This window comes from Nocardia sp. NPDC102475, from assembly GCF_055584605.1.
This window is the reverse complement of sequence record NZ_JBVJLS010000036.1, coordinates 1-57,671: the sequence shown is the minus strand read 5'-3', so window position 1 is coordinate 57,671 and position 57,671 is coordinate 1. Positions and strand designations below refer to the sequence as shown.

The window sequence follows — 57,671 nt, the reverse complement described above, 5'->3', positions numbered from 1 at the left end:
GAGGGATCGACATGGCTGACGACCAAACGACTTCAGCGAGCCCGTTGGCGAATCTGATCACCGAGGCCCGTGAGGGCCGGTTGACGATTCGAATGGATCTCGAGAAATTCGTCTACATCGATCGCGACTGCGAATACTTCAAGGATGTCATCCTGAAGATCCAGCGAAATATGACCGAGACCTCGCAGCAAGACAAGTGGGGCCTCGGTGATACGTTCACCCCGCAGGGCGACCGAGACCTGATGTCCGCCAAGACAATGGTCAAAAGATGGCGAGAAAAATCCCGCGGCTCGGAGAACAGCGTCTACGCGGTAATGGAATCGCACTACAAGGTCATCGAAGACTTCCAAACCCTCTTCCGCACCGTCCGCGAACGCATCACCGGCATCGACACCGAGCAGGCGTCGAAATACCAAGACCTGGAAGCGAATCTGCCGCAGCAGGCACCCGCCCAAGCCAAGATCTTCTCCTGGCCAGGATTATAGGATTCAGACCTCGCACACCCTCGGTGCTGTCGCACAGCGACTCTCCGTGCAACACGCCGGTCCGAAAACCAGAAGCTTTGCGCGAGCTGGGATTTGACCGAGGTTAGACAAGAGACGGCCCCATTGCGACGTCGGACTTGTCAGGATGGGTCCGCTGCGGTACTCGGTATTGCGCCAGGCTCAGGGGCGGCCGAACTCGCCGTCCGTTACGCCCGCAGTGAAGGCATCCCATTCGCCGGACGTGAAGACCAACGCCGGGCCGTTCGGGTTCTTGCTGTCGCGCATTCCGACCATTCCCCCATCGAGGAACGCTACCTCGACACATTCCTTGGTCGCCGTGCTCCGGCTGCTCTTGAACCACCTGGAACCGGATAGATCCGTGCTCAACCTAAATGCTCCTTCGCCACCTGCCGGAGCAGGCTCCTGCTTCTGGCCTCATCCAGCGCAGCTTGCTGAATAGCCTCGTAAGCACCAGCGTACCGCCGCAGGCTAGCGGATTTCTCGAGGTAAAGATCACCGGTGAACGTCTCGGCATACACAACAGTGCGTGCGCCCCGACCGAACCGCAGGATGACAAATGGCCCGACTGGATCGCCCAGCGGGATACCAGCCGTGAAAGGGAGCACCTGAACCGTGATATTGGGGCGGGTGCTCATGTCAGCGAGATGGCGCAGTTGAGCAGCCATCACCTTGCCACTCCCGACTACGCGGCGAATCGCACCCTCGTGGATGACAAGCTCGAACGTAATCGGATTAACCTTGCGCGTGATGAGCAGCTGTCGCCGCATCTTCAGCTCAACCCGGCGTTCGATCTCCTCTGTCGCATCGAGCGGAAGCGCGCTCCGCATAAGTACGCGGGCGTAGTCGGATGTCTGCATCAGGCCGGGGATCAGGTCGGACTGATAGGTGACGATCTCCTGAGACGCAGTCTCCAATCCGACGTAGATATCGAAATTGGCCGGAATCAGATCATCGAACTCGTTCCACCAGTTCTTCGTATTGGCTTGCTGTGCAAGTCCTTTCATTGCCTCCGTCTTCTCGTCGTCAAACCCGTAGAGCTGGCAGAGCGCATCAATCTCCAATGGCTGGAGCTTCTTGGTGAGTCCCTTCTCGATCCGCATCAGGGTCGGGGCCGATCGGTTGAAGTGCTTGGCGGCCTCGGCGAGGCTCATGCCCAAATCCTCACGAGCCTGCCGGAGGTAGTGACCGAGCTGGCGCTTCGGGAGCGACAGCGGTTCGTCCGTTTCTGGCATACCAAGCTCCTGTCTTGTGATGTTTCAGTCTGAAACGATAGATGCGAGACTTGTAATCTGTCTTGGTGTTTCGCGGAACTTCCTGCGAAATTTCAGACGAAGCCTTCTGAGTGGCATGCCCGATGGTGTGCTGATAGCGCGCCCGGGGCAGCAGCCGACACGAGATGGCAAAAGAACAGCGGCACATGGCACTGCTCGGGATGCCCACACTCCACCACACAACCAGGTTCTGGGGGAACCATGACATCCACGCAAAACACCGAGTCGCCACGGACGAACACTGCTGGCGATAAGCCGAAAGCCATTGGCTTCGTTCGCAATGACGTATCCGGCACGCATGCGCCACGCCACGCCTTGGACGTGCAACGGCACGCGAACACGCTCGGCTATCAATATGTGTACACGGTTCGGCCACCTGCCGATGTCGACGACCCGATCGCTTATGCGCTCGGTATAGCGGCCGGGCTCGACGTGCGCGTGATCGTTGTCTTCGACCTCGGTCACGTCAACTGCCGACCGGCGCTGATTTGTGACGAAGGGTTCGACCTGGAAACCGTTTGCCCCCAGAGCACTTGGGCGCGCTCGGCTCAGCGCGTGCATGGCGTCGATAAGGGGGCAGCGTGATCAACGCAGATGCTCTGCTCAGCCCGCCGACCATCTGCGGCTTCGCCGACGTCGAGTTGGCGCACGCGCAGATGCGCCGACACCGTGCGTGCCGGATCTCGCGGTGCGCGTGGAAGCGGGTTGCGTACTACACGCTCGTGCGGCACGGCCGGATCGTGCCGCCGAAGCTGAGCCCGCGCGAACGCGCCCGGCTGCGCGGTATCGAGTTCCCCATCGACAACGCCCGCACCCTCCCCGAGGGCATACCCGAACTGCGGACACTGCACCAAGTGCTCGACGCGCTCGCGCAACTGGCACTACCGCCGACCTCCCCCGGCTGCGGCGGCGAGAGGTGAACGACTGTGGGCGCGTGGCAAATCGTGCACAGCATCCTCGTAGTCGTCGTTGGCTGTGTATTCGCGATGGTCGGGGTGGCGTGTGTATGGCCGATGAACCAGCCGCGCCGCGAGCGGCCCGCCGGACGTCGTTGCCGATTACACCCGGTCGAATGGCCGAAAGCGTGGACGTGCGGACCACCCGAGCAGCCGCTCACCCTCGCCGATGCCCATGTCGCGATGCAATTGCACCGCGAACACGACTGCGACCGCAAGCACGCGGCATTCGAAGCGCTGGTCGCGGCCGGGCGCATTAACCCCGATTCGGCACGGCGACATCGGCTCTGGGGAAAACCCTGGTGAACCAGCGCGAAAGGCGTCATAACACGCGAACGGAAATGGATTCGATCGCCGCAGCACAACGACATCCGACCCGGCACCCTGCACCCGGCACCCCGGCACCCCGGCACCCCAGCACCCAGCACCCAGCACCCAGCACCCAGCACCGATTGGATCTGCTAAATGGCCGAATGGACTTGGGAACCAGACGATTTCGCGGCACTGTGGTTCACCCCCGCGAACGAACGCTTCCCCAATCCGCTTCGCTTCACCAGCCGCTTCGCTCACCGGGACGACTTCGACGCTCACCGGGCCACCATGCGCGAGCGCTACGCCTCAGACGAACTCGAGGAGATCCAGCTGACCCTGCACACCCTCACCGCCTCGACCATACGCATCCAAATCTTCGGCGGCACAACTCAACACAGGAATCCCAACGGTGACGTCCGCGTCTACCGCGCCGTCGGCGCACGCACCGACCAGCACGCTATGTCGCTGGCCCAAGCCACCTTCGGTGATGCCAACGGCCCGATCCGCTGCCGCCTGTTCCCCACCGATCACCTACCCGCACAACTCGCCGGTTGCCTTCCACCCTGCAAGCCCGGCACTCAACCGCAGACCGGTTGCCACCCCGACAGCGACACCCCGCACGAACACATTGAGCGCCTTTTGCACCGGCCCGCCGACGGCGGCGGGTCTGCTCTGCTCTACACGGGGCCCGTCGACAAACCGAACACACCCCTCGCCGCCGTCCAATGGCACGACATCACCGATGACGGCCGCTACACCGAACTCCACGACCAGCACAACACGATCCATCCGACCACCCCCACCGACCTCGCCGACCACTTCAGCACCTGGATCGCCCACGCCATCCAACCCCAACTCGAATCCGAACAGGACCGCATGTAGTCGCCAGATGCTCCGGCGCACCGATTCGCGCGCCACCCAATCACTGCGCCATAACGTGCGCGGCGTGGCAAACCGTGCGCGGCGTGGCAAACCGTGCGCGGGGCGACAGAGCGTGCGCGGGGGCGACAAACCATGCGCGGGGCGACGGAACGGGCGCGGGGCGCACTGCTTGGAACAAAAGGAAATCCCGTCGTCCCTGCGAACACCGGGATCCACTGCGGAGGTGCGGATCCCGATGTTCGGCGGGACGACGGGGTAGCCGTTCAGCGGAGCCCCGCGAATCTCGGCTGTTCACCGAGACCGCGGGGTCGAGCCGAGCGCCTAGCTCGAAACAGGCGCTGCCGCAGCGGATTCCCCGCTGCTGACCATGCTGCGCACCTGGCGTGCGGCCACCGAGAGCGTTGCCAGGTCGTGGGTGCCTGCGGCGAAGATCTCGCCGAGGGACGCGCCGGCGCGGGCGAGGCGGGGGCGGTTGACCGATTCCCATTCGGCGATCTTGTCGGCGGTGCTCTCGTTCGGTTCGGATGCGGTGATCACGTCCAGGGTGAGCGAGCGCAGTGAATCGTAGAGGTCATCGCGGACCGCGAGCCGGGCCAGGGTGCGCCACCGGTCGTCGCGAGCGAGGTTGCTCACCGCGGTCAGCAGGCGCTCGATCTGGAAGTGATCGTCGAGTGCGTAGTAGAGCTCGGCGACCTCCTCCGCATCCCGTTCGGCGATATCGGCCACGTCGAGGATGTCCAACAGCGGGAACAGGTGGATGAGCCGGTACACCTCCTCGGCCAATTCCGCCGGCGCACCCCGCTCGGCTGCGGCGCGGGCATGCGTCGCCAGATCCTCGGCATGGGCCGCGGGGAGCCGGGCAGGCAGCATTTGGGCTGCGAGCTTGCGGACACCGTCGCGGTAGCGGGCGATATCGGCACCGATGGCGATCGGCTGCGGGCGGCTGGTCAGCAGCCAGCGGGATACGCGATCGAGGGTGCGCCTGGTCTCCCGCTCGAGTTCGTCGCGAGCGGCCGTCGGCATCGGCGTGGTCCGAATGCGCTGCCAGAGCGTGTGCAGGTCGAAGATCTCCACGGCAACGGTGAAGGCGCGCACCGCATCGTCGGTGCTCGCCCCCGCCTCCTCCGCCAGACGGAACGCATAGGTGATGCCGCCGTGGTCCACCATGTCGTTCACCACCATGGTGGCCACGATCTGACGGCGCAGCGGATGCCTGCCGATCGCGTCGGCGAACCGTGCGCGAAGCGGCGCGGGGAAGTACGCCAGCAGCGCTGGGGTGAATGCCGGGTTATCCGGCAGATCCCCGGCCAGCAGATCATCCTTGAGCGAAAGCTTCACGTGGGCGAGCAGATTCGCCAGCTCCGGCGAAGTGAGCCCGCGCTCGGCCGCGGCACGCTTTTTCAGCTCGGCATCCGAGGGCAGTGCTTCGAGCCGCCGATCGACACCGCGCCGGAACTCGAGGTCGGCGATCAGACGCCGGTGCACGCCCGACATCGGCACCGCCTGAGCGCGCGAGAGACCCATCCGGAAGTTCTGCGAAATATTGTCGCGCAGCACGAGTTCGGAGACCTCGTCGGTCATCGCGGCAAGCAGCTCGGTGCGGTCGGCGGCATCGAGTTCGCCGCCGGAGATGACCGCATCCAGCAGCACCTTGATATTGACCTCGTGGTCCGAGCAGTCGACACCCGCCGAATTGTCGAGGGCGTCGGTGTTCATCCGGCCGCCGTTGGCGCAGTATTCGACTCGACCGAGCGCGGTCGCACCGAGGTTGCCGCCTTCACCGATCACCTTGGCGCGCAACTGGTTCGCGTCGACACGCACCGCATCGTTGGATTTGTCACCGGCATCGGCATTCGTCTCGGTGGATGCCTTGATGTAGGTGCCGATACCGCCGTTCCAGAACAGATCGACCGGCGCGAGCAGAATCGCCCGGATCATCTCCGGCGGGGACAGGGTGGTCACACTCGGATCCAGGTCCAGTGCCGCGCGCACCTCGGGACTGACGGGCACTGCCTTGGCGGACCGGTCGTAGACACCGCCGCCCGTGCTGATCAGCGACTTGTCGTAGTCGGCCCAGGACGAGCGCGGCAATGCGAACATCCGCTCCCGCTCCCGGAACGACGTCGCCGCAACGGGATTCGGATCCAGGAAGATATGCCGGTGGTCGAACGCGGCCACCAGGCGGATGTGCTCGGACAGCAGCATGCCGTTGCCGAAGACATCGCCGCTCATATCGCCGACCCCGGCGACAGTGAAATCGGTTGTCTGCGTGTCGATATCCATCTCGGCGAAATGCCGTTTGACGCTCTCCCACGCACCCTTGGCGGTAATACCCATCGCCTTGTGGTCGTAACCGACCGAACCACCCGAGGCGAAGGCGTCACCCAGCCAGAAACCATATTGGCGCGCAACATCATTGGCGATATCGGAGAAGGTCGCGGTGCCCTTGTCCGCGGCGACGACCAAGTAGGTGTCGTCACTGTCGCGGCGCACTACCCGCTCCGGTGGCAGCACCTCGCCGGAAGCGTGGTCGACGTTATCGGTCACATCCAGCAGACCGGAGATGAAGGTGCGGTAGCAGGCGATGCCTTCGTTCAGCTGCGCTTGCCGATCCGCGGTCGGATCACCGGTCGCCGTCGGCGGCTGCTTGACCACGAAACCGCCCTTGGCACCGACCGGCACGATCACCGCGTTCTTCACCGCCTGCGCCTTCACCAGCCCGAGGATCTCGGTGCGGAAGTCCTCCAGACGATCCGACCAGCGCAACCCACCACGCGCCACCGCACCGAAGCGCAGATGCACGCCCTCCACCCGCGGCGAGTACACGAAGATCTCGAATTGCGGCCTCGGCCTCGGCAATTCGGAGATGGCATGCGGATCGAATTTGAACGACAGGTACTCGGGCGCGTTGCCGTCGCTGTCGCGGCGATAGTAGTTGGTGCGCAGCGTCGCGGTGATCAGCCCGAGTACCGCGCGCAGGATACGGTCGGCGTCGAGGCTCACGACCGCATCGATCTCGGCCTGCAGCCGTTCGGCGATGCCCGCGGCCCGCGCCGATGCCACCGCTCCGACACCCTCTGGATCGAAGTAGGCGTCGAACAATTCGGTGAACAGCCGGGCCATGGTCGGCTGCGCCAGCAGCACACGGGAGATATTGCCCAGCGTGTAGGCGAATCCGGCCTGCTGCAGATACTTCCCGTAGGCACGCAGTATCGAGATCTGCCGCCACTGGAGTCCGGCGCGCAAAACCAGTTCGTTCAGCGCGTCGACCTCGGCGCTGCCGTTCCACATGGCCGCGAAGGCCTCCGGGAAGTATTGCCGCACACCGCCTTCGACCGATGATTCGTCGGCCGAGCGAGTGAGATCGGCTTCGAGGTCGGCATCGATCGCGGTGCGCAGCAGTGTCGCCGGGACGCGCAGCCCGAAATCGTAGATCCACTTCTGCGTATCGTCCGGGAGGGTGATGCGGTGCGGCCGTTCATCGACCACCTCCACTCCGAGACTTTGCAGTACGGGAAGCACGCGGCTCAGCGAGACGCCCTCGCCCGCGACATAGAGCGTGAATCGCCATTCTCCCGACGGTGATTCGGCGTTGCGATACAGATTCGTATCGATGGCGCCATCGGCGAGGCGGTCCAGCCGCTGCAGATCGACGAGCGCCTGCTCCGGCTCGTACTCCTGCTGGTAACCGACCGGGAAGGCGCTCGCGTAGGCGTTGGCGGCCTTCGGCGAGATCGCGGGTACGCCGGTCGCGGCCGCGACCAACCGGTCGGCCCAACTCCGGGTGCTCGCGAACAGCAACTCCTGGATGCGCTCGCGATTGGACTCGGAGATATCGGCAGGCTCCGCATCGGGACCACGATGCACCGTGAAATACACCACGGCCAACTCGGATTCGCTCGCCCTTGCCGAGTACGCGACCTGCTCACCATCGAATTCCGCGCGCAGGATCTCCTCCATGCGCAGCCGGACCTCGGTCGAGTACCGATCGCGGGGCAGGTAGACCAGGCAGTAGACCGCACCGCTGCGCCCGTCACGCCGGATGAACAGTCGCACCTGCCTGCGCAGCCCCAAATTCATGACCGCGGAGACGGTTTCGAACAGCCGCCGGGCATCGGTGGAGAACAGCTCCACCCGCGGGAAGGACTGCATCATCTCCAGCATCGCCTGCCCGGAGAACGAATTCAGTTCGAAACCGGCCCATTCGATGACCTGGTGCACGCGGCGGGTGATGACCGGGATGTCGAGGATGTTCTCGTGCAGGCCGGTCACCGTGAAGGAGCCGACGAAGACGTGCTCACCCTGCACCTGGCCGGCGCCGGTACCACCACTGCCGTAATCGGCGACGCTGACGAAGTACAGCTCACCCGATCCCGGGATCAGCGAATCCACCGATCCGTTGGACAGCCGCAGGACCGGTCGGGTGTTGCCCATTACGGGGACATCGAGATCGACATTCGAACCGTTCCAGAGCACGCCGAGGCCGGTGCCCGGCACCTGCTGCGGTTCGTTTCCGGCATCGGCCCGGCTGCTGCGGTAGTACCCGTAGCCGAGCACCGTGAAGTGCCCATCGGCCAACCAGCGCAACAACTTCGCGCATTCGGGAACCTCCGGATCGTCGGAGCGGTGCGCGATATGGTCGAGCCGACCCGCCAGCGCGACCATCGCGTTCGCCATACCCGGCGTATCGTCGACGACCTTGCGCAGCACGCGCAGCAGCGCGGGCAACTCACGATCGATCCGGTCCAGCAGTGCGGCTCCGACGCCCGGGCTCAGCTGCACATGGATCCACGATTCGGTGACGGTATGGCTGCCGTTCGCTGGTACGGTGTCGGGCTCCTTGGGCGCGATCGCCCGCAGCCGCCCGCGCCGGTCCCGCACGATATCGAAGACCGGGTGGACGACCTCGGTCACCGCGGCGCCGAGGCGGCGCAGCGCGGTGGTCACCGAGTCGACCAGCAGCGGCATATCGTCATTGACGATCTGGATGGCCGCGCCGAGTCCGCTGCCGTCATCCGGGCGGTACACCCGAGTGATCGCCGCGCCCGGCAGCCGGATCGCCGCCAGTTCCAAGTGGTTTCGGAAGATCTGTTCGGCGCGATCGGTGATCGTCGGCGCGGTGGCGCCGGGCTGGATCCAACGGAAGTAGGCCGCCTCCAGATCGGTCGGATCGTCGCGGAACCGTTTGAATGAAATCGTCTGCTGGGTGGTTGCCACCATCGACTCGTGCCTTCCCGAGATCTGAGCCCGTAACCGTACGGTTCCCATACATTACATGGTTTGATGTGCCGTTGTATAGCGGCACGTTAAATGCGTAACACAATCTTGAAAGAGAGTCAGCACTGCTCAAGCACGCTGACCGACCGAATTTCGGTCGGTCACGGGGTTAGACCGGCACGCGCCATGAACGTCTGCGCCGCCGCACGCCCGATGAAGGCGCCCGTCTCGACCCGAAGTCCGACAAGGGTATTCGCGTAGCGCAGGGTTGCCGTCGGTCCGATCGCCACGAAGACGACACCATCGGCCAGCACGGTTCCGCCCGCAGTCCGCCAGTTGCGCACGGTATCGGCCCGGCGCTCGGGCGGATCCAATGCCACCGTGAGGGTCAAATCCTTGCCGCCGGTGATCCCGCCCGTGAGCATCGGGTCGTTCGCCCGGATGACACAGTTCTCGGACGTGGAATCGACCTGCTGACAGGAGGCGGCCGCACGCAGTTGACTGGGCAACGCCTGATCGACACCTGCATCGGGCAGCGCGGTCAGTGGCGTCGAACACGAACTGAAGACCGCGAAGCCGAGACCGAGGACCGTGGTCACGACGCCGGCGATCGCGGCACCCCACTGCCAGCGCGGATACTGTTTGGCGGCAAGCTTTTCCGCCCCCGTCACCGCATGCTCGGCACCCGTCACCGCATGCTCGGCACCCGTCACCGCGCTCCCGGTGGCCGCAACGGCCCGCTCTGCGCCCGCGACGACCCGCTCCGTCTGCCCGGCCAGACTCGATAGTCGTTGGACCGCAGGCAGCGGCGCTCCGCAATGCCCGCATTGCGCCGGATTACCGCTATTGCGGTGTGAGCAGTACTGGCAGACCAACTCGGCTACTGACATGGCAGCGGCCTCAATGCCCAGTGATCACGATGGAGGAAATCGCGGTGGTATTGATCGTCGGATCGCCCTTCGATTCCTGAATTGTCAGTACAACCTTGGACGCCTGCACGGGGACCTCGAATTTGGTGACGACCAGGGTGCGCTGATCCAGGGTCGTTTGGGTGTAGCTCGTCTTGTTCGGATCGTCGAACGTATACCGAACCCGGCTGGCGGTCCGGAATTTCGTCCACTGGTCCACGCCGTCGCTGCCGGTGTTGTCCCAGCCGGGGACGATGCCGATCGAATCGATCTGATAGGTCTTGCCGAGATCGATGGTCAGTACCTGCCCGTCGACTTTGTATGCGCGCACGCATGACCAAGCCTTGCCCTGGCCACCGAAGGCATCCATCCCCGGGGTACTGCCCGGCGGGCAATTGGCGGTGGCGGATTTCGGGGTGATCGCTCCGGAAGGGGCAGTCGAGGATTCCGGTTTCGATGTCGGGGCCGCCGCGGTCGGCGACGGGGTGATGACCGCGATGCGATCCGGGGCCTGCGAATCATCCTTCCCACCGGTGGAAACCAACGCGATGATGAGCAAAAGAGCCAAGACGCCGCAGACGGCCAACGCGACCTTGGGATTCTTGAGCTTCTTCGCCAGCACGACGATCCGCTCCGCGGGCTCCGGCCCGCGTGCCTTGGATGCCCCGGATGCCCCGGATGCGGTGCTTGCCGGTTCCTCGGGCGGCGGTTGCTTTGCCGAGACATCGGAGTAGTCCGATGAAAAGTCCAGTGCCGGTGCGGCATTCGGCGGCTGGCCGTTCAGCAGCGCGATGATCCGCTCACTGGCCTTGGGCCCGTCGGAGGCTCGCCGCGGCGGCAGATCCGTTTCGGGCAGAGCGCCCTGGGCCGAACCGGCTGCCACCGCGGGACCGGAGTACGGATCATCGCCGAAACCCGGTTCGCCGAATTCCGGCTCGCCGACCAGGGGTCCACTCAGCACCGATCCGGTGGCCGGATCGTTTTCTCCGAACGACGGATCCGAGAGCAGCGCATCCAGGACCGCGCCTCGATGGCGGAGAAATACATCTCCCGGATCCTCGGCAGCCATGGTCGGGATCGTATCCAGACCGGCCTGCGCTGCGGTCCCGCGTTATTCCCGCTGACGGGAATAACGCAATCAGCGACTCTTCTGCTCGGTGACGAAATGTTCCGGCGGTACGTCGAATACCCGCGCCAAGGCGATGATCAAATCGAGCCTCGGTACCGCGTCACCATGAATCAGCCGGTACAGCCCCGACTGGGAAACCGGAACATCCGGGTACGCCTGTTCCAGATGCTGGGCAAGCGAATAGAGGGTCAACGACCGCGTCGACCCGTCCTCGGTCGATACCACCGATTCCGAGATCAATTCCGAGAGCCGACTCGAGAAGATCGCCACCGCGGCCTGTCTCGGGGTCAGTGCCTCCCCGTTATCCTCCTGCACAAATTCGCCGTCATTCGGCTGGGAGTCCACAACCACGCTGATAGACACTACCTGTCTCCCATCAGCTCATGCGCCGGACGTCTGGCTCAGGCGTGGCACCATTGCCACCCGCGGTGATCGCGGGTTGTTCGGCGGCGGAATCGAAATAGCGGGTTTCACCGCGCGGCTCGATCAAATCGACGCGCACGGTCCGCATCGGAATACTGACATCGACCGCGGTCGCGCTGACTTGATTGATCGCCAGATCGACCGACCGCCGCCGCGGCCCACCGGGCTCGCTGATGGTGACCGTGGTGTGCGCGGTCGATACCTGCGGTGGCAGATTGTCGAAGACCGTTATTGTAGCCGACGACGGCGGTGAACCCGAACCGGCTTGTCCCGCAGCGGCATTCGCGGCACCGGCCGCCGGAGCCAGCCGCAGCGATTCCGGGTCACCGACCGCGGCGACCAACTGCCACCAGCGGTGCGGACGCCCCGAATGGACTTCAACATCCGCACCGACCACCATGGCACGCAAAACGATCTGCTGTGCCACCGGCAGGTCGGCGTGCACATCGATGGTGCGCCGGCGCGGGTTGTAGCGGGCCGGATCGAACAGCGGCAGCGCCAAGGTATGTCGCGGCTGACCGCTGATGGAACCGAGAATCTGACCATTGGGACCGATCGCGATGGTGAGATCCGCAAGGAGCTCGTCGGGCGCGACATCGCGGCCCGACTCATCGGAGGGCACCGCGCGGATCGACGTTCCGGTCGGCATAGTGGCCAGCAAGGCGATGGCCTGCCGACCGGTCAACCGGCGCAGATACTCCGGTGGCTCGGTCGTGACCGGTGGGCCGACATACCGTGCGAGCGCACGCGGCCCGGTCGTGGCATCGGTGAGGCTGACCACCAATGTGGTCCGGCCGCGGTTCCACGACCAGCAATCGTCCATACCGGCGCCGTCCATCCGCGTCCAGTCGATCAGGAAACTGGTCACACAGCGACCTGGCACCGAGGACTCCATACAGGTCCAGGTCTCACGCAGATCGCCCAGTTCGACGCCTGCATGCAGGACCCTGGTGGCCTCCTGCATCGCCGCCGCAGGCAGTGCATGCGCGGCGATACCCCGTTCCCGCAATCGGCCCGCTATGCGGTGCGCCGCGGTGGCCAACGCTCGCGGCGCGACCATCGCGACCAGTCCGCGTCGCTGCAGCAGATCCAGATTCCGTTCCATGTCCAGCCGGACGACCAACCACGTGAGACGATGGCCGACGACCGGATGGGAGCCGATCAGCTGGTCGTAGAGCATGCTGTAGTTACCGGTCGGACGAACCCGCTGACCGGTGGTCACGATATCGATATCGACCGCCAGACCGTATTGATCGAGCAGACCTATCAGGGCATCGACGGGGACAGTGTCCTCGGTGTAGATGGATTTCTCCGCGATGACAGTTGGCAGGTCGAGATTGGGTGCGAGTTGGATCATCGCGGTGAGCACAGTGCCTTCGGAGCGAATGCCGCAGACCCCGGCAGCGACCTCGATGTCATCCACCTTCGCCGGGCCGGCGAGCGCTTCGGCTCTGGTGGCCCGGCTGAACCGGTAATCGATCCAGTCGAGCAACCATCTGCTGGTCGTACGGCCGTTCACCTGGACCGCCACGGTTACCAGCAGCACGGTGATCACCGCCGCGCTTGCCCAGAGCGGGGTGCGCGCCCACAGCCCGGTGACCACCAGGCTGCCACCGATCACGGCGACAGCGAACGGACCACGTTCGGCACCGCCCACCCGAACACTCGGAAGGCTCACCGCCGCCTCCGGACCGCGGAATTCGCATAGGTGGCGCCGAGACCTAGCAGCACCGCGGCGATGATGACAACGGCGGCCGCGAACGGCGGACGACGATCCTTGGCGCGCGGCGGATCCGGCATCACCAACACCGACGACCGGTACAGTCCGATCGGTGGCTTGGGCGCGGTGCGATAGCTGAGAGCGGTGAGCGGGTCGATAACACCGGCGCCGACGAAGTTATCGATGCCACGAGCGGGCGCGTGCGCGCTGGCGGTCAGGCGGGCCATGATCTCGGCCGGGGTTTCGTTGGGGAATCGGGAGCGCAGCAAGGCGGCCACCCCGCTGACATAAGCGGCGGCGAACGACGCGCCGGCGACCGGCACCAGTTTGCCGGGTTCACCGACACCATTGATCAGACCGGTGCCACCGGGACCGAGCGATTCGATCGCGGTACCCGGTGCGCCGACTGAAACCCACGGCCCCGACAGCGAATCGAGCATCGTGGCGCCAGTGGCGGTCGTGAAGCCGACCGTCAGCACGTCCGTACCGAACCAGCCCGGCGCGGCCACGTTCTTGACATCGCGCCAGTTCCTCGGGTCACTCGGGCGGGTCGGATCGATATCCGGATTCTGATCACAGCCGGCGCCGACATTGCCGGCACCCGCGACGATCAGCGCGCCCCGCACGTGCACGGCATAGCCGATCGCCACCGACAGAATCGACTGATCCACCGCCAGTCCCACCGGAACACAGACCGGCAGTGACACCGTGATCACTCCCGCACCCAGATTCGCCGCATGCACGATCGCCCGGGACAGCGTCCGGATATCCATCGAGAGCCGTTCCGCCGCGTCGCCACTCGAGCGCTCTGCGCTGAAGGCGCCGGAGCGGTACCGGATGGATATGATCCGCGCGTCGGGAGCGACCCCGGTGAATCCGTCCGTGGGATCGGATGCGGCGCCGATGATTCCGGCGATCAGGGTGCCATGTGCATCGCAGTCGGACAGACCATCGCCACCTGCTGCGACATAGTCACCGCCGCCGACCAGACCGGGCAGGCGGCCATTGGGCGTGACACCGGTATCGAGCACCGCGACGGTCACCCCGGCACCCCGGCTCAGTGCACGGGCATTCGGCAGCTCCAGTGCGATCTCCGACGGCGGCGTGCGCGCCAGATCGCTGTCCTTCAGCACGCCGGTCGCCAAGCAGCCCTTGTCCTGTTTCGTCGGCAACTCCGGGCCGGGCGCGTCATCCGCAGGCGAGCCGATGACGACCTGCGGCGGTTCCACCGCCAATGCCGGCGCGGCGGAGGCGATCAGCGCGAATCCGGCCAGCACCGCGATTGCGGTTGTGCCGATTCGCATCAGATCGCCCGCATCGCGGTATAGATGCCCATGATCCAGCAGGCGATGATCGGAATCACCAGAATGAGCGCGTATTCGATCAGGTCGATGATCCGCCGGGTGACCGGCGAGAGCCGCCGCCCCGGCAATTGCACTGATGCGACACATGCCGCAGCGGCCGCCACGCCGACCATGAGGACGACGACCAGCCGCGCCGGCGCCGTTTCGTACGCGGTGACCAGCACGAAGCCGACACCCACAACGGTCACCGCCGATGCGACGACGAGCGCGATGGCCTGCACCCGGTCCGGGAACCAGCGTGCGCGCAGCGCTAACAGACCCGCAACGGCCGCGCCCAGCACGATTTCCCGAATACCCCCCGGGCTCACCGCGGCCGACAGCACGGCCGCGCCCGCCAAGAGTGCCGAGGTCGCGGCGATGAGCCCGCGCAGACTCGTTACCGCCAGACGGGCACGGCCTTCGATGCCGGCTCCGGCCTGTTCCCGCTGCCGTTCGATGTCCTCAGTGGAATCGAGTTCGGCGTCATCGCGCGCGGATTCGGCGTCGAAGATGTCGGTCAGCGTGGCCGGATTGACCTCGTTGCCGGGGTCCGGCAGATCAGGGGGCCGAATCCGGGCCACAACGACGGCAATGCGCGGTGCGGCAGTGAGCAGCACGAGTCCGAGAAGTGCCGCGGCACCGGATATCTGGCGCACCGACAAATCCAGATAGGTCAACGGAATCGCAGCGGCGGCCACGGTCGCTCCGAGCACGGTGACCGCCATCAGTGTGGCGATTCCGAGCTTGGTCACGCGCATTATGGCCGCGGCCGCGACGGCCGCGACAACCGATCCGGCGGCCAGATTGGCCGCGGCGAACGGACCCGGCTCACCGTAGGCCGGCGGCACCAGCATCGCGCCGCCGGCGAATAAGAGCGGAATCGAGGACAATGCCAACCCGAGGCAGATCCGCGGCGCGAAGTTGCGCTGCCGCGCTTGCATGGCGCCGCCCCAGCACACCGCACCGAGCAGCAGTGCGGGCAGTGCGTACCACCAGATCGACCCGGATTCGGTCCACGCCACTGACAACATCGCAGCGATGGCGAGCGCGCCGACACCCAGTGTGCTCAGGCCGACGACCGCGGCAGTGCCCGAGTCGAATTCGGCGAACTCGCGCTCGTTGATAAGCGCCAGCGCGTCGGTGATGTCCTCCACGACCGGTGTGAAGACCTCCGCGGATTCGACCGCGGCCAACATCAGCACGGTGCCGTCGACGACATCGTGGTCGGCGAGGCTGCGCCAGCGCGGCATCGGCGCTTCGCCTGGTCGAGCCAGGCTCCACTGTCCGGTCGGCGGGGTGAAATCGACTGTCTCGTCGTCGATGGCCTTGGCCAGCACGACGAGCAGATCATCGATGAAGGTTTCGATGGTGAACTTGGTCGGCACCACGACGTCGACCTGGTAGCTGGACACCAGGACCGCCATCCGGGCGCGTGCCACCTCGGCGGATGCCGCGGGCGCCGCTCCCGGCGGCGAAGCAACGGCAGTACTCATCGCCACCCTCCGGCGGACCGGCCGCTGCCGGCGCCACCAAGATAATTCGGGAATCCATCGGCAAGCCCGGCCGCGAGCTCTTCGAAGGCGAGCAGGGTTTCCTTCTCCACCAGGCGCAAATCGATCTCGCCACCCTCGGCCAGATGGTCGTCATAGGGCAGGATGCAGGTCGGCCGCTGCCCGGTGGCGAACAGCTTCTCGATCGCCGCGACATCGACGACCGGCTTGGTCGGTTGCTGGTGCACGATCGTCACGATCGATTTGGCGATCAGATGCTGCATACCGTGCGAACTCAGCCAATTCAACGTGGCCACCGCGCCTTTCACTCCGCCGACGGTGGGGGGAGTGACCACCACGACGGCGTCGCTGGTCTGCAGCACGCTCATTGTCACCGAATCCAGCACGCCCGTACCGCAATCGACGAGCAGCAGATTGAAGTGCCTGCGCAAAACCTCGACGGCCGTGGCGTATTCGCGACCCGAGAGTGCCTCGTTGGCCTCGATGGTCCACGGCGAGGCGATGACGGCGAGATCCGCCGAATTGATCGACATGAACGACTGCACCGTCGAGAAGGCCTCCAGATTCGACGCCTGCGCCAGATCGCGCAGGGTCAGGCCATACGGATGCGGGGCGGTACGGGTGGGCAGATCACCGAAGTCCGGATTCCCGTCGACGGCGACGACTCGGTCCGGGCGCAACGCCGCGAAGGTCGAGCCGAGCGTAGCGGCGGTCGTGGTGCGGCCGACGCCGCCCTTCACGCTGATCACGGCGATCTGATAAGGGGTATTCAGCTGGGTCCGGATTCGGGCGCGCCGGTCCTCGGCACGCTGCTCGGCGGGTGAGAGGCCGAGCCGGAACCCGACCTTGTTCAGCGCGCCGCGTACCCCGGTGCTGGACTGCAGCCTGGCCCTATTGGCCGCCGAGATATCGGCCAACAGATCCATCGAGGTCAATGCCGCGGGCAGCACCTCGACCTGCGGCGCCGCCGTGCGGTCGATGCGATCGGGCACCCAGCTCGCCGTCTGCGCGGGTTGCCATGGCGTGTCCACGGATTCGGCGCCGGGTCTTTCCGCGCTGGGTCCGGTATTGCCGCTCGATGCGTTCGCCGAACCGGATGCGGTCTGTGTGATCCGCGCAGTGGCGGGCTCGGCTCCGCCGTGGGCCGCCCACATCTCGGGCGAGGAAGGCGTTGCCGCCGCATAGTTCTCACGCGCCGAATCCGCGGTCGGCACAGCCACATTCGGCGCGGAGGGCTCCGGCGCGGTCGCGCTCTGTGGTGGCATGGGAGCAGGTGTAGTCGCCGCACGCTGCGGTATCGACTGATCGGGCGCACCGATCACCGGTTCGTTATAGCCGGACTGTGGGCGTGCCGGAACGCTGCCGGTCGCTGGGCCGCTTTCCGGCTCCTGCGCCGCCTGCATGAAAAAGGCGTCGTAGCCGCCCTTGTGTCGGACGGACTCGGCCGGATGACCATTAGTACTCGGCGCTCGGCTCATATCTGTCGTCCTCTCGAAAAACCCAGTGCCACCGGCAGCCGATGCGCCGCGACCAGTCTGACGTACCGATCACCCGACCCGACTGGTGTCGAACCAACTTCGGCCCGGCAACAGATCGACCAGTGCTCCGATGGCCGCATGCAACGCGGCATCGTCACCCGGAGCGTAGGTCGATCGGACTTCCCCGTCCATCGCCATACTCGGAGTCACGATCACCCGTCCCGAAAGTGTATCCAGCACACCGACACCGACGCGCGGCCGATGCTCGCTACCGTCCCGGTGCTCGATCATCACCACCTCCGCACGCCGCACAACCTCATCGAGGATGCGGCTGAGCACACCCGCAGTATGCGGCTGCGCGCCCAATTCGAGCAAAGCCTGCCGACACTCCTCCCGATCATCGGGTACTTCGCCGAATTCCGCCTGCGAAGCGGTCACCGGCTCGAAACGCAGTGCCGGACAGGGGCCCAACGCCGCAGCCAGTGCGGCGGAGACGGCATCCAGCTGACGTCCCTCCTGGAACACCTGCTGAATGACGACTTCGTCGTCATGGCGCACCGCAAGGACATGCGTATCGCCCTGCCGGACCAGCGACAGCCGCAGCATGCCCTGCCGTTTACCGTCCGGGCCGAAATCCAGCACCCGCGCAACCAGTTCCACATCCGGTCGGTACAGACACTGCAGCCAGTTCTCGACTACCGGGTGCACCCGATCGCCGTCGATGATGCCCGCTTCCGCGAGATCCCGCGCGACTACCGAGCGCACCCGGTCCAAATCATCGAGTTTGTAGACATTCGGCAGCAATGCCAATACCGGAGGATAGGAGTCGATGCCCGCCATGTCTTGTAACAGCAGCGCGGCATCGACATTCAGGTCGACCGCGATCGGATCGGTCTCCACTGCCTACCGTTACGCCTTGATCGCGCCGAACCGGTTTCCTTGGACGATATCGACCTGGTTCATGGTTCCACCGCTGTTCATGTGCTGGGACATGACGGAGTTCAGCTGCTTCACCTGGCCGTCGTAGGCGGTGATCTTTTGGTCGAAGGTACTCATGATGCCTTGGTATCCCTCTGCGGCTGAACCCTTGAATTCCTGCATGAGCAAATTGTACAGAGCGCGCAGATTCTCCGAGTTGGTCTGCATCGCGGCAACAAGGGAGCCGATGTTGCCGGTGGCCGCCTCCGCAGCGCTGTAATTGAAATGGATGGGTCCGCTCATCGTAATAGCCTTTCTCGAACCTAATTTATCTACTCAGTGCCACGTGTTGAAATCGACCTTCGAGGCTCCGGCGTTATAAGCCGCCTGCCCCTGCGCGCCCAGGAAGCTGTGGTCGCCACCCGTACCCACGAATCCGTCGGCGTTGCCGCTGTGGGTGACCTGCGATGCCGCGTCCAAGTCATGGGCGTCGATCTTGACATGGGCATCGTTCAACGCGTCGATGATCTCCTGCAGCGTGCCACCGAGAGATTTGCCCGCGTTGTACGCGTTGGACAACGCTGTCTGGGCCGCGCGGCCGGTCAGACTGCTGGGCGGTACCGCTGCCGCCAGCTCGTCCTGGGCGCTGAAGAGACCGTTCATATGGCCCTCGAGTTCACCGAGGCAAGCGGCCGAGTTAGCGGCACCCGTCTTCAATTTCTGTGGGTCGACATGAGTGAAAGTAGCCATTGTTGTTCCTCTCCATCAACTGGAATTCGACCTCGGCGATTTACCTCGGAAGAACTGGGGTATTCGAATCCACATCGTCGTCGGATCGCTCGATGACTCCGACCAGAACGTCCTGATCAGCATCCGATTCCTCCGGACGATCGGTGTATTCGATGACACCGATCACCGGAGGCTTCTCCAGTACCGGGACTTCGAACTGCTCGCCCGGCACGAAAACCTTGCCCGGCTTGCGTTCCTCGTCGCGGCGACGCCGCCGCATCCGAGCATTCGCCGCGACTACCCGGCGCGGTGGGCCGCCGCGGGTCGCGGGTCCGGCCGACACCGGATTCGAGGTGGGGCCGAAGCTGGCACCGGGTGCACGCAGCCAGCTCGACGGCATGCGGAATCCGGTCGAGGCGCCCGGCATCGAACCGAGCCCACCACGCATCATGTTGATGGCGACGAGACTGCCCACCCCACCGTTCAGGCCAGCCAGTGTCGTCGAGTTCTGCGATGCGCCGTACAACCACTGCTGATCCGATGCTCCCGAGTCGAAGCCGTTCGCGCCCGAATCAGCGGGCATCGAACTGGGATCCGCGTTAGGTGCGAATTGCTCGGGGTCGGTGGGGTTGGCCGAGTTCGTCGGATCCGTTGGCTGCGTGGGCGAATCAGTATTACCGGACCCGTTGTCACCACTGCCATTCGAACCATTGTCTCCGTTGCTATCCGATATGGATCGATCCGTCGACGAGACGGTTTGCGTTTCGGTAGTCCCGGTCCGAGTGTCGGTTGGGCCGTTGGATATCGGATCGTCATAGGTCGAATAATCCATAGTCGTGCCCGGATCACCGCCAGTCACGATCGGTGGCGCCTCGGCCGGCGGCGGCAGCGAGGACAGTACCGGCAACAGTTCGGCGGCATAGGCCGCCATCACACCGATCGCGGCCGCTCTGACCATCAGCAATTCAGCCTCGGTCTCGACCAACCCGAGTCCCGTCGGCGCACCGAGGGCAGTCGCGCCGGCCAGGACCATTTCCCGCGCCCGAACTTCGGCGCACCATGCGGCAACAGCCCCCATAGCCGTTTCAGCCTGGGAGTAGATACCGACCACGGCGTTCGCGATCTTTGCGGTCTGGTCCGCCACTTCGGCCTGCTCACGCAGCCAGTTCGCGTGGTTGCGGAACGCCGCCTGCGCCTGATCGGCGGACAACCCTCCCCATGCTCCGCCCATTTGGCTCATCGAGCCATCGGTATTGGCCGCAGCCGCATGCAATTGCGCGGCCATCAGCTCATAAGCCTGTGCCGTCAACTTCGTCGATGCGGATCCGTCACCCATGAGCAACGGGTAAATTATTCCTTCCGGCGCCAATGCACCGAATACGACACCAAGCGGCATGTCATCAGCCTTCGCTCGGACTATTCGCGACTACTTGTCGAATACCGTTCCATTGCTGAGAACGTGCGCTCCGTAGTGCACATCGTTGACGGTGTAGGAGATATCTATCGCGGGCAAGGTGACCGCACCATCGAGTCCCTGCAAAGCGCCATTTACCGTACTGGGAAAGAACGATATCGCGTGAGCACCGAAGGCAAGAGGGATGAACGCGCTGACGTCGTCCTCACCAGGCTGCACCGGCACGGAAGCCGGGGCGGCCGAGTGGAGCATCAGCATCAGATCGTCAGCGCTGATACCAAGTCGTGCGGCAATGACCGGGAGTTCCCCCGGAACAAGATCGAGGTTCATGGCAGTCTCCTAACGACTGGTGCCAGTTGCCGACAAGTGGCACATCAAGAACGTTCCGTCATAGAGAACGCTATGCCATTCCCAACTATGGGAATGGCAGTCGACCGAGCCGCTCTACCCATTGCTGAGCTCGGGCAAACCACCACGGATCTACTCCTCCGGTGGTACCCAAGCGGACTGAACGAGATCCTTGCGGGAGTGCAGAGGCTCGACAAAGATGCCGCGACCGACCGGCTGCTTCATCGGCTTCACATCCCCGATGAGAATGCCGTCCAGCTTCGAGCCGTCCATGACAAGACCCGACGAGTTGAGGTTCTTCATCTGACCGAGCACGTTGTCGTACATCGCGGTATCGGCCTGAGCGATATTGCGCGCGACAATGACGTGCAGACCGGTGTCGCGACCGTCGATGATTATGTCCTTCAACGGTTCCAGCGGATTGCGCAGACCGCGCTGAGCAACCATGTGATAGTCGTCGATCACCACGAAGATCTCCGGACCGCTCCACCACGAGCGCTCCTTGAGCTGCTGAGAGGTGACCCCGTCCGGTGGGCGGCGGCCACGCATCTTTTCGGCGAACGGCGGCAGTCCGTCGAGCAGGTCGCGCTCGCTGGTCAGGAAGCCGATCGACTGTTCGTCCGGGATGGCGTCCATATGCTGGCGGCGGTAGTCGATGAGCAGCACCCGGGCCTGATCCTTGGTGAACTGCCTACGGATCGACGCGAGGAGTGCGGCCAGCACCGTCGACTTACCCGAGCCGGATGACCCCAACACGATGAAGTGCGTCGAAACCCCGAAATCGACTGCAGCGGGCTGCAAATCGGATTCGCGAATCCCGAACGGCACCACCAGTTGCTGGGCCGGGTTCGCCGGGCCCGGACGCCCGGCGAGGATCTCGTCCAAGGTGATCTGGGCGGGCAGCAGCTTCACCCCCGGTGCCCGGCGTCCCTGGTAAGTCTGGTGCAGCTGCTCGATCGCGGCCGCCAGACCCGCACCCGCCGAGTCCGCCGCACTATTGCCATCGATGCGCGGCAGTGCGGTCAGCATGTGCAGCGCGTCGTTGGATATACAGCGGCCGGGGCGATCCGGCGGGATCGCGGCGACGACATTGCGCTGCCCCATGAATACCGTGTCGGTCAAGTCACCCAGGCGCATCTCCAGCCGGGTCTGCAACAGATCCTTGATGGCCGGACGAATCGCCGCCCACCTGGAGCTGCTGACCACCAAATGGATTCCATAGTTCAAACCCTGCAGCGCGATCGACTCCATGACCGGCAGGTACTCGTCGAAATACGGTCCGGTGACGGCGAAGCCGACATCCCAGCCATCGACGACCAGGAAGACGTCGCCGTGCTCGTCACCTCGCGCGGTGAGTTCCGCCGACTCCCGAGGTAGGACGCGGCGGCGGCGGAACTCACGCATGGAGTCGATGCCGAGTTCGGCGAACAGCGCCTGTCGACTCGCGATGAGATTGGTGACCAGAGCGAAGGTCCGGCGGATCCGGTCACCGTCGCGGCCCGAGGCCACCGAGCCGACATGCGGCACATTGCGCACACTCGACAGGCCACCGGAGAAGTCGAGGCAGTAGAACTGCACCTGTTCCGGGGTGTGGGTCAGTGCGGCGGCCATGATCAGGGTCTGTAACGCGGTCGACTTACCGGACTGGGGACCACCGACGACGGCAACATGCCCCCCGGCCGCGGACAGATCGACAGACCACACGTCCTGGCGTTGCAGGCGCGGCTTGTCCACGATCGCCAGCGGCAGCTGCAGTGCGCCCGCTGTGACAGCGGGAAGCAGCTTGTCCAGGGTCGGCGGCACCGTCAGCGGCGGCAGCCACATCTTGTGCGCCGGTGTGCCGAAACCGCCCAGCTGTTGCAGCACAGTCTCCATCACGGTCACCGGCTCACTGTCCGTTGTCTGCGACTGCTGCACAACAGGTTCGGGCTCGACAGCCGCAGGGCGCACATCGATGATATGGGCCGTGGTGAATTGCTGTGGCGGCCGATAGCCACCGCCGGGTCGCCTGGCACGTTGGGCACTGGATGCCGATACCTGCGCTGGTGCGACATATGGTGCGCCGACATATGCGGCCTGGAATCGCTGCAAATCACCCGAGCCGACTCGCAGATAACCCGAACCCGGCTTCTTCGGCAGGTGATAGGCGTCCGCGGTGCCGATGGCGTCGCGGGAATCAGCGGTCTGATTGGTGCGCAAGGCAATTCGATAGGACAAGTGCGCCTCCAGCTCACCCATCCGGTTGGCGGGCACCTTCTGTGAGGCCAGCAACAGGTGGATGCGCAACGAACGACCCAACCGGCCGATCGCGACGAACAGTTTGGAGAAGTTCGGATGCTGTTCGAGCAGTTCGGCGAACTCGTCGAGGATGATCAACAGCGTGGGCAGCGGTGCGAGCTGCGCGCCCTGTTCACGGGCCCGCTCGTAATCGGCGACGCTGGCGAAGTTGCCCGCATCGCGCAGAATCCTTTGCCGTCGGCCCATTTCGCCGTTGATCACGTCTTCCATACGAGTAACGAGATCGGCCTCTTCTTCCATGTTGGTGACCACGGCCGTTACATGGTGCAGGCGGTCGAACCCGAGGAAGGTCGCACCGCCCTTGAAGTCGACGAGCAGCAGGTTCAGCTGATCCGGGGTGTGCGTCGCCACCGCCGAAAGCACAAGGGTGCGAAGGAATTCCGACTTTCCGGAACCGGTGGCACCGATGCACATGCCGTGCGGGCCCATGCCCTCCTCGGCCGATTCCTTGATATCGAGATAGACCGCGCCACCGGCCGGATCGTGGCCGAAGGGAATATTCAGCCGCGACCGGTCCGAGTCACGGCGGTGCGGCCACTGCTGCTCGACCCGGATGGCACCCGGATCGGTTATGTCGACCAATTCCTCCCACGACGTGCCGCCGCTGGCCTGATCCGCGACCACGGCCTCGACGACGGTGGACAGCCGATAGGGGGAGATATTGCGGGCCAACGCCTTCGCCGTCGCCACCGACATCGCGTCGGCGGCTCCGACCCGCCGCAGGCCACGCGGGGTCACCTCGTGCAGCGCCCGATCGGGCCCCACCGTGAACTTCAGGGCTCGCGGCAAGGTCTGCTCGGTCCGACCCAGCCGCAGCCAGGTGCAACCATCGATACCGGAGATGTCCCGATCAGTGGCAGGAGCGCTGTCATCGACGATCAGCAGATAATGCTTTCGATCCAGCGTCGGCTCGGAATTCGCGGAGAACGGACCACGATTGAGTCCGGCCAGCGCTTTGGCACGCAACTCCGAAACGCTGCGATACACCATCCGACTCGGCCCGATCGCGTCCGTATCACTGGGATGTTGGGTGTGCGGCAGCCATTTCAGCCACGACCATTCCGGTGCGTCCGGATTCGACAGCACCGCGGCGACCGCCACCTGATCCGGCCCGTGCAGTACGACGACCTCGGCGACCATAGCCCGCACCAGCGCGGCCACCGCGTCGTGATCGCCATCGACACTGATCTGCGGGGCCGAGAGCAGATTGATCGCGACCGGCATACCCCCGACAGTCGAGTACGCCTTCGCGAATCGGGTCACCTCGACGACACCGACCGGATCCAGATCGGAGGTTGGCGCGGCCTCGGGCACTATGACCCGCACCTGGTTGGCGATCCGGCCCCGCCCAACGCGTACCCGCAGGAACTGCGGACTGGCAACCTGGACTTCCCACATCCGCTTGCCACCGATCAACGCGGCGATTTCGGCCGGTCCGGGATGGGTGTAGCGCAAATAGTTATGTAGTTCGGTCTCCGCGGCGTGCACGGTCTTGCGGTTATCGGTGACGCTGCGCAGATAGTCCTTGCGTTCCTCGTTCAGACCCGCCGCGCCTCCGCCACCGCCGCCGGACAACGCACCGCCCATCATCCCGCCCATGGAAACCAGCATCATGATCGGGAACATGAACATCATCGGCGACATCTGCCCGCCGCTGCGGAACATCATCACCATCATCCCGGCCATGGCCGACACCATGACCACCGGCATGATCATCTTCAGCCGCGACGGCGGCACCGGCTTGGGCAGTTCGGTCGGCGGCTGCAACCGCAATTCGGTCACCGCGGGGGCTTTCGGTCCACGCATCATCCGAGCGGGCCGAACGAATCGGCGGGTAGCTGTCACGAGGTGCCGCCCGGAAGACCGATGACGGCCTTGTTCGTCGGGATGCCGTCGTGCTGGAGCCGGGCATCATTCTTCGACAGGGTGGGTCCGACCGCGAACAGCGACACAATCGACCACGGTGCGGGCACCGGGGTCCGCAGGCCCAGCGATGTCAAGGTCGAATCCGGGGCGGAGTTGGACTCCACAACGGCAGCGATACCGTAGCGAACGCCGCTGTCGGAGATCCAGAACAACGACTCCCGCCGAGGCGATCCCGGATCCGCGCCGGTCACCTGGACGAAGCGTCCGGTGGTCCTGGGCAGATACGCGGCGTCGGCGGTGGTACCGCGCGAACCGGTGGCCGTCACCAGGCCCACGGTTCGGGTCTGCTCGTCGACCTGCAATGGCAGTTGCCGTCCCACCAGCAACTCGGTCGAGGCATTCTGATCGGTGCCCGCGCGCCACCAGTGATAGCAGGTCACCCCCAGCCGCATCGGATCGACGACATGCACCGGCCGAATCGGATAGGCAGCCGTCCCCGGCCACGCACCAGGACGCAGATTCGCCGCGATGACATCCGGTCCGACCGTCCTTGTCGATACCGAGCCGTGCGAGTCGGCATTGCGGATGATCGACGCCAGCACTGAATTGATCTGCACCACACCGGATTCCGAAACCAGATAGTAAAATGCGCCGCGATCCGGTGCCGACACCGTGAGCACCGAACCGACCGGCACGCTCAGACCCGAGGACAATGTCACGATATTCCCGGCACCGGGCACATCGGGCACACGCAGCGGCGGGACCTCGGGTATGGCGGAGATGAAACCCTTGGATGCCGAGACCACGGTCGAGGTCGGGTCGATGCCGAGGGCCAGGATCACCGCCGAATTACTCAGATCTATCGACGCGCGAACGATGCCCTGCTGTGGATCGGCGTACACCAGCCAGGTGGTGGTGTCATCGCGCAATAGCCGCGCCTCGTCAGCGCCCAAACCGCGGATCGCATCGCCATCGACGGTCAGCGGACCGCCGATCGCGGTCGTCAACACCGGCGACAAAGCGACGGTCGGCAATCCGGTCTGCGGATTGACCGGCGCCGCCGCACCGACCTTCGCGGTATCGCATACCGTCCACGACGAATTCCGGTCCCCGTTGTCCGCGATCACCCCGGGCGCGCCGGGAATACCGACCCACGGCCCGCGCGGATACTTGGCCAACTCATCGCGCGAGACCGGTACCGGATTTTCCGCCGAACCGGCGATGAGTCGCGCCGAGGTCAGATTCAGCGCCGGATACAACCGACCGCCGACGCGCACATACAGCGCCCCGCTGTCCTTCTCCGCGATGATCTTCGAGTCCCCCACCTTCTTGGCGGGTTTGAAAAACCCGAGGACGGCCGCACCAGCGATCACCATGCAGGCCAACGCGATACCGATCGACAGCGCGGTGGAGCGACCACGCTGCGGATCATCGATCATCGAGGCGTCCCGGCGGACCAACGCATGCTCGATCCGGCGCAGCAGAAACCGCCAACCCGATATCTGGTGCTTGGTCACCACCCGGAAGCGCGCCACGCGAGTCAGCCTGTCGCGGCCGGAGCCAAGCCTGCGAGCGCGGCGGTGATGTCCGAGGAGTCGATGGTCATCAACTCCTCATTGGTCATCGAAAGCACATCCGCATTGTCCCTGGTGAAACGGTAGTCTCGCTCAGCTTCGGCGGCCTCGACCACATTGCGGACGAAACGACCGTTGCCAGCGAGATCGATGAGCCGCCGACCGTTCTTGGTCTGCCCCGAAAGCTGCTCGCACCGCACCCGCAGCGCGTCTTTGGCCTCGCCGGACAGGATCGAATCCTTCTTGTTCGCAATATGATCGGCGATCCGCACCAATTCGTCGGCGTCATAGCTGGAGAAGCGGATGCGCTTGGTGAAGCGTGAGGCGAGACCGTCGTTGGAGGCCAGGAACCGATCGATCTGGTCCTCGTACCCCGCGATGATCACGACCAATTTGTCACGGTCGTTCTCCATGCGAGCCAGCAGGGTGTCGACGGCTTCCTTACCGAATGCGTCACCGCCGGACAGCCCCTCCTGGATCAGGGTGTATGCCTCATCGATGAACAGCACGCCACCGAGCGCGGAATCGATCAGCGCGTTCGTCTTCGGCGCGGTGTGGCCGAGGTGGGTGCCGACCATATCGTTGCGCGATACCTCGATGACGTCGGCATTCTCGACGACGCCGAGCCCGGCGAAGATCTTGGCGATAACACGGGCGATGGTCGTCTTACCGGTACCGGGCGGGCCGGAGAAGATCAGATGCTGCGATCGGGAATCCACGGCCAGACCGCGCTTGGCCCGCACCTGATCCATCAGCACACCCGACTTGAGCCGGTCGACCTGCTCCTTGACCGAGTCCATGCCGATCTGCGCCCGCAACAGATCGGAGGCCTCCTCCAGCAGTGACTCGCGTGCGAGCCGCGCGGCGGATGCGGCGACCTCGGTCGGGTCGTCACCGGACTTCGGATCCCACTGATTGGTGCGTGAGGCGATGACCTCGGCGGTGGTGACCTCGAGTCGATAAGACTTGTCCCGCACCGCACGCTGCCATTCGGGACGGTCCGGCCACAGTGCGGAACCCTGCAACCCCTTGAGGATCTTGTCGGCGGCATCGTGTTCGCCGTCGTGGCGCAGCAGCATGCCGAGCAGGAAATGCGCATCCGCCCAGATGTAGGACAGGTTGCCGGACTGACTGTCCTCGACGATGCGCTGCGCGCGCGGCAGGGCCTCGCCGAATCGCCCGAGATGCGCCAGTGCCTGTGCCGTCATCAGCTCGGCCGCGATATCCAACAGCCCATCGTCGAGCGCGGGCTTGGCATTGCGAGCGGAGAGCACATCCAGCCACTGTTTGGTGCGGAAATACAGCGACATCCGCACGAAGTCGGCGACATCATCGCGTGGCACTTCGGCAAGAATGGCCGCGGCTTCCTGCCATTCGCCACCGTCGGCATAGGAACATGCCTGGGCGATGGCGATCTGATCCCGATCCGCCATGGCGACACGCAGTCCGAAGACGCCGATCTCGACCTGACACCACAGCGCACGATCGACCAGACCGGCGCGTTGCTGATCCCGGTACAGGTTGTGCACCGATCGGTACGCACCGTAGATCACCTCGGAGGTGACTTCACCGGCCATGGCGCGGCCCAACCAGGCATCGCACATATCCGGATCCAGGTCGGTGGCGGCGCGGAAGGCAGCCGCCGCCTGCTGTTCATTTCGCACGCCCCCAGCGACGAGCGCCAGACTTTGCACACCTGTGTAGAACGCGTCCTCGGCCGCAGACAACTCGGGACTTCCCTTCCGACGATCCTCGTGAACCGAAGATAGCCATTTCGAGCCTGGTTACGACTGCCGAGCTATTCCCAAGGTTGGGAAGGCGGCATCGTTACCCGACGTCGGGATCTATTTACACATCATTTATCGGCGCAATATTGAATGTACCGTTATTTAGCGGTATATTGGAGGTGGGTCGACGGTCCCTCATCCCGAAGACCCAGCCCCGTCCAGTGGTGGTCGGTGGCCGTGATCCGGCCGCCGGCCATCGCCTGGCAAACGGCGGATCGTCACCCCAAAACCCCGGCGATCTGTCATGCGGCGGCCGTCGGTACCCCACACACCGTCGGCCGCCGCTTCTGTTCCGGCGGCCCCTTCACCGACCGCCATCTTCGCGGCGCCGGACCGTGGGTACGGTCGCTGCCAATTCCCTCGATGCCGGATCCGATTGCCGAGCAAGCTTCGACCACGGCGTTTCCCGCGGCTTGCGTGCCGTGGTCGCGCGCCGGTCCAGCGATTGAAAGGCCTTGGGGGGCACCGCTTTCGATACGGCCGCGCGCTGCGTCGAGGCCCGGACCGCATGCGCCCACGGTGTCACGAAACCGCGCGAACGGCTCGGCCCGGCCGGTGGTTGCATGCGGGGGCCGACGCGACCCGTTTGGAATACACCGGAGTCGGTTGCTGATGTGTCCTCGGCCGAGGGCGCGTCAGGCATCCGCGGGTCGACAACCGGCGCGCCGGGCATCTGCGATTCGTCGAGAGGCACGCTGGGAATGTGCGAGTCGCCAGGAGCCGCGCCAGGATTCTGCGGGTCGCCAAGAGCCGCGCCAGAAACGTCCGAGTCGCCAGGAGCCGCGCCAGGAATCTGCGGGTCGCCAAGAGCCGCGCCAGAAACGTCCGAGTCGCCAAGAGCCGCGCCAGGAATCTGCGGGTCGCCAAGAGCCGCGCCAGAAACGTCCGAGTCGCCAAGAATCTGCGGTTCGGCAATGGGTGCGCCGGGTATCTGCGGTTCGGCAGGGGGCACGTCGGGCATTCGCCGTTCGCGAACCCGTTCGCCGGGTGACGTGCTGACCGACGCCGTACCGGTGAACAACTTGTCGACGTTGCGTCCGAGCGGTTCCACCGCCTTGCCGATCACGTCGATAACCAGGTAGCCGATCAGCGCCCGCTCCATCTGAGTGCACAGTCGACGTGCCGCCGCCGCGACGAGCGGTCCAGCGATGCGCGCGGCGGGTGTGGCGGTCATGGCCGCGTAAGTCGTTGCCAGCGCGGCGAGTTCGGTCAGGACCACCGCCTTCGTCACGGTGATCACGTAGGCCACCGCATCGAGCGCCTTCGCGATGATGGCGCAGACCCGATCGAGTTCGGCCTGATGGTCGCCGTCGGCACCGGTCCATGTCGCGACCAGGCGCTGGTACGCAGCGAGAGCATCCGCGCTCTCGTCGACACCGGGCGCGCGCGTATTCGCAGCAAAGGTGCGCACCTTGACCGCGAGCCCACGCACATCGCCTTCGTCGATATCCGGGTACCGAACCCCACAACAGTCGAGGAAATCCGCGACCTCCGGCGGAATCTCCACCGCCACTACAGCACCCGCACCACAACGGCGTCGCCCGACATTCGCGACCACTTCACGGTCGAACCGGAATACGGCGCCTCGATGACCATGCCGTTGCCCGCGGCCAACTGGACATGCTCCGGCCCCCGCGCGCTGAACGAGCTCGCGGGAAATACCAGGTCGCCAGGGCGCACATCCGCCGGAGAGACTCGCACTCCGCTGTAGATCTGCTCGTAGGTGGTCCGCGGCAGCACCACATGGCCGTCGGAGGCCTGTGCGATCGCGTACTGGGTCAGACCGGAACAGTCGAAACCGCCGCCACTGGGTCCACCCGCGCCACCGCCGCCCCAGATGTAGGGGGTGCCGAGCCATTCGCTGGCAGCTCCGACGGCTTTGCTGCCCGCAGTACCGTCCGATGGCACCCGAGGTCGGCCGCGCCGACCATTCGACAGGACCGCGGATCGGGAACGAGCCCGCCGACGCCGGCGCGGTGTCGAACCGGCGGCCTTTCGCCGGGACAGTTCGGGCATGCCGGCCGGCACTATCTGCGCTGCCCGCTGACGCGCCGCCGCGACATCGGTATCGACCTGTTTGGCCGCTTTGGCGATGGTCGTATGGGCCGCTTCGAGCAGGGCGGGTCCGCTGAACCGGGTATCGCCGACCGATGCGATCGCCTGGATGCGTGATTGCAGGTCGGCAATCTGGTTGGTCAACCGATTCCGGCCGACGACTGTGCCGTCCCCGGCCTCACCGACGGTCTTGTGCACGACACCGTCTTTGCCCGCATGCGATTCCGCGATCGTCGATTGGATGCCGCGGGCATCGGTGTAGGTCACCACGCCGGACCCGGCATGAGTACTCATATCGCCGGCGACTGTTCGAACGATGCTCGCGGTGGCGGCCGGATCGGGTTGCCCGTTTCCGTACAGCCCGAGCAGGGCGCGCAGGACCTCCTGGAGGTCACCCGTCAGTACAGGCGACATTCGACCGACTCGCTCTCGCTCATCACCGACCGCCTCTCCGGAACTGCTCGCCAATGTTTTCCCGGTTGGCACCGGTCGCCCCGAAGCTCGGGATGACAACGACTATGAGGCAATTGCGCGAATGATTCATCTTCCCAGCGGCGGGAAGACACGACAATGGGAACAACTTCTGGGAGGCGGTGGCGACGATATGGCGGCAGAACTGGCGGGTACCGCGGCCGAGGCCTGGCAAACGATCTTCGGCTCTCCCACCACTGGCAATGCCGCAGGCCCCGGTGGTCCTTCGGGTTGGTCGCCTGGTGCTCCAGCCGGCCCACCGCCCGGTCCCCCGGGGAGCCAGCCACCCGCTGAGGGGTCCGGTCCGGCCGGTCCGCCGCCCCGTGATCCGTCCGGCCAGCTTCCGCCTGACGGTTCGGGCCACCTCCCGGGCGCGCCTGGTTCCGCCCCGGCCACCGCATTGTTCGGCGCACCGCCCGGAGCATCCAATACCGCTACCGCCACGTCGAGCAAGGCCAAAACCGGCCACTACTGGACGGTGGAGCTGACACCGCCGCCGGGTGCGTCGGCGGGTTTGAAGGCATTCATCGCCATGGCCGAAGAGGCCATCCAAACCGCCGTCGATTTGCTGGGACGCGGTACCCCCGACCTGCCGCCCAAAGTCGACGACCTGCTGCGACCGGTGATCTACGAGAGCATCGGCGACAGCCTGATGAAGAAGCAGTACCAGGAAGCCCTGGCGAAGGTCCAGTCCAGGCAGACCGCATTGCTGACCTACGACACCAAGGTCATGAAGACCTCGATCGTGGTGGCCGCGGGCAGTGACGAGACGCTGCGCGCGATCAAGGAGATCGTTGCCGAACTCCAGACAAAACTGAAGGCCGCTGGGAGTGGGAAGCTCAAACCCGCTCGAGAGGTGGCCCTCATGAAGCTGGTCGCCGAGGCGATCGACCTCGTCTACGAAAAGGTCGAAGCGGTCTACCAGCTCAACAACGATATGGCCGGAGACGGTAACAACGGCTCCGGCGGCAGTGGGTCCGGCGGCAGTGGTCAGTCCGGATCCGGCAGTGCCGGTGGTGGGGGTTCCGGCGACGGCGGGCTCGGGCAATTGGTGTCGATGCTCGGCATGCTGCCCATGATGGCAATGCCACTGGTGGCGCAATTGCCGCAATTGCTGAAGCAGCAAGACAAGGACAAAGACAAGGACAAAGACGCGGCCGAGGATGCCGCGCAGACGGGCCAGGCCCAGCCGCAGGCGGCAGGACCCGGCGCCGCGCCGGGCAGTCCTGCCCCCGCGTCGGCGGCAGCACCCAGTGCAGGCCAACCCGCTCCGGCCGCACCGGCCGCGACGGCAAGCGCGAGTACGCCTGGGTCGGCCACGCCGGTGGCGAATATGTCCCCGGTGTCGGCTCGCGCCGATGTCCGACGCGCGGTGAATCGGAACGGAACGGCCGCGACCGATACCGATACCGACGAAACGCACGAGAACGATCCCGAGGACGAGGTCACCGTGGATTCGCCTGTGGTACAGGCGTAATCGAAGGTTTATTCGTTCCGCATCGCCAGACGACATCGTCTGCCGAGTCGCGGCGAGATCCGAATTGGTCTGGCGCGAAACGGATTCCATCTGCAGGAGCGCAAGCTTCGGCAGGGCGCGGCGTCCAATACCGATCGGCGCCGGATCAGCTTCCGCTTCGGGCCACCGTGCGTAGCCCACACGGTTTCATAAGAGCGACCGGTGTGCCATGTCAGATCGCCGACGCGGGCCGCAACACCTAGCAGGGCGACTTGCACCCGAACAGCCGTCGTCCTCTATGACTCGAGGGCAACACGATGCCGCATCAGACCACTAGCGCGGAACCCGCCGCACGAGCTGTTCGCACAGCAGAGCCGACGTCGCCCGAACAGCTGCGGTCTCCAATGACTCGAGGCGACCACGACGGCGCATCAGACCGCTAGCGCGGAAACCGCGCGCGAGCTGTTTCCACAGCTGGACCGACTTGCGCCCCAAAAAGCCGCGGTCCCCTGTGGTTCAGGGGACCACGGCGGCGTATCAGATCGTCGGCGCGGTAACCGCAGGCGGAGCTGTCGGTGCTGCCGGTGCTGCGGTGACACCGGGCGCGCTCGGCGTCGCAGGCGTTTGCGGCTGCTGGGCGGAGTTGTCCAGATCGGCGCCACTCGGGTGGAAGAACCCTTGGAACTCGCCGTAACCGCCGGTGCCGCCGTCGGGTGGGTTGTTCGGGTCCAACGGCACGAGCTGGCCGTTGATGATGACCTCCAGTCCCGAAGGTTCCACCACGACGATCGCACTCCGATTCGCCCACTGCACCACGTCACCGGTCTGTAGGTGCGCACTATCGACCGAAACCCATGGACTGCCCGCCGAGGGCTGTCCGGTCGTGCCCGCGTAAGCCGACCTGGCATCGCTGCCGTTGGGATTGTTGAGTTCCTTGTTCACCGCCTGCGAGACCGCCGAGGATACCTTCTGTGTCGTGCCGTCGGGCAGCTTCATATCGACCATCGACCGACCACCGGCACCCACCGGCGGCGGTGTCGCGCTGGCGTCCGCTTGAACCACATTGGTCGGCGTGTTCGAGGCGACGGCCGGCTGAGCCTGAGCCTGCGCCGCAGCCTGCTGCTCTTCCTCCCTGCGCCGCCGACGCCGCTCCTCGCGCCGCTCCTCTTCCTCGCGCTGCTTCTGATCGTCCTGACCGTTGTTCCCCATCATCTGCTGCATCATCTGCGACATCATCATCGGCAGCATCATCGAGCTCATATCCATGCCGCCGGACCCCGAAGAACCGCCGCCACCGCTGTTGTATCCAGCCTGGGTCGCCTGGGTTCCGCTGGACCCTTTCGCACTGTTCTCCAGCGCACTGATCGCCGAATTGATCGCGGACATGATGCCGCTGTTCGAACCGTCGGTGCTCGTGGTGCCATCGGTACTGGTCGTGCCGTCGGTGGTCGAATCCGAACCATTGCCGAGGAGGTCGTCGTAAGTGCCGCTGTAGTCGTCGGTGGGCGTGGTCGTGGTGTTCGTGGGAGTGGTTGTAGTGGTGGTCGGCGGGGTCGTCGTAGTAGTCGTAGTGGTGGTGGTGGTGGTCTTCTTGGGCGGGTCATCCGCAGGGTCGTCGACCAATAGGCCCAGGCTCCGGAATTTCTCGACCGCTGCGGTATAAGCCTTATCCCATTCTTCGGTTACCGTGTGGATTGGCGTGACGTAGTATTGCATTTCCGCTTGCGGGGTCAGGAAGAACTTGCCTTTAGTTTTAGAATCTTCTTTCGTATCCTTTTCGTAGAAGGGGATCGCCATATCGGAAGTGGGACCGCCACCATAGTGCCCACCATAGATCGTATTGCCATCCAGCCTGGTCTTGAAAGTATCGTTCGCAGGGTCGTACTTGAGGCGGTCGTTGAGTTCTTCCACCAACCCAGTGAGGGTCTTGAAGGCGTCGGAGCCTGTTATTTTGGAGTTGTACGTGAGGTCCGAAACATCTTTATGCTTGTCGGTGTAATCTTTCTTTCTCTTATCCAACTGCGTCTTCAGGTCGCCAGCCGCGTCCTGAATTTTCCCCCAGCCAGTCGCGCTGTCGATCTGGTCACCGTCGAGCACCTGGGTGAATTCAGGGTTATCCTTCGGTTTACCGATGCCGAGTGTGTCGAGATCCCACTGCATAGTGAACTCGGTGTCGTTGATCAGGCTATCCAATGCCGGAGTGCGGCCCTTCGGTCGCCACAGTTTGACTGGATACGCATGCTTCGTCTCGGATTCGAAGGCCCTATCCCCGTACGTCTCGAAATCCGAATCCTTGGGGGTTTGAGCATCTTTTTCTTTCTGGGCGGCAGCAGCGGCTGTCGCATTCTTCGCGTCTACGACGACTTTTGGGTCGCCCAAATAGCCGAGCGAATCGATAATCTTCTTGTAATCATCGCTCTTTTTATCCAAGCCCTGATGCAGGCTGGCAGTCATGAGCAAGCTTTTGACAGTGGGGTCGAGATCATTCCACGCCTTTTGATACTCGGGCCCGCTCAACTTATTCAACTCTTCCAATGCCTCACCGGCATGGTCGGATATATTGTGATTCTCCCCCCAACCGTCGTCCCAATTTTCTATCTTATCGACGGCATCTTTGGCTTTATCATCTGACATCAGGCTCTCCTCTGTTCGCTGGAGCGCTCGGACACCGCCGGTCGATTCAGCAATTCAGCTATGGACGGAGGAGGCCCGCCGAGGACGGTTGAACTGACGCTGATCGCCCCGACGCCGGCAGCGCCGGGGTCCGCGCCGCGGACAACATGGCCGTCCGGCGCCGTACCTACGTCAACAGTCTTCAACCCTTGCACCGCCGCATGCTCTGCCGCTGGGAAGAGCGGGTGCTCGACGATCTGGCTATATGTGTAGAACGCGTCACGCAAAGCCTGCCGGTCAGGTTCGCCCGCGGCGACCAACAGCAGCAGTTCGTCGGCACGGCGCTCGAAAGCCACGCCGCGAAGGGCTTCCGCACCGGATACGCCACGGAGGCCGCCGACAGGAATGTGAGCCAAGTTGACCCGTCCCGACTGCAATGCCGCCGCCGTCATGTCCTCGGCGGCGCGCAACTCGTCCCACCAGCCCTCCGGGACAGGCTGACCGGCGTGAAGCACATCGAGGATCCGTTGCCGCCACCCGCGCCGGGTGGCGGCCACCTGGTCGAAGCCGGAGACGGCGGCACGGACCCGTGCGTCCGCGATTCGCGCCAACTCGAGGCACTTGGCCCGAATTTCGGTTGCGGGCACCATATCCGCCTGTCGCAGCAAGTCCTCCGAGCCTGCCAGCGCGAGCCGGTCGACCAATCCGACACTGGGCGCGGTGAGGTCGACGGCGGACCCGGCGGCGGATACCCACTCCTCGATGGCGACATCGTCACCGACAGCTGCGCGTACACCGTCCGGGATCGCCGTAGACGACACCAAGGCACTGAGGCGTAAACCGCCGCGACGAACCATCATCAAACCGAACTCGACGAGTATTCGGGCTGGGTCGGCGGTCCCTTCCAATGCCACGATGGCCGCGCGGTCAGCGAGGCGGAGGATGGAGTCCCATCGCCATGGGAGGATGACCTCAGACGGCAAGAAAAGTCCAGGAGGCAGCCAGCCACGACTCTCGGTGGAGGTCAGGACAATCATGGGCCCGGCAGGGGTCCTCGCCACCCCCACCGCCCAATCCAAACCGACGGAATCGTCCACGGCGGCGAGAATCGCGGCGAGCAGACTGCGGGCTAGCACCAAGTCATCGTCAACGCCCTCCCCTACTACGAACGACGGTGGCGTTCGCCTGTCCTCAGTCATGTGGGCCGCGACCGGAAACGGTCCTGCCATCAGTGGTCCAGCGGACCGGGCAGCTGAGTCCGCACCACTGGTGACCGCTGCCGGGTACGAATCCGCGGCCATTCCTGCGGGCATTCCACCGACCAGGCTCGTGCCACCGACCGTGCTGGTGGCAGTGCTCGAATTATCAGCCGGAGGCACCGGCATATCGGGGGCGCTGTACTCCGATGCGCCGACCGTGGGCGACGCGGCTCCAATCGACGGGATGGCTCCGGGGAGCAAGCTGTCGTAGGTCGGTGGCGCCGATACCGCCGATACCGCAGGCGACTGCGGTGCCTGCCCGAAGGGGGCCGTCCCGTCCGGCATGATCGAGGGGGCCGGTGTGGTTACGGAAGGCTGCCCTGGCTGTTGCGTGCCGTTCGCCATCGGCGCGTCCGGTCCGGTATACACCGGCGGGGCCGTTGGTGCGCCGTGGGGATGACCGCCTCGAGGGGCTCCATGGTCGTTACCACCCGCGTGAGCGACCTGACGCCCGCCCTCCTCATCGTGCTCTTCGAGCGACCTTGCCGCTGCGAGCAATTGGTCCCGAGTCTGCTCGTGGTTGTGTGCGAGTCGTTCGGCACGTGCGTGGCGCTTGTTGTAGTAATCGACGAGCGCCCCATGCATCGGAGCCGCGATCGAACCGTACGTATCCGGGAATTCGTCGAGCCAAGCATGCGGGATTACACCCCACTCCCGGAGTTTTGCCGCTGCCACGTGGTGCTGCGCGGCGATTCGGCGCAGCTCGTCCGGCTCGACAACCAGTCTATCGGGCATGCTCGGTTGATTCCTCCCGCCAGCTAACTCAGATTCATTGTTCCGGGTTCCCAAAATTGGGGGGCTGTCGATCCGATCCGGCCCGCCATTCCCGCATGATCTCTGAAAGCGGTCTCGGCAGGTTGTCGGGATCGCTCATAGCGATGTGGTATTGCCGCCGTGCATCCTCGGCGCTCTCAGTGATGGCGGCCACGATTTCGGCCGCCAGTTCTCGATTGCCGAACCGAGCGCAGGTTCCGGGCGCCAGATACAGATCCCGCAGGTGTCCCATCGCATCGACCTCGGGGATGACGAAGCCGCTCGGAGACGGCCGACGCGCCACGATCGCATCGGCACGATCGCGCATATCGGCGATGCGGTGCCGCAGCGCCCGCGTGAGGCTGAGTCCGGCACGTACGTCGGGATGGAGTTCTCTCATAGATCTTCCAGGATGCGCCACGACCGTCCTGTCGAGTCCCCAACGCTGGGAAGGAATCATACTCGGGTTCGAGCCGGTCTCCGACGTCGAGACCATGAGTTACCGCGAGGTCCCCCATCGACGAGTTTGCTACCGACTTCGGCGGTCTGCGGCATGCCGCCCCACTTGCTGTGCACCGGATGCCCGCCGCATTTCCCTCCGCCCTGCTCGGCTCCGGACGTCCGTTGACGCTACGCGGTGCGGGTCATTCCTGTGGTGGACAGACCGTCGCCGACCGTGAATTGCTCGTCACCTATGCCCCGGAGGCAGCGGCCGTCCAAGTGCGGGACCTCGGCGATGACCTGGTCGAAGTACCCGCCGGGACGAGCTGGCACCGCCTCGAGCGATACCTGAACCGCCGCGGCAGGGCCTTGCCCGTGCTACCGAACTACCTGCACATGTCGGTGGGCGGGACGCTCTCGGTGGGCGGCGCCGGGATCGACTCGATTCGGTACGGCATGCAGGCCGATCACGTGGAACGGCTCCAACTGATCGACGGAACGGGCGCCAGCCGCTGGTGCTCGCGTACCGATCATCCCGAGCTGTTCCGGTTCGCACTCGGCGGACTCGGCATGGTCGGACTGATCGAACGGGCGGTGCTACGCACTGTGTCGATCCGACACGAAACCCACGTACACCGCACAGACTTTGCCACACTGGGCGAACTCGGCGAGCACACCGAACAGATCGCACAGTGCGACGACGTCGACATCTTCTGTGCGTCCTTGCGGCGCGGCAGGCTCTCCTCGATCACCGGCTGGCGCGGCAACGGTCTGCGGCAATGCCGCGACGAGAACTGCGTGATCGAGTCAGATCTGCCATTTGTGGGGGAGTATCACGCCCAAGACATGGCCGCCCAGTTCTCTGACAAGGTCCGGCTGTGGACCGACTACGTCATGCCGGCCGAACAGTTCGCGCCGATGCTCGCGGCCGTCGAGGCACAACTAGACCGACCTCCACTGAACGGTGTCGACCCGATGTTGTACATCCTGATCGTCCGCCGCCCTCCTGACGCACTCCCATTCGCCTTCACACCCGTCGGGACAGCTCCGGTCTCGATCGGGTTGGGCCTGTACACCTGGGTCGACCGCGACCCGGCCGTCATCTCCGCCATTCGTCACGTGCTTCACGACCTTCTGGAGCGCTGTTGCGACCTCGGTGGGCGTCCCTATCTTTACGGCTTCAACGACCTCGACGCGTCCATGGCCGAGAGACTCTACGGACCCGACCTGGATCAGCTTGCGCAGCTGCGCTCAGCGCACCGGCTGGAACACGTCAACGCCCACCTCCCACTCGTGCGAGCCGCCGTCCCCACCTGACCCCCATTGCCCGCTGCCTGGGGATGGCGAATACGAAATGGTGGGGTCGGTCGCAATGAAAGAGATTGTCCAAATGGGAGCTGCCGAAGAATACCTGGTCAACTTGGCCCAACGGCTGACGCTACGCTGCGACCCAGCACCCATCCGCGCCATGATGGAACGCGCGTGTGGCGGACAGTTGGCGGCGCTGGCGCCGGACGGACTCAAAGCCAGCACGCTGACCATGTCCGGTGTTCCGTTCGAAGTCAGCGTCAGCGGCGGCCGAGGGGAGCTCACACCCGCCATTCGCTATGCCACCGAGACCGCGACACAGGAGACGAAGTTCAGCTCTCGCGTCACCGCTCAAATCGCCGCGATCCGGGATCTCGTCGCATGGTTGCCGAACGGAGATGAGACGGTTGCCGACCTGCTGGAGTCCTTCGTCACCACGCTATATCCCGATCCCGCGAAGGTCCCGGCACACCACCGCTCTGCCACGTGGGTAGGGGTTGTCCATCACGCCGCGGTGCCACACCATGCGGCCCGTCTCAAGGTATACGGGGGTCCGACGATCGTGCCCGGGGCGCTGCACCGATTGAGCAGTGCGTGGCCCAAGTTCGCTGGATTGGCGTCCGTTCCGGAAGACGAGGAGCTCATCAAGCCTGAGGGTGTAGCGATCGAGGTGGACGCTCGCGGCGATGTGAACCACAAGATATACCTGAAGGCCCGATCCAACGATGTCGGCGTGCCGATGAAACTGGTCCGCTACTTCGGCGATCCGGCATGGGAAGTGCTGTCCGAGCTCGTCCGCTGTGGCGTCGACGCGGACAAGCTCCACCAATACAACTTCTTTGTCTGCAGTGCACGCGGTACGGGTTCCCCTGGGTTCGGCCTCACCGTGATGGCGAGGCGACGTCAAGACCTGACCAGGCTGGTGTACGAACTCGCATCCCGGCACTACGGCACCACCCATGCCGTCGATGCCCTGGCCCACGCCGCAGAATCGACCGGGGCAAGCTGGCGCTATTCGGCGGTCGGACTAGGCTTCTCCACCGACTGCGGTATTGACAAACTCAACGTGTACGGCACGCCCACCTGGAATGCCGCGTAGTACGCAAGTCGCTGGATGCCAAGGACGGACCGCCGCCGCCGAACTCAGCGTGCAGTCACCGTCCTACGACCTCAGTGCGGGTCCGGCGCCACGACCGGCGGCGGCGAGGTCGGTGCGACCACGGCGCCGGACGGCGGCGGCCCGGCCGTAACCGGGGCGCTGACCGCGGGCGCACTGACCGACGCATCCGCCGGACGGGAGACCCGCTCGTCCTCGCCAACCGAGACCGCCGCCGGAACCTCCACGAACTGCGGATGCTCCACGATCTGCTCGTGCGCGTAGATCGCGTCGCGCAGGTTCTGCCGCTCCGACTCCTCGGCCAGCAACAACACCAATTCGTTGCATCGACGCTCGAAGATCATGTCGCGCAAAGCGGAAGATTCGGTGTCGACCCGCAGGTCACCGAGCCCGACGCGGCCCACATCTACCCGGCGCGACAGCATCGACGCGGCCAGCAGATCGTCGGCATCGCGCAGCTCGTCCCACAGCTGCCTGGATACGCTCTGCCCGGCCTGCACGGCCGAGAGAATCCGGTCACGCAGTTGCCGCGCGCCCGCGGCATCGGCGCTGGCGGCCACCGATCGGCCGACGCGGGTGTGCGCATCCGTCGCCAATTGGACACAGCGCTCGCGCACCTGCTGATCCGACACGGTCGCAACGGATTGCAGCGCGGTCGGGGAGCCGACCAGACCGAGCCGGTCCGCGGTATCAGGGGTGAACTCGCGCAAGTCGACGTCATAGGTCGGGCCGACAAGTCCTGCCATCGCCACTTCACTCAGCTGCGTGCGCAGACCGGGATCGATCGGGCCGGAGGAGACCAGTGCCGACAGGCTCGCATTCGCCTTCGGACCCCAGGCCAAGCCGAACTCGACCAGCACCCGGGCTGGATCCGACACACTCTCCCAGGATGAGGTGCTGGCTTCGGGGCCGAGCACTTCATCCCACAACCAGGGCGTCGAGACTTCGCGTGGCAAGTAGAGCTTGGCGGGCAGCCAGCCGCGGCCCTCGTTCGAGGTGATGAATATGCCGGCACCGGCCGGACCGCGCATCACCGCGACCGCCCAGGCCATGCCCACCGGCGAGTCGACAGCGGCGAGCACACTGCTGAGCAGGGTCCTGGCCAGTACCAAATCGTCGTTCACCGCATTGCCCACCACGTAGGCTGGTTCGGCCTCCTTGTCCTTCGCGGCGGCGACGGCGGAGGTGAACGGTGTGCCCATCGGCACCGACACCGGCATCGGGCTGGCATCGCCAGCCGCGCTGGCACCGGTCGGTGGCTGACCCGAACCGCGATCGTCCGCCGAACCGGCGTACACCGGTCCCACGCCCGGTCCGGAGCCGAGTGGCCCGCCCGATACCGACGGCGACGTGGTTCCGGCTGTCACGCCGGATGTACCGGTTGTCGTCGTCGGATCCGGCTGCGAAATCGCGCCCGGCGAACTGGATGGGCCGCTGGGCCCGCCCGGTGCCGTGCTCGTCGGTGTCGAACCGTTCGATGCCGCGGGAGCCATCGGGTTGTCGGTCGACGTAGAGCCTCCGCCCGGTCCGCCACCCGGTCCGCCGACGTGCCCACCCCCGGGGCCGGCGGGTGGCGGGGTGTGCTGAGTATTCGGGTCCAAGCCGTTGGACGTCGGCTCGCTGTGCGGGCCTCCGAGGCCTTGTCCGATCATTCGAAGGTTCGACGCCATTTCATGGTCGGCGTTTTCATAGGAATCGGCCGAGTCCCGAAGCGACTTCGCGGTGTTGAAGTGCTCCTGCGCCAGCGCCTTACCGGCGCGTTCGCGGGCGTTGTAGTACTTCACCAACGCTTGGCGAACGGGATCCGCGATCGTTCCATAGGTCGACTGGAAGCTCGCCAGCCACGCGTGCGGAGGCTCCGCCCACGCAAGAGTATCGCGCCCGACCTGCTCATGCTGCTGCGCCAACTGACGCAGCACCGCGGGGTCGATATTCGTGCTGGGTTCCGGCATTCTTCGATCAGACCCTTTCCTGCCGCCGTTCTCAACATTGTCAATCCTTCCCACTGACGGGAAATACCGACTGAACTCCCGCTGCGGGAAGCTGGACCCGCGCGATCGATGGCGGACCGACGAATCCCCCGAACGGATGCCGAGCCCGGTCGGCCGACAGCGATGAACGAGGTGGTAGCCGTAATGGATCAATGGGAGCTCGAAAACCTGCGATCGGCGAACAACGGTATGCGAAATCAGATCGACTACGCCATGGATGTCTACGAGAAACAGCAGGCTCAGCTAGCCGAGATCCAGCAGCAACTGGACGCACTGCGGGTACAGGCGAGTTCATCCGATCGGTTGGTCGAGGTGACTGTGGACGGTGCCGGGGTGGTCACCGACGTGCGATTGACCGCGCAGGCGATGCGCGCGAAGCCGGAGAATGTCGGGCGAGCGATTGTCGAGGCCGCGCAGGCCGCGGCGCGGTCGGCGCGCTCGCAACATGACGCACTGATCGCGCCGATCGTCGACACCGCCGAGCTGATGCCAGATCTGCCCGATCTTGTGCCAGGGGCGCCGAGCTGGCGCGATGCCCGCGACTCCGCCGAGAACGACGGTGTGCGCGCCGATTGAGTACTCCCATTCCTGGGAAGACTATGTCGAGCGCGGGAGAATTGACCGCAGTAGGCGTGAGGAGTCGATGTGGCGCACTCGTTAGAAGTCGATGAGGAGCGACTTCGTGCGCTTGTTCCGGAATTCGAGGATATAGGCGCCGAAGCGCAGCGCGTACTCGACCAGTTGAAGGCCGCGCTCGCGCGCGAAGGCGAACCTTGGGGCAAGGATGCTCCCGGCCAGGCATTCGCCGAGACCTATGTGCCGGATAGGGACAAAGGCATCGCGAGCCTGGCGAAAACCGTTGCGAGCCTTCGCGAAGAGGGAAAGATCGTCAGCGACCTCGTTGACAGCTTCGACCGCCAGGATCGCGAATCCGCCAACTTGATCAGCGACAGCGGGGAGCAGCCGCCGCCCAGTAGCCAGAACCTCGCTTCGACCACACCGACCGATCAATACGGGCAGGGTTGGCAGACTCCATCCGCAACGAACAGTACACCCGAAGCCACGCAATCGCCGACCGCCGCAACCGGTGATCGGGCTACACCGACTCCCACCTCCACACCGGACACCTCGGGTAGCGCCCCGCCAACACCCACGTCCGCCGCACCGACACCTTTTGGCGGCCCGAACGGAAACGGCATGCCCGGTCTGAACAGTCCGTTCGGTCAGAATGCCAGCCCGCCGAATGTTCCCCACACCTCCGATTCCCGACCGGAACCGGCGACCACCCCGGATGATTCGGCGCCCCCGGCCACTGCCGGACCGGGTGTCGATGCTCCCGCTGCCGACCGCAAGCAGCCGAATACACCGTGGTCGAGAAGTACGTCCGGGACCGGTCCCACATCGGACTCTCCCGCGCCGAAGGCGGCGGCCGCCCCACCCGCCCAGACCGCGGCCCCGACCAACACCGCGCCGCAGGTATCAGCGCCGTCGAGTACGCCGCCGCGGATGTCCGCGCCGCACCTGCCCGAGCAACATCAGCAGCAAGTTCGTCCGGCGCCGAAGGCGGCGGGCAAAGCCTTCGGTGCCGAATCGAAATCGGGCGCGCGCCATCCATGGGCGGCCGATGCTGCGGCCCTCGGTGAAAACGCCTTGCTAGCACGGAAATTGGCTGACAGACATGATCTCGAACTCATCGGCTTCGACGATCCGACTGTCGATGGCTACACGATCCGGGAGATCGCGGCGGCACTGGACGACGTGCTCACCCAGTACCCGTATGTCGATCTGCGACAGATAGTGATCGCCGAATCCGCCGAATCCGCCACGCGCCTGGAATGGGACTGGGTCGCGGGAGCCACCGGTCCGGAGCCGTTCACCCGTCGCATCGTGCTCGACACCGTGGTCGCCCGCAATCCCGCGGTATTCGCCGAATACATCCGTAGCGCAACGCATTCTGGAAAACTCGCGCGCGGGTCGGACCGGCGGCCGGTGTACTCGACAATGGTCCGCGAACTCGGACACGCACTCGATGTCGCCGGTAGCTTCCGTGCCAGACAGGCGGCTCAGGACGCGCTGATCGCGGAGTTCACGCGCACCCGAGGCACCATACTGCGCGAGAATGTGGACACCGCGTCGAGTTCGGAGTACGAGCAGTGGCGCGCCCAGCTGAGCGGCTATGGATTCCACAACGGCCGTTTCGACGCCGGGATGGCGGTGGCGGACGCGTTCACCGAGGTGCAGATCAACGGTTCCGAGGCAGCAGCGCCCGCAAAGGTGTTGCACCACTTACTGATCGACACTGCACGGAAGTCGGCGACGCCATGAGCTTCGGCGGTGGACACACCGCCGAAGCGCGGAACAGCACCTTCGAGACCGAACTGTCCTCGGCAGTCGGCGGTCGGCCGATGCGGATGCACGTGGGGTTGGGACCGGATACGGACTCGGCGTTGATCACTATCGCTCTGGCTCATCCGGATATCACCGACGACATGATCGCAACGGCGCGTCGGGCATTCGTGGTTGAGTCGGTTGTCGCCGACGTTGTCACAGAAGTTCCGGGACCGCCAGCGGAACCAACCGCGATACCGGGTGCGGCGCAGTGACTTTGACGCTGCCCGCGGCGTTTCCCACGTGGCTTGTCGACGCCGTGGCAGGGTACTGGCCGGAGTGTGACGAGGACGCCGTGCGCCGTGAAGGTGACCACTGGAAGGCGACCGGCGAGAGCTGCCGCCAACTCGGCAAACGCCACGATGCCGCGTCCACAACAGAAAAAGCTGCCCTCCACGGCTACAGCGCCGACACCAAGGCGACCAGGAACGTGCAGCTCGGCGACGACCTGCGCAACCAAGCCGAATACTGCGATTCCATGGCCGAGCAGTGCTACCAGAAAGCCAACGACTGTGAATTCACCAAGCTGCAGGTAATCGGAACCGGATTCGCGCTCTTGGCGCAGCTGGTGGTGGATGCGTTGATGTCCGCGCCGGGCGTGGTAAAGGCAGCCGAGGACCGGGCCGCGGCCGAAGCTTCCTGGACCGCGACCGCCCGACGGCACTTCGCCAAGATCAAGAAGGTGGGACTGGAATGTGCCACCAAACGCAAAGGTTTGCCATTGGCCAAGGCCACCGCCATCGGGCTCGCACTCGGTGGCGGGACCGCCGCAGCGGTCAATGCCGGAGCACAGTTCTACCAGAAGGAGGTCTTGCATCACCGCGACAAGATGGAATGGGACCTGGTCGAAGACGCCGGAATCATCGGTGGCGTCGGCGGCGGAATCGGAGCGCGATTCGCCTCCCGCTTCGCCCCGGGCATCAACAAGTTCCTCGGCAAAGTCGCCGGAAAATCGGAATCCAATATTGTCCGCTATGGCGCACACGTCACCGCCGGGGTACTGATCGGTGGGGTCGGCGGCGCCGCGGGCGCGGCCGCCGGCGCGGGCGCGGGGATCATCGTCACCGGTCATATCCCGAACGCCGAGGAACTGCGAACCAGCGTGCTCCAAGGTTTCGTCGGCGGCTTCGTCGGGTCGGCCACCATTTTCGCCCGCCCCTTGCCGCCGGGGATGCGAGTCAAGCCCAAGACAAACTCCTCGACCTCGAACACTTCCACCAAACCTCCGAGCACCACACCAACGGCCACACCTGGCACTACGCCACCGGCCACGCCTGGTGCCACACCACCGGCCACGCCCGGCGCCACACCACCCGGTGCCACACCACCGGCAACACCGCCCGGCGCCACACCACCCGCGACACCGCCTGGTGCCACCCCGCGCGGTGCCACACCACCAGCTACTCCCGGCGCCACACCGCCCGGCGCCACGCCACCCGCTACGCCACCTGGTGCCACCCCGCGCGGTGCCATACCACCGACAACACCACCTGGCACCCCACCACACCCCACAGCGCCCGACGGAACTCCACGCGTCACGCCACCACCGCAGGGAACCCCACCCCCCACCACAACACCGCCGGGCACAGGCACGCCTCCCGGCACCAGCACCCCACCGACCACCACCACACCCCCCGGCACCACGCCACCGGGAGGAACCGGCCCACACCCGCCCGGCCCAACGGGATCACGGCCAGACTCCACCGCCCCTGGACCGGGTGACTCGACAGGCGGCAAACCCGCCACTCCACGTCCAGACTCCGACGGGGCTCTCCCGCCTCGAAAGCCCGAAACGCCGGAATCGGTCCCGCGACCCGACCACACGCAAGGCGAAAGGGAACCAGCCGAGCCGCGGCCAACGGCGCGACCGCAGACTGACGAGACTGCGCCAGCAGGCGACGAGCCGCAGGTCAAACCCCAACGACGGCCCGCCGAGGAAGAGACTCCGCCGCCAGACCGCACGGACGATCCGGATACGGCCGACCCGCAACGAAAAGCCCCGCCGCAGACCGAGGAGATCACGCCCCCGGGACACGACGAACAGGTCAGGCCCCAGCGTGCACCCGACGAGGAATCCACTGCGCCGCCCGAGCACACACCGGTGTCCCGCGACCCGGACCACACGGTCCCGCCGCAGACCGAAGAAACAACTCCGCCACCCGACCCCACACCAGGCGAAAACGAACGAGCCACCACAGAACCAAAGACACCGCTACACCCCGACGAAACCCCGCCAGCAAGCGAGGAACCAAACAGCGCGTCGCTCCGGCCACACCGCGACGAAGAAACAACTCTGCCACCCGACCCCACACCAGGCGAAAACGAACGAGCCACCACAGAACCAAAGACACCGCCACGCCCCGACGAAACGGCTCCACCAGCACGCGAGGCAACACCCCCACCCGCCCACGAGGAAGCCGCTTCAGCGCGACGCGCGGAGGAGGAAGCCCGCGCACGCGATGAAGAAGCCGCCCGCGCACGCGAAGAAGAAGCCGCCCGCGCACGCGAAGAAGAAGCCGCCCGCGCACGCGAAGAAGAAGCCCGCGCACGCCTCGAGGGCGAGCCGATCGGAACGCCAGCGGCTACCGATGTCGGTGCGAAGGGCGGGCCGGAGCCTCGGCCGAAAGAGTGGCCCTACACCAACCCTCCGAATATGCGCACGGTTCCGCCTGGAACCCCGCTTGATCTGACCTCCCTCGATCCCAATATGAACTACCTCTGGGTGGTCGACGCCGAGGGGAACTTCAAGTTCGCACCGGAGCTGCAGAACACCTCCGACTTCATGAAGCCGCTGCCGCCGGATCGACCGTTCTATATCAAGCATGGTGACCTTCAGCCTGGCGAGGGCGGCACCGCACGTGGTCCAGCGCGAGCGGGGGGCGATCTGTATAACGTTCGCCATGCTGACGGCACGCCCAGCGACATCTGGTGCCTCAACAACAACTCGAGCTACACTTTCCGCCGAGTTGATGCGAACGGGCAGCCACTTCCGTGGGCGCCCGCCGGAAGTCTCAAGGCCGTCCGCCAGCATCTAATCGACGGCGGCGCCCCTGAAGAAATGCTCGTGACGAGCGATATCCTAGCCGCCCAGCGGCGCAAGCGAGGGGTGCCATGATCGAGAAGCCCGCTGATCTCGGCAGAGCCGCCGAAGCACTTCTCGACTCCAGCCGACACGCCTACGCCGAGCTTGATTCGTCCGAGATCCGGGAGGGCATCATCGGCCTGGTCGCCGCCCAGGAATCCGCTTATCTCGAGTACGACATGCTCGAGATCGATCTGGCGCTGATACGGGCACTCCTACTAGAAGCCCCCGACGTCGACGTTCGCCTCCTCGAATGGCTCATTGAGCAGCCCTCGACGGCACGACTGGGTGTGACCTGCCGAGCCCTGTGGCAGTTGTGGTCCCCGGCCAATCCACATCCGCCTATCGACCCGACTACGGTGCGGCGCCTGATGGCTGCGGCCGGGCGGGTCGACATCGGCACCAACGAGGTCGGCCCATATCGCGCCGCACTGGGATTCGCCGCCCGCCAGGTCGACGACCCCGGAACTCTGGCGGCCATCGACCATGAGATCGTTCGCCTGGCTACGGCGGATCCGGACTGAACCGAATTGCATTGCCCTCTGGGGTGATTGGATGGGCCTGAGAGGCCGACGTATCACCCTGATCGGAACGGCCGCAAAGGGCAATTTGCGGCAGAACAAGTTTCGGTCGATATACGACGTGTCCCGACGGGTGGGCCCGGCCGAGGCCACTCCGCAGGCCCGCGAACGCGCGCGAATTCATGCGGCTGGTGAAGGAGGATCTCGCGCAGTTGAAAGGCGTGAAACGGTGGCTGCCGGACGGCGATCCGTCGGAGCGGGATGTGGTCATCTATTCCAAGTGCTTCTAGTCCGGTGGAAGTGGCGAAACGCCCAATCCCGCACGTCCGCACCCGATCCGACGACTGGCCAGGTTGATATGCCGGGCACGATAAGCGCTGGGAAGCCCGTATCGCGTCCGAATCGGGGCGCCGCCCCACTCGCCCTCGCCGTCGGTGACGCTTCGGTTCCAGCACGCCGAACCACTGCCAAGCACCGTGACGTGGTAGCTGTCCCTGCCCGAGAAGCTCGGCTCCTGAAGGGAAGTGACCGGTCGAGGTACGAACCGATATCGTAATGACGATCACAGAAATCCCTGAGCGGGCTCGGCGGCACTCGAGGTAAGCAGCAACTGATGGACCATTGGCAATACGAAATGCAACGAGCTCAACTTGCCGATGTGCGGGATGAGTTGTCCGCGATAACCGCCACAGCCGGTTCGCGGGATGGTTTGGTCGAGGTGACTGTCGATCAGTCCGGCATAGTGACCGATGTGCGCTTGGAGCCGCGCGCGCTGCGTGGTGTGGCCGCGGAGCTCGGGCGAGCAGTTACCGAAGCGGCCAGGGAGGCCGCGCGGCTGGCACACCAAAAGGTCATTGAGACCATCGGCCCGATCGAAGATATTGTCGGCCGCATGCCCAATCCGGAGGATCTGCTGCCAGGTGCGCCCAGCCTGCGGGAACTGGACGTCGTCGAGCAGCCAACTCCGGTCGCCTACGAAGACGATGAGTACGACGACTATTACGACTGACGCGTAGGTCCCGTACTGATCGTCGGTCGCCGAGCCGTCGTGGTCGGAGCGGGTGCGCGTGGCGCGTCCACGAACAATGGATGATCGAAGATCTGTCCGTGAGCGTAGGTCGCATCGCGCAAGCGCTGTCGATTCGGCTCGTCGATGAGCATCAGCACCAGTTCGTCACAGCGCCGTTCGAATACCATCGCCCGCAGCAGCATCGCCTCCGTTGCCGACCGTCCGTCGGTGTCGGATCGCAACTCCCCCAACGCCACCCGGGAGACGTCGGCTCGGCGCGACAGCATGGACGCGGCGAGCAGATCGTCGGCGTCACGCAGTTCGTCCCACCAGTCGGCGGGCACCTCTCGGCGCTGCCGGATCGCCTCCAGGATCCGCTGGCGCAGCTGCGGCAGCCCCAGCGAGTCGGGTGCGGCCGCCTGTCCGACGCGCCGATGCGCATCCCAGGCCAGGTCGATGCAGCGCGAGCCGATCCCCTGCGCCGGCACCTTTCCAACCCGCTCCAGTAACTGCGGCGCGGCTACCAGAGCGAGCCGATCAGCCAAGCCCGCCGCCGCGGCGCTCATATCCATTGCCGACGAGGCGGATACCTGCCCCTCCATGGGTACCTCACGCAGTTGAGCGCGCATACCCGGATCGATGGCCTGCGACGATACGATCGCAGTCACCTTGGCACCCGTCCGGCGTCCCCATGCCGCGCCGAACTCGGCGAGCACCCGCGCTGGATCGGAAACACCTTCCCATGCGGCGTCCGCTACCTCCCACATCCAAGGCGTGGAAATCTCACGCGGAAGGTACAGACCCGCAGGTAGCCAGCTACGGCCCTCGTTCGAGACGACGAACGCGTTGATTCCGCCGGAATGCCGCATGATCGACACCGCCCACTCCAGCCCGATCACCGACGAATCCACCACGGCCAGTACACCGCCCAGCAATGTCCGGGCCAGCACGAGATCACCGTCGACGCGCTCACCGAGTATGAAGGTCGGAGCGGCGGCGGCCACCATCGCACCACCGACGACATCGCGAAGCAGTTCGTCGCTGCCGCCGGTGTCCGGCTGCCCGTCTCTGGCCTGCGGACCGCGTTGCGGCGAACCCGATTTCGCGGCGGGGACGGCCGCGCTCGGCACCGGCGCGGTAGGACCGGCGGATACCTTCGGGAGCGGGGACCCCGATCCGCGCGAATCGACCTGGGGGGCTTTTGCTTCCATCCCCGGCCGCGACTGCGCTGCCGGAGACTGCGTCGAGGTTTGAGCCGTGGACTGCGCTGACGGCGGCGGCGATGATGGCGGCGCGGATATGCCCGTCGAACCCGCCGCGGGTGGCAGGATCGTCGGCATCATCGGCGGCATCTGTCCCGGCGAGTTGGTCGACCCCGGCTCCCGTGCGATCTCGGCTCGGTCGGTGCCGTGACCGGAATCGGTTGCGGCTGTATGGTTTTCCTGATGCTGTTGGGAATCGGTGGTATCACCTGCCGTCTCGCCATGCGCACTGGAGTCGGCTTGCCCCTGCAATTCACCGGAGCTGGTCGTCGACGACGCACGCGACGGGACGCCGGTTGTAGAAGCACCTGAATCGCCGCCGTCTGGCTGCGCCGTCGGCGCATAGCCTGTGGTGACACCCGTAGTCGAGGTCGGCGCCGAAACCGCGGGCGGCATCCCAGGGGCGGTCGGCGCCTCCGTCGGGGTTCCCTGCGATGGCGAATCGACGGGAAGATCCGTCGGCCCACTCCCAGGCAAGCCATGATGCTCGACCGGATCCCCCACCGGCACATCGAATTTCGGGCCGAGGCCTAGCGGGGCCGGGAACTGGTGATTCGGTCCGGCCGGAGGGTGGCCGACCTCATGCTGCTGGCCGGGCAGGTGCTGGTGCGCGGGCCGGTGTTCCGGCTGTCCGTCCGGTAGATGGGGGCCCCCGGAGTTCGATGGCCCAGGATGCCATAGCAAACCCTTAAGGCGCTCCAGACTCGGCAAGATCGTCGGTCCGATCGAAGTCTGCGCGGCCCGTGCCACATCGTCGACCTCCTCCCGAGCCTCGGCGATGATCCGTTTGACGCGGCGGTCCAAGGCAGCCAACTTGGCCTCACGTTCCGCCTCAGTATCGGATTCGTCGCTTTGGGCGGCCTGCTGCGCACGACGAATTTTGGCGGTAGCATCCTCGACGATATCGAGGATCCGGTTTCGGGTGCGATAGACCAGATCGGAAAAAAACCCGAAGATTTCGGCAGCGGCGTCCAGCGCGTCAGCGAAGGCCTGCGGGTTCCCCCGCTGCTTCAGCATATTTTGTTTTATTGGTTCGAGCCCCTCGCTGGCACGGACTCGATTATCGAAGTCATGGCGGGCTTGTTCGGCGCCGAGCGTATCCAGCGCCGCGGCGCCGTCACGCGAAGTGGTTTCCAGCGCGCTCCAGTCGCCGGGCGGCACCTCCGGCCATTTGTCCCGGACTATCTGCTCCCAATACGGACTTTCGTGCTCCGGCGCCATCCGATGATCAGAACGAGTCGTAGTGGCCGACGTCCGTCCCGCCCGCCACATCCGCGTCGGCGAGGACATTCGTCGTGCTCACCGTCCCGGTGTGGGTGATCCGCGCCCCGTGCCTATTGGTCGCCGTGGCGAGGTGCAACGCCGCCACGACCTTCTTCCGCTGCGTGTCGAGGTCCAGGTCGAGTTCCGATTTCGGCCGATGGTGCAGGACCAGATCCGCGACGGTTCCGGAGACCTGATCCGAGACCGTTTCGATGGCTCCGGCGAATCTGCCTGCCGCAGCGTTCACTTCGTGCGGTTCGTCTATATCCAGCATGTCGGCATCCTGTCTGCGAGAGGTTGTTTCGGTTCAGCTGGTGGTGCCGAATTCGGCATTCACCATGGCGCGGAAGGAGGCTTCGGTGGGCAGATCGAACGAGTCGATCGTGTAGGGACGCGTGCCCTTGTACTCCATTTCGGCACGCAGCCCGACCCGGGACTTCAGATGTGCCAGGCGCGCGAGCTTCAGAATCTGCGCGGCCAACCAGGCATCGCCGTTGTCACGAGCGTCGTCGGTGATGTGCAGTCCGACGATCTCACCGTCGCGATCGCAGGCGACGCCGCAGGTGTGGTCGGGATTGAACACTTCATAGACCATGCTCCGCCAGTCGGGAGCCGGTGCCCCTTCGTCCACATCGAATTCGTCCGGATCTGTCTCGGTCAACGGGATCCCTCCTAAAGTCTTTCGGCAGGTTGACGATTCGACGCTGCACTACGCACGGACAGATCCTCATCGGATGCCTCCAATCGCGCGGCGAGCGCGCTCCACGCGGCATCGTCGATGCTCATGATCTGGTGGAGCTGCCAGAATCGAGCGCCGAGATACATCTCGGCGGTTCCATCCGGGGCGACATCGAGATGATCGGGACCCTCGTTGGTCGGATTGAGCGTAACCGTCGTGATAGGCGGGCGCCCGTCGTCGATATTCATGATCGTCGCGCCGCCGCCGGGGATGAAGCTCTGGCGGCAGCGCGGACTGTTTCCGATCGCGATATCGGCACTATTGGTGGTCACCGTGATCTCGGAGTTGAGCAGCAATTGCACCGCCCAGGCCCGAGCGGCGAGCTCTGGTCGATCGGCATTGATGGCAATGGTCAATGCGGTCGCCAGGTCGACGACCAGTAATGCCTCGGCGGTGGTGACACCCACGATGACCAACCGCTTCGCGCTGCCGACCGGGTAGGGCAGATCGTCGGCGCCGAGGGTCACCACATCCGAGCCGGCGCCCGCACCGGTCGAAGGATGGGCGACGACGGTTCCGGTCGCGACGTCGATGGTGTACGCGGCGACCAGACTCGGCATCCGTTCGGCGACCCCGGCCAACCGAACCAGGCCCTCGTCGTGCAGCCACCGCACGGTATCGGCAACGGTGACCGCGCCGGGTTCGGTCATGACGGCACCGCACCTGCTGTCGCCGAGGGCGACCCGGACGGGCCGGAGGGCCCTTTCAGTCCGTAAGCGGTCGACTCGAACGGCTCGGGCGGCGGCACAGATTCCATCACGCTCTGGTACTGCCGTGCCGCGTCAGCGCTGCTCTCTCGAATGGCCGCCATGATTTCTGTGACCAGTTCCTGATTGGTGAGGCGGTCCACGGTGCCCGGCGCCAGAAACAGATCCGTCAGCCGGCCCATCGCATCGACCTCGGGGATGATCGCACCGCTGGGTGAGGGCCGACGTGCTCGGATACCGTCGATCCGCTCACGCATGTCGGCGATTCGATGCCGCAACTCGCGGGCGGCGTCGAGGGCGGCCTGTACATCGGGGTGGATATCACTCACACGGAACCTCCGGATTGAGTCGGGCCTTGGCCCGGCGACGGTGTCGGCGGTGTCACGGTCGGGGCGATTGTCGGCCGTTCCCCGATGACCTGTTCGGTATGGGGGGTGTCGTCGACGTACATCAATCGGTCGGGATGCCAGGCGACCACCCGATTGCGTTCGTTGCCATTGCCACCGGCACCGCCCATACCAGGGGACATCGGCATGTACGGCATCATCCCGGACCCGGCACCGGCACCGCGCGCGGCGGCCGCCGCGCCCGAGGCCCCGGACGACAATCCCTCGATAACCGGTGTTCTCGGCATTCCGACCGCGGTGCTCGATGCCCCACCCGCGGTCGCGACGATCGGCATCGCGCCCACCGACACCGAGGTTGTCGCGCCGGAGATGTCCGGTATTCCGGCGCCGGAGATCGCGCTGCCCGCACCCCCGGAACCGAGCGACCCCAGGCTGCTGGGGACGCCGAGGTCGTCGTATCCATAGTCGCTGTACTCGTCATCGAGGCCGGCGCCAGAGGTGTCCTGGTTCTGGGCCATGCCGGCAGCGGAGGACATGGCGCTCATCATGGCCGGCAGCATCTGGGACAGCATGCTGCTGTCGCTGCCACTGCCACTGCCGCTGCTGCTCTTGCCGCTGCCGCCGGTACCACTTGTGCCGCCCTCGGTGGGGAGCTTCGAGTTGACGGTCGTGGTGTAGCCGGTGATCGCCTCAGCCGAGCGGGCGTTCTGCTCCTGGAATTCGGCGAGCGCCTCCGAGATCGCCAACTCGTTTTTCGACTTCATCGCGGCCAGTAACCGTTTGCGGGCCGCGATGATCTCCTCGGGTGTCGGATGTTTGGCCTTCGCGATGGTGAACGCGTTGCTGTAGGCATCGACATTGTCGGCCAGCGCGCCCAATCCGGCGCCTAGTTGCCCCAGCCAATTCCGATGCTCGGTGAGGTGCTCGGCCACGGTGGTGCCGACCGGCGTCCAGTTCTGCATCAGCGTGGCCGCACCGTCGACGCCTTCGGCGGCGGCAACGTGGAAACCGCCGGTGTACTTGCGGATATCGGCCGCGAAACCGATCGCCGGACCAGGCCCCGGACCGGTGTGCAACTGCTTTGCGAAAGTGAGCGGGTCGACGGATCCGGTAGCCGCGGGCAAGGTAAAGGTCGGTGGTTGCCGGAGACCGAACTCCTGCACATCACCAACCGGATTGGCGAGGATCTCGGCGCCGCTGCCATTGATAATGCGCGCACCCTCGTCATCGGTGGTGGTGTAATCGGTTGCCGCGCCGCCGATGTGGTGCGCGTGGCGCTGGACCTCGTTGAGCACGCCGAGCACACCATTGAACAGCGACGCGGCCTGGGCGTTGAGCCGTGGTACATGTGTCCCGGAGATCGGGTCGGCGCCTGCGGGCTGCACCCAGCCCTTCGGCAATTCGGCTCCGGTGTCACGTGCCAGCGCGGCCAGCTTCGCGGCCACATCGACGAGTTGCGCCGGGTCGACATTCAGCGGCATCGCCTCCTCCTCTCACCATCCGGCTCACGATCACGCCGGAGCGGCCACCGCGGGCATGGCCGCACCCGCCGATGGATCGCCGGTGACGGGCATACCCGACATCTTGCCTTGATCGTGGTCCTCCGGCGCGGTCGCGTCGATACCGTTCGGATGGCTGAATCCGACGAATTGGCCGAATTCCCCAGCATTATCGGACATTTCCGTCGGAGTGAACTGTTTGAGCTGACCGTTGACCACGACCTCCAGTGTGCCGCCGTCGTCGGCGGGGAAGGCCACCACGATCGCGGTGCGCCCGTCCCAGACCGCGACATCGCCGGTCATCAACTGATACGGATCGACTGCGGTGCCGATCTGCTTCTTGTCCGACCACTTCGCCGGGGTCTTCGCGTATGCCGCCTGGGCATCGGTGCCGCTGGCGTTGCCGAACGCCGCATCCAAAGCCTGTGCGACAGTGGCGGATACCTTCTGAGTCCGACCGTCCGGGAAGGTATACACGACAGTTCCGTCGGAGTTCGGTGTGCGGCCCGGCATACCTGTAGTCGGCTGCGTGGACGACGAATTCGCCGGGGGCGCGGTATTCGTCGCGGGTGCCGGCGTGCTGGTCGCGGGCTGCTGCACGGCAGGTTGGGCAGGTGCGACGGCCGCGGGGACGGCGCGGAGTTCGTCCGCGTACGGGTCGTATTCGGCGCGCCGACTGTTCAGATCGGTGTCAGTCTGGCCGCGGTTCATCATCTGCGCCATCAACATCGGCAGCATCGAACTCATCATGTCCATACCGGAGCTCGCCGGTGATGCGGCGGCCGCATCCGGCACCGAAGCCGGTGTGGCGGTACTCGGATTCGCCGCGCTGGTGTTGAGGTCGTCGAGCGCCTTCTGCACCTTGTCATCGAGCGAGGAACCGGTCGGGGTGGTTCCGGTATCGACGCCGGGAGTGGTCGGATTGAGATCGTTCAACCCGGGGACCTGGGAACCGTCGTCGATGGGAGTGACCTGGCCGGGGTCGATGCCAGGCGTGGTCGGAGTCGTCGGCACTTGGGGGACGGTCGGCGGATCGGTCAGCTTCTTCTTCAGATCCGCGTTCTCCTGCTGGAGTTTCTTGATCTGATCTTCCAGCTCCTTCATCTTCGCGGTCTCGTCGTTGACGCCAGCCGCAGTGTCCTTGTTCGCGTTGCTCGCCTGGTCGAAAGCGTTTGCGACAGCTTGGATCGCCTTGTTGCAGAACTCGTAGACATGCTGATCTTCCTTCGTCCCCGGCTTAGGGAGGGTCGGAGCCGCCTCAGTGATCAGGTCGACCCCGGTGTTGACCGCCTCCTGCGCGGTAATGGAGACCGCCGGGGTCTTCTTGATCTTCTGCACGATCGCTTTGGCCGACTCATCGATTTGGTCCGCCACGTGACGCAGGCTGGTATACGTGCTCAGATAGTTTGTGAAATGAGCCTGCTCCGCCCCTGTTACCTGTGCGGGCATCGGCATATCCGGCGGGTCGGGCTTTTCCTCCTTGCCGTCACCGCAACTGTCGAAGTAACCTTTGAACTGCTCGGGCAGACCCTTGTACCAATTTATGGTGCTTTGCAGCAGCACATACTGCGCATACTCTGAGTCCTCCGTTATCTGGCTGGGGTCAGGCATCCACATCTGGTGAATTGTCAACAAGGAGCTGCTCCTCGGCCGGGCCCGTTACGAGATGGGTATGGTTGGGAGATAGTCGATACCCGTACCCTGCGTACCGTATTGATTCCAATATTTATTACCGTACGCCGTGGCGGCTGTCGCGGTCATGGTGCCCAAGCCCATCTTGGTCATCGGTGCACGCAAGAAAGCCAGGCGGTCCATGAATCCGCCGAACTGTGCCTTGGCGCCCTTTTTGAAAAACAAGGTTCCTGCATCTTTGAAGCTTTCGCCGAGCGCCTTCGCGCCGCCTTTGAGGAAGGCACCCTTTGCGGCACCGCCGATCATTCCACCAGGAATGGCACCCAAGGCGCCATCGATGAGTGCGGATTCCATGCATTCGTCGAAGCTCTTGCCCTCGGTGGCGGCCATAATCCCACCGGCCACCCCGCCGATCAATGCGGCGCCCACGGGTCCGCCGAAGGCGAACCCGACACCGCTCGCCACTCCAGAGACGACATCGCGCCATCCGAGACCGAACATATGATCACCTATCCGCTGTCGAGTGCGCGCCAACGCCGCGATAGACCGTTGACGACCATGCATGGAACATCTATCGACCCCCTCATTGTCGAGGATTCCCAAACATGGGAACCCGACGTCCATGCTCGACAGGTCAGGATGATTAAGGCAGGAAGTGCACCAGCGCGCGAGTCGCCGTGACCACGTTGTTCCGGTTCGCCGGGCGATGGATGTAGGAGGAAATCCCGGATGAACCTCCATCGCTTGCCGCTCAGGCGTCCTGCACCGCCGGTCGCCTATTCCCGTGTGCGATGGGTGCTCGGTGGCGCGCGATGACAAGCGCGGAGGCCGAGATCGCCGTCGAGCATCAAGACGACGGCAGTGTCGAGCAAGGAGAGTCCGCTCCGGTAACCCCGTGGACGAACAGACGGCGGCGCACGACTCCGGCCGCACCTGGTCAACCAGCGACATCCGGGCAGAACGGGTCGCAACCGGCGAACCAGGGATCAGCGAACAACAATGCGGTGCCGGGAACAGCTGCCCAAGGCCCGAATTCCGCTGCCCAGCCTGGGGGCTCGGTCGCTGGTCCGAGCTCGGGTGCGGTGCCGCAGGGGAATGTTGTGGTGCCGCCGGGTCAGGCGGCGGGTCAGCCGGGGCAGGCGCCTGCTGCTCAGCCGGGGCCGCAGGC

At 65.1% G+C, this 57,671-nt stretch carries 46 protein-coding genes and 1 pseudogene; 15 read left to right on the top strand and 32 right to left on the bottom strand.

The annotated features are described in order from the left end of the window. Window positions 1–11: 11 nt before the first annotated feature. On the top strand, window positions 12–485 hold the full coding sequence (locus tag ACZ60G_RS40315) for a hypothetical protein (RefSeq protein WP_465817230.1): 474 nt from the start codon (window positions 12–14) through the stop codon (window positions 483–485). A 180-nt stretch (window positions 486–665) separates the two neighbouring features. Here ACZ60G_RS40315 and ACZ60G_RS40310 read toward each other — a convergent pair whose 3' ends face one another. After that, window positions 666–872 carry a DUF397 domain-containing protein gene (locus ACZ60G_RS40310; RefSeq protein ID WP_465817229.1) on the bottom strand — a complete coding sequence of 69 codons (207 nt, stop codon included), beginning with the start codon at window positions 870–872 and terminating at the stop codon, window positions 666–668. Beyond that, window positions 869–1,738: a helix-turn-helix domain-containing protein gene (locus tag ACZ60G_RS40305; RefSeq protein ID WP_465817228.1), complete on the bottom strand. Its 870-nt coding sequence runs from the start codon at window positions 1,736–1,738 to the stop codon at window positions 869–871. The genes ACZ60G_RS40310 and ACZ60G_RS40305 overlap by 4 nt, the downstream gene beginning before the upstream one ends. 240 nt (window positions 1,739–1,978) lie before the next feature. Between ACZ60G_RS40305 and ACZ60G_RS40300 the strand changes: the two genes are divergently transcribed. The 4 genes from ACZ60G_RS40300 (at window position 1,979) to ACZ60G_RS40285 (ending at window position 3,927) form a co-directional block, all read left to right on the top strand. Then, window positions 1,979–2,362: a hypothetical protein gene (locus tag ACZ60G_RS40300; protein WP_465817227.1), complete on the top strand. Its 384-nt coding sequence runs from the start codon at window positions 1,979–1,981 to the stop codon at window positions 2,360–2,362. Continuing rightward, a complete protein-coding gene (locus tag ACZ60G_RS40295; RefSeq protein WP_465817226.1) occupies window positions 2,359–2,697 on the top strand; it encodes a hypothetical protein in 339 nt (112 codons plus the stop codon). Before ACZ60G_RS40300 ends, ACZ60G_RS40295 begins: the two co-directional genes overlap by 4 nt. Before the next feature lie 6 nt (window positions 2,698–2,703). Beyond that, window positions 2,704–3,039 (top strand): hypothetical protein, encoded by a 336-nt coding sequence (locus tag ACZ60G_RS40290; protein ID WP_465817225.1) that lies wholly within the window; start codon window positions 2,704–2,706, stop codon window positions 3,037–3,039. Window positions 3,040–3,198: 159 nt separating this feature from the next. After that, entirely contained in the window at window positions 3,199–3,927 is a 729-nt protein-coding gene (locus ACZ60G_RS40285; RefSeq protein WP_465817224.1) for an ESX secretion-associated protein EspG, read from the top strand. 321 nt (window positions 3,928–4,248) lie between these two features. Here ACZ60G_RS40285 and ACZ60G_RS40280 read toward each other — a convergent pair whose 3' ends face one another. The 18 genes from ACZ60G_RS40280 to ACZ60G_RS40195 form a co-directional block, all read right to left on the bottom strand. Beyond that, on the bottom strand, window positions 4,249–9,147 hold the full coding sequence (locus ACZ60G_RS40280; RefSeq protein ID WP_465817250.1) for an NAD-glutamate dehydrogenase: 4,899 nt from the start codon (window positions 9,145–9,147) through the stop codon (window positions 4,249–4,251). 158 nt (window positions 9,148–9,305) lie between these two features. Next, complete coding sequence (locus ACZ60G_RS40275) at window positions 9,306–10,034, bottom strand: hypothetical protein (protein WP_465817223.1); 729 nt, start codon at window positions 10,032–10,034, stop codon at window positions 9,306–9,308. Window positions 10,035–10,044: 10 nt separating this feature from the next. Further along, on the bottom strand, window positions 10,045–11,121 hold the full coding sequence (locus ACZ60G_RS40270) for a discoidin domain-containing protein (RefSeq protein ID WP_465817222.1): 1,077 nt from the start codon (window positions 11,119–11,121) through the stop codon (window positions 10,045–10,047). Window positions 11,122–11,190: 69 nt separating this feature from the next. After that, window positions 11,191–11,544 carry a helix-turn-helix domain-containing protein gene (locus ACZ60G_RS40265; protein ID WP_465817221.1) on the bottom strand — a complete coding sequence of 118 codons (354 nt, stop codon included), beginning with the start codon at window positions 11,542–11,544 and terminating at the stop codon, window positions 11,191–11,193. Window positions 11,545–11,557: 13 nt separating this feature from the next. Continuing rightward, the gene (gene eccE / locus ACZ60G_RS40260) at window positions 11,558–13,282 is read right to left on the bottom strand and encodes a type VII secretion protein EccE (protein WP_465817220.1); all 1,725 of its coding nucleotides are present in this window, start codon (window positions 13,280–13,282) and stop codon (window positions 11,558–11,560) included. After that, on the bottom strand, window positions 13,279–14,628 hold the full coding sequence (gene mycP, locus ACZ60G_RS40255) for a type VII secretion-associated serine protease mycosin (RefSeq protein WP_465817219.1): 1,350 nt from the start codon (window positions 14,626–14,628) through the stop codon (window positions 13,279–13,281). Before mycP ends, eccE begins: the two co-directional genes overlap by 4 nt. Further along, a complete protein-coding gene (gene eccD, locus ACZ60G_RS40250) occupies window positions 14,628–16,160 on the bottom strand; it encodes a type VII secretion integral membrane protein EccD (RefSeq protein WP_465817218.1) in 1,533 nt (510 codons plus the stop codon). Before eccD ends, mycP begins: the two co-directional genes overlap by 1 nt. Then, on the bottom strand, window positions 16,157–17,656 hold the full coding sequence (locus ACZ60G_RS40245; protein WP_465817217.1) for a MinD/ParA family ATP-binding protein: 1,500 nt from the start codon (window positions 17,654–17,656) through the stop codon (window positions 16,157–16,159). The genes eccD and ACZ60G_RS40245 overlap by 4 nt, the downstream gene beginning before the upstream one ends. Before the next feature lie 69 nt (window positions 17,657–17,725). Further along, a complete protein-coding gene (locus ACZ60G_RS40240) occupies window positions 17,726–18,556 on the bottom strand; it encodes an ESX secretion-associated protein EspG (RefSeq protein ID WP_465817216.1) in 831 nt (276 codons plus the stop codon). A 9-nt stretch (window positions 18,557–18,565) separates the two neighbouring features. Then, the gene (locus tag ACZ60G_RS40235) at window positions 18,566–18,877 is read right to left on the bottom strand and encodes a WXG100 family type VII secretion target (RefSeq protein WP_465817215.1); all 312 of its coding nucleotides are present in this window, start codon (window positions 18,875–18,877) and stop codon (window positions 18,566–18,568) included. Window positions 18,878–18,910: 33 nt separating this feature from the next. Beyond that, window positions 18,911–19,324 (bottom strand): hypothetical protein, encoded by a 414-nt coding sequence (locus ACZ60G_RS40230; protein ID WP_465817214.1) that lies wholly within the window; start codon window positions 19,322–19,324, stop codon window positions 18,911–18,913. A gap of 40 nt (window positions 19,325–19,364) precedes the next feature. Next, window positions 19,365–20,699, bottom strand: a complete 1,335-nt coding sequence (locus ACZ60G_RS40225) for a PPE domain-containing protein (RefSeq protein ID WP_465817213.1) — start codon at window positions 20,697–20,699, stop codon at window positions 19,365–19,367. 30 nt (window positions 20,700–20,729) lie between these two features. Next, window positions 20,730–21,047, bottom strand: coding sequence for a hypothetical protein (locus tag ACZ60G_RS40220; protein WP_465817212.1), 318 nt, complete (start codon window positions 21,045–21,047; stop codon window positions 20,730–20,732). A 150-nt stretch (window positions 21,048–21,197) separates the two neighbouring features. Continuing rightward, entirely contained in the window at window positions 21,198–25,169 is a 3,972-nt protein-coding gene (eccCa, locus tag ACZ60G_RS40215; protein WP_465817211.1) for a type VII secretion protein EccCa, read from the bottom strand. A 35-nt stretch (window positions 25,170–25,204) separates the two neighbouring features. Then, the gene (gene eccB, locus ACZ60G_RS40210; RefSeq protein WP_465817210.1) at window positions 25,205–26,764 is read right to left on the bottom strand and encodes a type VII secretion protein EccB; all 1,560 of its coding nucleotides are present in this window, start codon (window positions 26,762–26,764) and stop codon (window positions 25,205–25,207) included. A 5-nt stretch (window positions 26,765–26,769) separates the two neighbouring features. Then, on the bottom strand, window positions 26,770–28,530 hold the full coding sequence (eccA, locus tag ACZ60G_RS40205; protein WP_465817209.1) for a type VII secretion AAA-ATPase EccA: 1,761 nt from the start codon (window positions 28,528–28,530) through the stop codon (window positions 26,770–26,772). 364 nt (window positions 28,531–28,894) lie between these two features. Next, window positions 28,895–30,103, bottom strand: coding sequence for a hypothetical protein (locus ACZ60G_RS40200; RefSeq protein ID WP_465817208.1), 1,209 nt, complete (start codon window positions 30,101–30,103; stop codon window positions 28,895–28,897). Further along, on the bottom strand, window positions 30,103–31,059 hold the full coding sequence (locus ACZ60G_RS40195) for a C40 family peptidase (protein WP_465817207.1): 957 nt from the start codon (window positions 31,057–31,059) through the stop codon (window positions 30,103–30,105). Before ACZ60G_RS40195 ends, ACZ60G_RS40200 begins: the two co-directional genes overlap by 1 nt. A gap of 190 nt (window positions 31,060–31,249) precedes the next feature. On the opposite strand from ACZ60G_RS40195, the gene ACZ60G_RS40190 reads away from it, so the two are divergent. Beyond that, window positions 31,250–32,593 carry a hypothetical protein gene (locus ACZ60G_RS40190; RefSeq protein ID WP_465817206.1) on the top strand — a complete coding sequence of 448 codons (1,344 nt, stop codon included), beginning with the start codon at window positions 31,250–31,252 and terminating at the stop codon, window positions 32,591–32,593. A 516-nt stretch (window positions 32,594–33,109) separates the two neighbouring features. Here the strand turns inward: ACZ60G_RS40190 and ACZ60G_RS40185 are convergent. The 3 genes from ACZ60G_RS40185 to ACZ60G_RS40175 are packed head-to-tail and all read right to left on the bottom strand — an operon-like array spanning window position 33,110 to window position 37,597. Continuing rightward, window positions 33,110–35,206 (bottom strand): hypothetical protein, encoded by a 2,097-nt coding sequence (locus ACZ60G_RS40185; protein WP_465817205.1) that lies wholly within the window; start codon window positions 35,204–35,206, stop codon window positions 33,110–33,112. Next, on the bottom strand, window positions 35,206–37,179 hold the full coding sequence (locus tag ACZ60G_RS40180; protein ID WP_465817204.1) for a type VII secretion target: 1,974 nt from the start codon (window positions 37,177–37,179) through the stop codon (window positions 35,206–35,208). Before ACZ60G_RS40180 ends, ACZ60G_RS40185 begins: the two co-directional genes overlap by 1 nt. Before the next feature lie 34 nt (window positions 37,180–37,213). Further along, a complete protein-coding gene (locus ACZ60G_RS40175; RefSeq protein ID WP_465817203.1) occupies window positions 37,214–37,597 on the bottom strand; it encodes a hypothetical protein in 384 nt (127 codons plus the stop codon). Between the two features lie 179 nt (window positions 37,598–37,776). On the opposite strand from ACZ60G_RS40175, the gene ACZ60G_RS40170 reads away from it, so the two are divergent. Continuing rightward, entirely contained in the window at window positions 37,777–38,955 is a 1,179-nt protein-coding gene (locus tag ACZ60G_RS40170; protein WP_465817202.1) for an FAD-binding oxidoreductase, read from the top strand. A 73-nt stretch (window positions 38,956–39,028) separates the two neighbouring features. Continuing rightward, window positions 39,029–40,045 (top strand): hypothetical protein, encoded by a 1,017-nt coding sequence (locus tag ACZ60G_RS40165; protein ID WP_465817201.1) that lies wholly within the window; start codon window positions 39,029–39,031, stop codon window positions 40,043–40,045. A 71-nt stretch (window positions 40,046–40,116) separates the two neighbouring features. On the opposite strand, the gene ACZ60G_RS40160 is transcribed toward ACZ60G_RS40165, so the two are convergent. Continuing rightward, window positions 40,117–42,015 (bottom strand): type VII secretion target, encoded by a 1,899-nt coding sequence (locus ACZ60G_RS40160; RefSeq protein ID WP_465817200.1) that lies wholly within the window; start codon window positions 42,013–42,015, stop codon window positions 40,117–40,119. 183 nt (window positions 42,016–42,198) lie between these two features. Between ACZ60G_RS40160 and ACZ60G_RS40155 the strand changes: the two genes are divergently transcribed. The 6 genes from ACZ60G_RS40155 to ACZ60G_RS40130 all read left to right on the top strand — a co-directional run bounded on the left by ACZ60G_RS40155 (window position 42,199) and on the right by ACZ60G_RS40130 (window position 49,054). Continuing rightward, a complete protein-coding gene (locus ACZ60G_RS40155) occupies window positions 42,199–42,630 on the top strand; it encodes a YbaB/EbfC family nucleoid-associated protein (protein WP_465817199.1) in 432 nt (143 codons plus the stop codon). A 69-nt stretch (window positions 42,631–42,699) separates the two neighbouring features. Further along, on the top strand, window positions 42,700–44,379 hold the full coding sequence (locus ACZ60G_RS40150; protein ID WP_465817198.1) for a hypothetical protein: 1,680 nt from the start codon (window positions 42,700–42,702) through the stop codon (window positions 44,377–44,379). Continuing rightward, on the top strand, window positions 44,376–44,657 hold the full coding sequence (locus ACZ60G_RS40145; protein ID WP_465817197.1) for a hypothetical protein: 282 nt from the start codon (window positions 44,376–44,378) through the stop codon (window positions 44,655–44,657). Before ACZ60G_RS40150 ends, ACZ60G_RS40145 begins: the two co-directional genes overlap by 4 nt. After that, window positions 44,654–47,557, top strand: coding sequence for a WXG100-like domain-containing protein (locus tag ACZ60G_RS40140; protein ID WP_465817196.1), 2,904 nt, complete (start codon window positions 44,654–44,656; stop codon window positions 47,555–47,557). The genes ACZ60G_RS40145 and ACZ60G_RS40140 overlap by 4 nt, the downstream gene beginning before the upstream one ends. Beyond that, window positions 47,554–48,048, top strand: a complete 495-nt coding sequence (locus ACZ60G_RS40135; RefSeq protein WP_465817195.1) for a hypothetical protein — start codon at window positions 47,554–47,556, stop codon at window positions 48,046–48,048. Before ACZ60G_RS40140 ends, ACZ60G_RS40135 begins: the two co-directional genes overlap by 4 nt. A gap of 610 nt (window positions 48,049–48,658) precedes the next feature. Next, window positions 48,659–49,054: a YbaB/EbfC family nucleoid-associated protein gene (locus ACZ60G_RS40130; protein WP_465817194.1), complete on the top strand. Its 396-nt coding sequence runs from the start codon at window positions 48,659–48,661 to the stop codon at window positions 49,052–49,054. Here the strand turns inward: ACZ60G_RS40130 and ACZ60G_RS40125 are convergent. The 8 genes from ACZ60G_RS40125 to ACZ60G_RS40090 form a co-directional block, all read right to left on the bottom strand. Further along, entirely contained in the window at window positions 49,045–51,537 is a 2,493-nt protein-coding gene (locus ACZ60G_RS40125; RefSeq protein WP_465817193.1) for an ATP synthase subunit B family protein, read from the bottom strand. The genes ACZ60G_RS40130 and ACZ60G_RS40125 overlap by 10 nt on opposite strands. 7 nt (window positions 51,538–51,544) lie before the next feature. Further along, the gene (locus ACZ60G_RS40120) at window positions 51,545–51,853 is read right to left on the bottom strand and encodes a hypothetical protein (protein ID WP_465817192.1); all 309 of its coding nucleotides are present in this window, start codon (window positions 51,851–51,853) and stop codon (window positions 51,545–51,547) included. A gap of 33 nt (window positions 51,854–51,886) precedes the next feature. Beyond that, window positions 51,887–52,240: a hypothetical protein gene (locus tag ACZ60G_RS40115; protein WP_465817191.1), complete on the bottom strand. Its 354-nt coding sequence runs from the start codon at window positions 52,238–52,240 to the stop codon at window positions 51,887–51,889. An 11-nt stretch (window positions 52,241–52,251) separates the two neighbouring features. Then, window positions 52,252–52,968 (bottom strand): hypothetical protein, encoded by a 717-nt coding sequence (locus tag ACZ60G_RS40110; protein WP_465817190.1) that lies wholly within the window; start codon window positions 52,966–52,968, stop codon window positions 52,252–52,254. After that, window positions 52,965–53,354: a YbaB/EbfC family nucleoid-associated protein gene (locus ACZ60G_RS40105; RefSeq protein ID WP_465817189.1), complete on the bottom strand. Its 390-nt coding sequence runs from the start codon at window positions 53,352–53,354 to the stop codon at window positions 52,965–52,967. The genes ACZ60G_RS40110 and ACZ60G_RS40105 overlap by 4 nt, the downstream gene beginning before the upstream one ends. Next, the gene (locus ACZ60G_RS40100) at window positions 53,351–54,853 is read right to left on the bottom strand and encodes a PPE domain-containing protein (RefSeq protein ID WP_465817188.1); all 1,503 of its coding nucleotides are present in this window, start codon (window positions 54,851–54,853) and stop codon (window positions 53,351–53,353) included. The genes ACZ60G_RS40105 and ACZ60G_RS40100 overlap by 4 nt, the downstream gene beginning before the upstream one ends. A gap of 30 nt (window positions 54,854–54,883) precedes the next feature. Next, complete coding sequence (locus ACZ60G_RS40095) at window positions 54,884–56,434, bottom strand: bZIP transcription factor (RefSeq protein WP_465817187.1); 1,551 nt, start codon at window positions 56,432–56,434, stop codon at window positions 54,884–54,886. 96 nt (window positions 56,435–56,530) lie between these two features. Continuing rightward, window positions 56,531–57,004, bottom strand: coding sequence for a hypothetical protein (locus ACZ60G_RS40090; RefSeq protein ID WP_465817186.1), 474 nt, complete (start codon window positions 57,002–57,004; stop codon window positions 56,531–56,533). A gap of 311 nt (window positions 57,005–57,315) precedes the next feature. On the opposite strand from ACZ60G_RS40090, the pseudogene ACZ60G_RS40085 reads away from it, so the two are divergent. After that, a pseudogene (locus ACZ60G_RS40085) lies at window positions 57,316–57,671 on the top strand (hypothetical protein); the annotation flags it as partial.

Coding starts and splice junctions, on each gene's coding strand:
- ACZ60G_RS40315 (WP_465817230.1), top strand. CDS start 12: ATGGCTGACGACCAAACGACTTCAGCGAGCCCGTTGGCGAATCTGATC.
- ACZ60G_RS40305 (WP_465817228.1), bottom strand. CDS start 1,738: ATGCCAGAAACGGACGAACCGCTGTCGCTCCCGAAGCGCCAGCTCGGT.
- ACZ60G_RS40300 (WP_465817227.1), top strand. CDS start 1,979: ATGACATCCACGCAAAACACCGAGTCGCCACGGACGAACACTGCTGGC.
- ACZ60G_RS40285 (WP_465817224.1), top strand. CDS start 3,199: ATGGCCGAATGGACTTGGGAACCAGACGATTTCGCGGCACTGTGGTTC.
- ACZ60G_RS40280 (WP_465817250.1), bottom strand. CDS start 9,147: ATGGTGGCAACCACCCAGCAGACGATTTCATTCAAACGGTTCCGCGAC.
- ACZ60G_RS40275 (WP_465817223.1), bottom strand. CDS start 10,034: ATGTCAGTAGCCGAGTTGGTCTGCCAGTACTGCTCACACCGCAATAGC.
- ACZ60G_RS40270 (WP_465817222.1), bottom strand. CDS start 11,121: ATGGCTGCCGAGGATCCGGGAGATGTATTTCTCCGCCATCGAGGCGCG.
- mycP (WP_465817219.1), bottom strand. CDS start 14,628: ATGCGAATCGGCACAACCGCAATCGCGGTGCTGGCCGGATTCGCGCTG.
- eccD (WP_465817218.1), bottom strand. CDS start 16,160: ATGAGTACTGCCGTTGCTTCGCCGCCGGGAGCGGCGCCCGCGGCATCC.
- ACZ60G_RS40245 (WP_465817217.1), bottom strand. CDS start 17,656: ATGAGCCGAGCGCCGAGTACTAATGGTCATCCGGCCGAGTCCGTCCGA.
- ACZ60G_RS40235 (WP_465817215.1), bottom strand. CDS start 18,877: ATGAGCGGACCCATCCATTTCAATTACAGCGCTGCGGAGGCGGCCACC.
- ACZ60G_RS40230 (WP_465817214.1), bottom strand. CDS start 19,324: ATGGCTACTTTCACTCATGTCGACCCACAGAAATTGAAGACGGGTGCC.
- ACZ60G_RS40225 (WP_465817213.1), bottom strand. CDS start 20,699: ATGCCGCTTGGTGTCGTATTCGGTGCATTGGCGCCGGAAGGAATAATT.
- ACZ60G_RS40220 (WP_465817212.1), bottom strand. CDS start 21,047: ATGAACCTCGATCTTGTTCCGGGGGAACTCCCGGTCATTGCCGCACGA.
- eccCa (WP_465817211.1), bottom strand. CDS start 25,169: ATGCGTGGACCGAAAGCCCCCGCGGTGACCGAATTGCGGTTGCAGCCG.
- ACZ60G_RS40195 (WP_465817207.1), bottom strand. CDS start 31,059: ATGTCGCCTGTACTGACGGGTGACCTCCAGGAGGTCCTGCGCGCCCTG.
- ACZ60G_RS40190 (WP_465817206.1), top strand. CDS start 31,250: ATGGCGGCAGAACTGGCGGGTACCGCGGCCGAGGCCTGGCAAACGATC.
- ACZ60G_RS40185 (WP_465817205.1), bottom strand. CDS start 35,206: ATGTCAGATGATAAAGCCAAAGATGCCGTCGATAAGATAGAAAATTGG.
- ACZ60G_RS40180 (WP_465817204.1), bottom strand. CDS start 37,179: ATGCCCGATAGACTGGTTGTCGAGCCGGACGAGCTGCGCCGAATCGCC.
- ACZ60G_RS40175 (WP_465817203.1), bottom strand. CDS start 37,597: ATGAGAGAACTCCATCCCGACGTACGTGCCGGACTCAGCCTCACGCGG.
- ACZ60G_RS40170 (WP_465817202.1), top strand. CDS start 37,777: ATGCCCGCCGCATTTCCCTCCGCCCTGCTCGGCTCCGGACGTCCGTTG.
- ACZ60G_RS40165 (WP_465817201.1), top strand. CDS start 39,029: ATGGGAGCTGCCGAAGAATACCTGGTCAACTTGGCCCAACGGCTGACG.
- ACZ60G_RS40160 (WP_465817200.1), bottom strand. CDS start 42,015: ATGCCGGAACCCAGCACGAATATCGACCCCGCGGTGCTGCGTCAGTTG.
- ACZ60G_RS40155 (WP_465817199.1), top strand. CDS start 42,199: ATGGATCAATGGGAGCTCGAAAACCTGCGATCGGCGAACAACGGTATG.
- ACZ60G_RS40145 (WP_465817197.1), top strand. CDS start 44,376: ATGAGCTTCGGCGGTGGACACACCGCCGAAGCGCGGAACAGCACCTTC.
- ACZ60G_RS40135 (WP_465817195.1), top strand. CDS start 47,554: ATGATCGAGAAGCCCGCTGATCTCGGCAGAGCCGCCGAAGCACTTCTC.
- ACZ60G_RS40130 (WP_465817194.1), top strand. CDS start 48,659: ATGGACCATTGGCAATACGAAATGCAACGAGCTCAACTTGCCGATGTG.
- ACZ60G_RS40125 (WP_465817193.1), bottom strand. CDS start 51,537: ATGGCGCCGGAGCACGAAAGTCCGTATTGGGAGCAGATAGTCCGGGAC.
- ACZ60G_RS40120 (WP_465817192.1), bottom strand. CDS start 51,853: ATGCTGGATATAGACGAACCGCACGAAGTGAACGCTGCGGCAGGCAGA.
- ACZ60G_RS40110 (WP_465817190.1), bottom strand. CDS start 52,968: ATGACCGAACCCGGCGCGGTCACCGTTGCCGATACCGTGCGGTGGCTG.
- ACZ60G_RS40100 (WP_465817188.1), bottom strand. CDS start 54,853: ATGCCGCTGAATGTCGACCCGGCGCAACTCGTCGATGTGGCCGCGAAG.
- ACZ60G_RS40090 (WP_465817186.1), bottom strand. CDS start 57,004: ATGTTCGGTCTCGGATGGCGCGATGTCGTCTCTGGAGTGGCGAGCGGT.